This window comes from Bradyrhizobium sp. S3.2.6 (assembly GCF_040546885.1).
GTDB lineage: Bacteria > Pseudomonadota > Alphaproteobacteria > Rhizobiales > Xanthobacteraceae > Bradyrhizobium > Bradyrhizobium cytisi.
Map to the genome: position 1 here is coordinate 56315 of NZ_JBEPOS010000010.1, position 54811 is coordinate 111125.

58 protein-coding genes and 1 pseudogene (1 of these 59 only partly in view) are annotated in these 54811 nt (G+C 64.5%); 37 read left to right on the forward strand and 22 right to left on the reverse strand.

Annotation, left to right across the window (positions count from 1 at the left end; genetic code table 11):
* Positions 1-77: 77 nt before the first annotated feature.
* From ABID58_RS19120 to ABID58_RS19145, 6 genes are all read right to left on the reverse strand, one after another.
* Positions 78-1013 (reverse strand): lipid A biosynthesis lauroyl acyltransferase, encoded by a 936-nt coding sequence (locus ABID58_RS19120; protein WP_148753123.1) that lies wholly within the window; start codon positions 1011-1013, stop codon positions 78-80.
* An 8-nt stretch (positions 1014-1021) separates the two neighbouring features.
* Positions 1022-2299, reverse strand: a complete 1278-nt coding sequence (locus ABID58_RS19125) for a beta-ketoacyl-ACP synthase (RefSeq protein WP_354033876.1) — start codon at positions 2297-2299, stop codon at positions 1022-1024.
* A 20-nt stretch (positions 2300-2319) separates the two neighbouring features.
* The gene (locus ABID58_RS19130; protein ID WP_148753121.1) at positions 2320-3522 is read right to left on the reverse strand and encodes a beta-ketoacyl-ACP synthase; all 1203 of its coding nucleotides are present in this window, start codon (positions 3520-3522) and stop codon (positions 2320-2322) included.
* Complete coding sequence (locus tag ABID58_RS19135; protein ID WP_354033878.1) at positions 3519-3989, reverse strand: 3-hydroxyacyl-ACP dehydratase FabZ family protein; 471 nt, start codon at positions 3987-3989, stop codon at positions 3519-3521. The genes ABID58_RS19130 and ABID58_RS19135 overlap by 4 nt, the downstream gene beginning before the upstream one ends.
* A 10-nt stretch (positions 3990-3999) precedes the next feature.
* Entirely contained in the window at positions 4000-4287 is a 288-nt protein-coding gene (locus tag ABID58_RS19140; RefSeq protein WP_007592476.1) for an acyl carrier protein, read from the reverse strand.
* 252 nt (positions 4288-4539) lie between these two features.
* Entirely contained in the window at positions 4540-4884 is a 345-nt protein-coding gene (locus ABID58_RS19145; RefSeq protein WP_354033880.1) for a hypothetical protein, read from the reverse strand.
* A 314-nt stretch (positions 4885-5198) separates the two neighbouring features.
* Between ABID58_RS19145 and ABID58_RS19150 the strand changes: the two genes are divergently transcribed.
* Together ABID58_RS19150 and ABID58_RS19155 are read left to right on the forward strand one after the other, a co-directional pair.
* Positions 5199-5828, forward strand: a complete 630-nt coding sequence (locus tag ABID58_RS19150; protein WP_354033881.1) for a ParB-like protein — start codon at positions 5199-5201, stop codon at positions 5826-5828.
* A gap of 171 nt (positions 5829-5999) precedes the next feature.
* Complete coding sequence (locus ABID58_RS19155) at positions 6000-6143, forward strand: hypothetical protein (RefSeq protein WP_187435057.1); 144 nt, start codon at positions 6000-6002, stop codon at positions 6141-6143.
* A 41-nt stretch (positions 6144-6184) separates the two neighbouring features.
* Here the strand turns inward: ABID58_RS19155 and ABID58_RS19160 are convergent, their stop codons facing one another.
* A complete protein-coding gene (locus tag ABID58_RS19160) occupies positions 6185-6367 on the reverse strand; it encodes a hypothetical protein (RefSeq protein WP_354033883.1) in 183 nt (60 codons plus the stop codon).
* Positions 6368-6403: 36 nt separating this feature from the next.
* Here ABID58_RS19160 and ABID58_RS19165 point away from each other — a divergent pair, with 36 nt between their 5' ends.
* Positions 6404-7135, forward strand: a complete 732-nt coding sequence (locus tag ABID58_RS19165; RefSeq protein WP_354033885.1) for a Crp/Fnr family transcriptional regulator — start codon at positions 6404-6406, stop codon at positions 7133-7135.
* A gap of 10 nt (positions 7136-7145) precedes the next feature.
* Here ABID58_RS19165 and ABID58_RS19170 read toward each other — a convergent pair whose 3' ends face one another.
* The 4 genes from ABID58_RS19170 to ABID58_RS19185 all read right to left on the reverse strand — a co-directional run bounded on the left by ABID58_RS19170 (position 7146) and on the right by ABID58_RS19185 (position 10921).
* Positions 7146-7805, reverse strand: a complete 660-nt coding sequence (locus ABID58_RS19170) for a flavin reductase family protein (RefSeq protein ID WP_354034083.1) — start codon at positions 7803-7805, stop codon at positions 7146-7148.
* 111 nt (positions 7806-7916) lie between these two features.
* The gene (locus tag ABID58_RS19175; RefSeq protein WP_148753115.1) at positions 7917-8396 is read right to left on the reverse strand and encodes an MgtC/SapB family protein; all 480 of its coding nucleotides are present in this window, start codon (positions 8394-8396) and stop codon (positions 7917-7919) included.
* Complete coding sequence (locus ABID58_RS19180; protein ID WP_354033886.1) at positions 8393-8971, reverse strand: peroxidase-related enzyme; 579 nt, start codon at positions 8969-8971, stop codon at positions 8393-8395. The genes ABID58_RS19175 and ABID58_RS19180 overlap by 4 nt, the downstream gene beginning before the upstream one ends.
* Positions 8972-9181: 210 nt before the next feature.
* Positions 9182-10921 (reverse strand): ATP-binding protein, encoded by a 1740-nt coding sequence (locus tag ABID58_RS19185; RefSeq protein WP_148753113.1) that lies wholly within the window; start codon positions 10919-10921, stop codon positions 9182-9184.
* A gap of 440 nt (positions 10922-11361) precedes the next feature.
* On the opposite strand from ABID58_RS19185, the gene ABID58_RS19190 reads away from it, so the two are divergent.
* On the forward strand, positions 11362-12330 hold the full coding sequence (locus ABID58_RS19190; RefSeq protein WP_354033887.1) for a catechol 2,3-dioxygenase: 969 nt from the start codon (positions 11362-11364) through the stop codon (positions 12328-12330).
* Here the strand turns inward: ABID58_RS19190 and ABID58_RS19195 are convergent.
* The gene (locus ABID58_RS19195) at positions 12327-15839 is read right to left on the reverse strand and encodes a molybdopterin cofactor-binding domain-containing protein (protein WP_354033889.1); all 3513 of its coding nucleotides are present in this window, start codon (positions 15837-15839) and stop codon (positions 12327-12329) included. The two genes, ABID58_RS19190 and ABID58_RS19195, sit on opposite strands and share 4 nt — an antisense overlap.
* Positions 15839-16321 (reverse strand): (2Fe-2S)-binding protein, encoded by a 483-nt coding sequence (locus ABID58_RS19200; protein ID WP_354033891.1) that lies wholly within the window; start codon positions 16319-16321, stop codon positions 15839-15841. The genes ABID58_RS19195 and ABID58_RS19200 overlap by 1 nt, the downstream gene beginning before the upstream one ends.
* A gap of 238 nt (positions 16322-16559) precedes the next feature.
* Between ABID58_RS19200 and ABID58_RS19205 the strand changes: the two genes are divergently transcribed.
* From ABID58_RS19205 to ABID58_RS19240, 8 genes are all read left to right on the forward strand, one after another.
* Positions 16560-18017 (forward strand): 6-hydroxynicotinate reductase, encoded by a 1458-nt coding sequence (locus tag ABID58_RS19205; RefSeq protein WP_354033893.1) that lies wholly within the window; start codon positions 16560-16562, stop codon positions 18015-18017.
* A complete protein-coding gene (locus ABID58_RS19210; RefSeq protein ID WP_354033895.1) occupies positions 18014-18910 on the forward strand; it encodes a UPF0280 family protein in 897 nt (298 codons plus the stop codon). Before ABID58_RS19205 ends, ABID58_RS19210 begins: the two co-directional genes overlap by 4 nt.
* Positions 18911-18925: 15 nt before the next feature.
* A complete protein-coding gene (locus tag ABID58_RS19215) occupies positions 18926-19510 on the forward strand; it encodes an amino acid synthesis family protein (protein ID WP_354033896.1) in 585 nt (194 codons plus the stop codon).
* 77 nt (positions 19511-19587) lie between these two features.
* Complete coding sequence (locus tag ABID58_RS19220) at positions 19588-20790, forward strand: ABC transporter substrate-binding protein (RefSeq protein ID WP_354033898.1); 1203 nt, start codon at positions 19588-19590, stop codon at positions 20788-20790.
* 189 nt (positions 20791-20979) lie between these two features.
* Positions 20980-22869, forward strand: a complete 1890-nt coding sequence (locus ABID58_RS19225) for an ABC transporter permease (protein WP_354033899.1) — start codon at positions 20980-20982, stop codon at positions 22867-22869.
* Positions 22866-23657 carry an ABC transporter ATP-binding protein gene (locus tag ABID58_RS19230; protein WP_354033901.1) on the forward strand — a complete coding sequence of 264 codons (792 nt, stop codon included), beginning with the start codon at positions 22866-22868 and terminating at the stop codon, positions 23655-23657. Before ABID58_RS19225 ends, ABID58_RS19230 begins: the two co-directional genes overlap by 4 nt.
* A complete protein-coding gene (locus ABID58_RS19235; protein ID WP_148753103.1) occupies positions 23654-24358 on the forward strand; it encodes an ABC transporter ATP-binding protein in 705 nt (234 codons plus the stop codon). Before ABID58_RS19230 ends, ABID58_RS19235 begins: the two co-directional genes overlap by 4 nt.
* A gap of 14 nt (positions 24359-24372) precedes the next feature.
* Entirely contained in the window at positions 24373-24828 is a 456-nt protein-coding gene (locus tag ABID58_RS19240) for a MarR family winged helix-turn-helix transcriptional regulator (RefSeq protein ID WP_354033903.1), read from the forward strand.
* A gap of 152 nt (positions 24829-24980) precedes the next feature.
* Here the strand turns inward: ABID58_RS19240 and ABID58_RS19245 are convergent, their stop codons facing one another.
* Positions 24981-26177, reverse strand: coding sequence for an amidohydrolase family protein (locus ABID58_RS19245; protein ID WP_354033905.1), 1197 nt, complete (start codon positions 26175-26177; stop codon positions 24981-24983).
* 159 nt (positions 26178-26336) lie between these two features.
* Between ABID58_RS19245 and ABID58_RS19250 the strand changes: the two genes are divergently transcribed.
* The 9 genes from ABID58_RS19250 (at position 26337) to ABID58_RS19290 (ending at position 30782) form a co-directional block, all read left to right on the forward strand.
* Positions 26337-27110, forward strand: a complete 774-nt coding sequence (locus ABID58_RS19250) for a ferredoxin--NADP reductase (protein ID WP_354033906.1) — start codon at positions 26337-26339, stop codon at positions 27108-27110.
* A gap of 106 nt (positions 27111-27216) precedes the next feature.
* On the forward strand, positions 27217-27543 hold the full coding sequence (locus ABID58_RS19255; protein WP_354033908.1) for a hypothetical protein: 327 nt from the start codon (positions 27217-27219) through the stop codon (positions 27541-27543).
* Positions 27544-27667: 124 nt separating this feature from the next.
* On the forward strand, positions 27668-28936 hold the full coding sequence (locus ABID58_RS19260; RefSeq protein WP_354033910.1) for a cytochrome P450: 1269 nt from the start codon (positions 27668-27670) through the stop codon (positions 28934-28936).
* A gap of 193 nt (positions 28937-29129) precedes the next feature.
* Positions 29130-29540: a CBS domain-containing protein gene (locus ABID58_RS19265; RefSeq protein ID WP_354033912.1), complete on the forward strand. Its 411-nt coding sequence runs from the start codon at positions 29130-29132 to the stop codon at positions 29538-29540.
* A 50-nt stretch (positions 29541-29590) separates the two neighbouring features.
* Positions 29591-29776 (forward strand): hypothetical protein, encoded by a 186-nt coding sequence (locus ABID58_RS19270; protein ID WP_354033913.1) that lies wholly within the window; start codon positions 29591-29593, stop codon positions 29774-29776.
* Between the two features lie 15 nt (positions 29777-29791).
* A complete protein-coding gene (locus tag ABID58_RS19275) occupies positions 29792-29992 on the forward strand; it encodes a hypothetical protein (protein WP_354033915.1) in 201 nt (66 codons plus the stop codon).
* Positions 29993-29995: 3 nt separating this feature from the next.
* The gene (locus ABID58_RS19280) at positions 29996-30223 is read left to right on the forward strand and encodes a hypothetical protein (RefSeq protein WP_148749366.1); all 228 of its coding nucleotides are present in this window, start codon (positions 29996-29998) and stop codon (positions 30221-30223) included.
* An 18-nt stretch (positions 30224-30241) separates the two neighbouring features.
* Positions 30242-30505 carry a hypothetical protein gene (locus ABID58_RS19285; protein ID WP_148749475.1) on the forward strand — a complete coding sequence of 88 codons (264 nt, stop codon included), beginning with the start codon at positions 30242-30244 and terminating at the stop codon, positions 30503-30505.
* A gap of 34 nt (positions 30506-30539) precedes the next feature.
* On the forward strand, positions 30540-30782 hold the full coding sequence (locus ABID58_RS19290; RefSeq protein ID WP_354033917.1) for a hypothetical protein: 243 nt from the start codon (positions 30540-30542) through the stop codon (positions 30780-30782).
* 41 nt (positions 30783-30823) lie between these two features.
* Here ABID58_RS19290 and ABID58_RS19295 read toward each other — a convergent pair whose 3' ends face one another.
* From ABID58_RS19295 to ABID58_RS19305, 3 genes are all read right to left on the reverse strand, one after another.
* Entirely contained in the window at positions 30824-32074 is a 1251-nt protein-coding gene (locus tag ABID58_RS19295; protein ID WP_354033919.1) for a DUF763 domain-containing protein, read from the reverse strand.
* Positions 32075-32238: 164 nt separating this feature from the next.
* A complete protein-coding gene (locus tag ABID58_RS19300) occupies positions 32239-33033 on the reverse strand; it encodes an ABC transporter substrate-binding protein (RefSeq protein WP_354033921.1) in 795 nt (264 codons plus the stop codon).
* A 10-nt stretch (positions 33034-33043) separates the two neighbouring features.
* Positions 33044-34027: a tripartite tricarboxylate transporter substrate binding protein gene (locus ABID58_RS19305; protein ID WP_354033922.1), complete on the reverse strand. Its 984-nt coding sequence runs from the start codon at positions 34025-34027 to the stop codon at positions 33044-33046.
* Between the two features lie 115 nt (positions 34028-34142).
* Here ABID58_RS19305 and ABID58_RS19310 point away from each other — a divergent pair.
* The 8 genes and pseudogenes from ABID58_RS19310 (at position 34143) to ABID58_RS19345 (ending at position 41351) form a co-directional block, all read left to right on the forward strand.
* A pseudogene (locus ABID58_RS19310) lies at positions 34143-34852 on the forward strand (TetR/AcrR family transcriptional regulator).
* Between the two features lie 74 nt (positions 34853-34926).
* Positions 34927-35898: an amidohydrolase family protein gene (locus ABID58_RS19315; protein WP_354033923.1), complete on the forward strand. Its 972-nt coding sequence runs from the start codon at positions 34927-34929 to the stop codon at positions 35896-35898.
* Entirely contained in the window at positions 35898-36782 is an 885-nt protein-coding gene (locus ABID58_RS19320) for an amidohydrolase family protein (RefSeq protein WP_354033925.1), read from the forward strand. Before ABID58_RS19315 ends, ABID58_RS19320 begins: the two co-directional genes overlap by 1 nt.
* On the forward strand, positions 36779-38080 hold the full coding sequence (dctA, locus tag ABID58_RS19325) for a C4-dicarboxylate transporter DctA (protein ID WP_354033927.1): 1302 nt from the start codon (positions 36779-36781) through the stop codon (positions 38078-38080). Before ABID58_RS19320 ends, dctA begins: the two co-directional genes overlap by 4 nt.
* A gap of 66 nt (positions 38081-38146) precedes the next feature.
* Positions 38147-38860, forward strand: a complete 714-nt coding sequence (locus tag ABID58_RS19330; protein ID WP_354033929.1) for a PIG-L deacetylase family protein — start codon at positions 38147-38149, stop codon at positions 38858-38860.
* A complete protein-coding gene (locus tag ABID58_RS19335; protein WP_148749375.1) occupies positions 38857-39540 on the forward strand; it encodes a 4-carboxy-4-hydroxy-2-oxoadipate aldolase/oxaloacetate decarboxylase in 684 nt (227 codons plus the stop codon). Before ABID58_RS19330 ends, ABID58_RS19335 begins: the two co-directional genes overlap by 4 nt.
* Before the next feature lie 27 nt (positions 39541-39567).
* Complete coding sequence (locus ABID58_RS19340; protein ID WP_354033931.1) at positions 39568-40437, forward strand: substrate-binding domain-containing protein; 870 nt, start codon at positions 39568-39570, stop codon at positions 40435-40437.
* Positions 40434-41351 carry a DUF1932 domain-containing protein gene (locus ABID58_RS19345; RefSeq protein WP_354034084.1) on the forward strand — a complete coding sequence of 306 codons (918 nt, stop codon included), beginning with the start codon at positions 40434-40436 and terminating at the stop codon, positions 41349-41351. Before ABID58_RS19340 ends, ABID58_RS19345 begins: the two co-directional genes overlap by 4 nt.
* Before the next feature lie 16 nt (positions 41352-41367).
* On the opposite strand, the gene ABID58_RS19350 is transcribed toward ABID58_RS19345, so the two are convergent.
* The 3 genes from ABID58_RS19350 to ABID58_RS19360 all read right to left on the reverse strand — a co-directional run bounded on the left by ABID58_RS19350 (position 41368) and on the right by ABID58_RS19360 (position 44325).
* Positions 41368-41685, reverse strand: coding sequence for a hypothetical protein (locus tag ABID58_RS19350; RefSeq protein ID WP_354033932.1), 318 nt, complete (start codon positions 41683-41685; stop codon positions 41368-41370).
* Between the two features lie 152 nt (positions 41686-41837).
* Positions 41838-43043: an amidohydrolase family protein gene (locus tag ABID58_RS19355; protein ID WP_354033934.1), complete on the reverse strand. Its 1206-nt coding sequence runs from the start codon at positions 43041-43043 to the stop codon at positions 41838-41840.
* 40 nt (positions 43044-43083) lie between these two features.
* Positions 43084-44325 (reverse strand): amidohydrolase family protein, encoded by a 1242-nt coding sequence (locus ABID58_RS19360; protein ID WP_354033936.1) that lies wholly within the window; start codon positions 44323-44325, stop codon positions 43084-43086.
* A gap of 236 nt (positions 44326-44561) precedes the next feature.
* Between ABID58_RS19360 and ABID58_RS19365 the strand changes: the two genes are divergently transcribed.
* Genes ABID58_RS19365 through ABID58_RS19375 form a run of 3 tightly spaced genes read left to right on the forward strand, consistent with a single transcriptional unit; the run spans position 44562 to position 47679 of the window.
* Complete coding sequence (locus tag ABID58_RS19365; RefSeq protein ID WP_354033938.1) at positions 44562-46613, forward strand: FUSC family protein; 2052 nt, start codon at positions 44562-44564, stop codon at positions 46611-46613.
* On the forward strand, positions 46610-46816 hold the full coding sequence (locus ABID58_RS19370) for a DUF1656 domain-containing protein (RefSeq protein ID WP_148749382.1): 207 nt from the start codon (positions 46610-46612) through the stop codon (positions 46814-46816). Before ABID58_RS19365 ends, ABID58_RS19370 begins: the two co-directional genes overlap by 4 nt.
* Positions 46813-47679: an efflux RND transporter periplasmic adaptor subunit gene (locus ABID58_RS19375; RefSeq protein ID WP_148749383.1), complete on the forward strand. Its 867-nt coding sequence runs from the start codon at positions 46813-46815 to the stop codon at positions 47677-47679. Before ABID58_RS19370 ends, ABID58_RS19375 begins: the two co-directional genes overlap by 4 nt.
* 29 nt (positions 47680-47708) lie before the next feature.
* Here ABID58_RS19375 and ABID58_RS19380 read toward each other — a convergent pair whose 3' ends face one another.
* Both ABID58_RS19380 and ABID58_RS19385 read right to left on the reverse strand, forming a co-directional pair.
* Positions 47709-48827 carry a glycoside hydrolase family 172 protein gene (locus ABID58_RS19380; protein WP_354033940.1) on the reverse strand — a complete coding sequence of 373 codons (1119 nt, stop codon included), beginning with the start codon at positions 48825-48827 and terminating at the stop codon, positions 47709-47711.
* A gap of 93 nt (positions 48828-48920) precedes the next feature.
* The gene (locus ABID58_RS19385) at positions 48921-50546 is read right to left on the reverse strand and encodes a long-chain fatty acid--CoA ligase (RefSeq protein ID WP_354033943.1); all 1626 of its coding nucleotides are present in this window, start codon (positions 50544-50546) and stop codon (positions 48921-48923) included.
* A 225-nt stretch (positions 50547-50771) separates the two neighbouring features.
* Here ABID58_RS19385 and ABID58_RS19390 point away from each other — a divergent pair, with 225 nt between their 5' ends.
* From ABID58_RS19390 to ABID58_RS19410, 5 genes are all read left to right on the forward strand, one after another.
* Complete coding sequence (locus ABID58_RS19390) at positions 50772-52664, forward strand: flavin-containing monooxygenase (RefSeq protein WP_354033945.1); 1893 nt, start codon at positions 50772-50774, stop codon at positions 52662-52664.
* Positions 52665-52805: 141 nt separating this feature from the next.
* Positions 52806-53624, forward strand: coding sequence for a lytic murein transglycosylase (locus tag ABID58_RS19395; RefSeq protein WP_354033946.1), 819 nt, complete (start codon positions 52806-52808; stop codon positions 53622-53624).
* Positions 53625-53735: 111 nt separating this feature from the next.
* Positions 53736-53957 (forward strand): hypothetical protein, encoded by a 222-nt coding sequence (locus tag ABID58_RS19400; protein ID WP_148749388.1) that lies wholly within the window; start codon positions 53736-53738, stop codon positions 53955-53957.
* A 12-nt stretch (positions 53958-53969) separates the two neighbouring features.
* A complete protein-coding gene (locus ABID58_RS19405) occupies positions 53970-54392 on the forward strand; it encodes a hypothetical protein (RefSeq protein ID WP_354033948.1) in 423 nt (140 codons plus the stop codon).
* Between the two features lie 390 nt (positions 54393-54782).
* Positions 54783-54811, forward strand: the beginning of a protein-coding gene (locus ABID58_RS19410) for a MaoC family dehydratase (RefSeq protein WP_148749390.1). 418 nt of this gene lie beyond the right edge of the window; 29 of the gene's 447 nt are visible here — the first part of the coding sequence; it begins with the start codon at positions 54783-54785; its stop codon lies beyond the right edge, outside the window.

A 54811-nucleotide genomic window follows, 5' to 3' on the forward strand; every position in this document is an offset into this window, starting at 1 on the left:
GCGAAGCGAAGCAATCCAGAATCCCTCCGCGGCGGCAGCCTGGATTGCTTCGCTTCGCTCGCAATGACGAAACAAGATCACCGCCACCTGCGGTGCAGCCACAACCACTGCTCGGGATGCTCGCGCACCCAGCCTTCCACCACGCTCGTGATCGCCTGCGTCGTGCCTTGGATGTCGATCTTGCCGTCGGCATCGCGCACCGGCGGGACTTCTTCGGTCAGCTCCGCGGCGAAGCGGCCGCCGGGCTTGCGGATGACGCGCACGCCGTGGATCGGGCATTCGACCTGGCGGAGCAGGCGGGCCAGCATCGGATTGGCGCGGGTCTTGCGGCCGAAGAAGGTGACCTCGACGCCGCCGGTGAGATATTGGTCGATCAGCATGGCGACATGCTTGCCGTCCTGCAGCGCCTGCGCGAGCCGCAACGGGGCGTCGCGGCCCGCGGGGATCAGCGTGCCCATGTTGACCTGGCGCATCTCCTGGATGATGCGGTCGGCGGATGCGATGTTCGGGCGACGGTAGAGGATCGCAGCGTCCAGCCCATGCGCGACGGCGGCGATCGCCGGCAATTCCCAATTGGCGAGATGGGAGGTGAAGATCAGCGCCGGCTTGCCGTCGTCTCTGATCTGGTCGAACAGCTCGATGCTGCGCTTGGGCAGCTCGACCCGGCTGTTCTCGGGATGCTCGCGGTCGTAGTCCCAGACGTGGTCCATATGGGCGAATTCGGCGCCGACGCGGCCGAGATTGTCCCACACGCCCATCAGGATCTGCTCGATCTCTTCCGGCGACTTCTCGGGAAAGGCGGCGGCGAGGTTGGCGCGGCCGATGCGGTGCTCGCGCAGACGCGGGCCGATGGTCTTGGTGACGCGCGCGAAAAAGTCCGAGGTCTTGACCGGATCGAAATAGCGCGTGGTGCGCAGCATGCCGACGGTGGCAGCCCCGATCAGCGTTCCGCCGAGCGATTTGGCAGCCTGCTTCGCGGCCACCCGCGCGCGGGCCTTAATGCTTAGCGCCATGCGTCCGGTCAGGCCGGTTCGCGGGTCAGGATCAGCGATGCGTTCTGGCCGCCGAAGCCGAACGAGTTCGACATCACCGCCGTGACGCGGGCATCGCGCGCCTTGTTGCCGACCACGTCGAACAGGATCGTGGGATCCGGATTGTCGTAGTTGATGGTCGGCGGAATGCGCTGATGCTCCAGCGTGAGCAGCGAGAAGATCGCCTCGACCGCGCCCGCGGCCGAGATAGTATGGCCGACCATCGACTTGTTGGAGGTGACCGGAATCTTCTGCAGGAGATCGCCGAACACGGCCGATGTCGTGTTGTACTCCATCTTGTCGTTCTCGGGCGTCGCGGTGCCGTGCGCGTTGATGTGGTCGATCTGGTCCGGCGTCATGCCGGCATCGGCCAGCGTCTTGTTCATGCAGCCGATGATCGGCTTGCCGTCGGGAGACGAGCGGGTGCGATGGAAGGAATCGGTGAGCTCGCCGCAGCCGGCGATGACGCCGAGGATTTTTGCGCCACGCGCGGTCGCCGCCTCATAGCTCTCCAGCACCAGCGCGCCGGCGCCTTCGGCCATGACGAAGCCGTCGCGGTTCTTCGAGAACGGGCGGGAGGCCGCCTGCGGCGGATCATTCTGGGTCGACAGCGCCGAGAGCAGCGAGAAGCGCACCAGCGCCTCCGGATTCACGGTGCCGTCGGTTGCGACGCACAGAGCGGCATCGGTCTCGCCGCGGCGGATCGCCTCCACGCCGAGCTGGATCGAGGTGGCTCCGGATGCGCAGGCCGTCGACAGCGAGATCGGCGAGCCCTTGGTGCCAAACGTCTCGGCAAGATGCGCGGCCACCGAGCCGAACATGAAGCGATGGTGATAGGCGCTGTACTTGCCGCCGCCGGAAATGCGCAGCAGATCGTCATAGGTGAAGTCGGGGGCGCCGACGGCGCGGCCAAGCTCGCGACGCTGCGGCCACTCGACCTCGACCGGCGCAACCGCGAGGAAGAGGGGGCCCGGAAAATCGCCCCTGGCGCCGATGCCGGCCTGCTCGAGGGCTTCCTGGGTGACGAGCTCCGCCATCCGCTCGGAGAGGCCGGTGGAGGAGAACGGATCGACGCTGACGAAATCCACCGTCCCGGCCATCGTGGTCTTCAGGCCGTCGATCGGAAAGCGCGTGATGGTGCGGATGCCGGATTCGCCCGCAACGAGCTTCGACCAATTGTCGGCCTTGCCGGCGCCGAGCGAGGTCGTGATGCCCATGCCGGTGACGACGACAACGGGACGCCCGAGTTTGTCGCGTGGTGCAGTCATGTGTCCCCCAAACGAATGAGCTAAACTGCCTCGACCAGCGCCATGCCTTCGCCGCGCCAGTGTCCGGCTCCCACCACTACGATCTGGGTGGGCGCCCCCTGCATTTCAATCTCGGTCCCGGTCGAATCGTTCGGCGGGAACAGCGCGCCGCGCGAGATCGCGAGCGCCGCGAGCGCAATGCCGAGCGGGAATTGCGTTTCCATGGTGTGCCCGAACATCGTGCCGGTCGAACGCACCGGGAAGTCGGCGTGCTTCTTCAGGAAGCCGCGCTCCTCCGACGTCGCCGGCTCCGCGCCGGTTGCGCCCGATATGATCGCGCCCTTGCCATCGCGCTTCGGCAGCTTGGCCCAAAGCTTCTCCAGCGTCGCTTCCATGTCACCGGCCTGCTTGCGGCGGGCCAGATCCGTCACGACGCTCGACAGCTTTGCGAACGGTTTTGCGCCACGCGCTTCGGCGTGCGCCTTCGATTCCAGCACCAGGAAGGCGCCGGCCGAGCCGAGCGCGAAGCCGGCGTGGTCCTTGCGCTGCCACACGGGAGCGAACTTGTCCTTCAGATTGAAGTCACCGAATTCGTAGAGGACCATGAGGTCCTTGCGCTCGCCATTATGCGAGCCGCCGACCAGCGCAATGTCGCTCTCGCCAGAGGCGATGCGCGACAGCGCGATGCGGGCAGCATCGGCGCCCGCAACCTCTTCGCCCATGAAGGTGCGCGAGGTGCCGCCGAGACCGTTGACGATGGCAATGTTGCCGGCGAGCAGATTGGAGAGCTGGGCCAGAAACAGCGTCGGCCGGAGATCGCTCATCAGCCGCTCGTTGAGGAAGCCGGGTGCATTGGCGCCCTTGGCTTCGGCGGTCAGCACGCCGGTGTCGACGTTGAGATCGCGCTCGCCGCCGCCGGCGGCCACGACCATGTCGATCTTCGACAGGATATCCTTGTTGCCCTTGATGCCGGCCGAATCGAGCGCCAGGCCCGCGGCATAGACGCCGATGCGCTGCCAGGCTTCCATCTGGCGCTGGTCGCCCTTCTTGGGGATCTGGCTGTCGAAGGTAACTGGCAGCAGCGGGTGCACGATGTAGGGCGCAAAGCCCTTCTCGTCGACATTGATGCGCTTCTCCTGGAGCGCGGCCCAGTTGGCGTCCAGACCTTCGCCGAGCGAGGTGGCAAGGCCAATGCCGGTGATCCAGACTTCCGTCTGGCCGGGCTTCGAAGCGGTGTCAGTCATGGCGATACGGCCTGTTGCGGAAAGCCGACGCGTTTTGCGACCGCGTCCATGTATCCGCGGATATCTGCATTGGGGAAGGGGATCAGCGTGAAGGTGAGCGTCGAATTCGCACGCAGCTTGCCGCCGACCCTGATCTTGGCTTCGGTCATGGCGTAGCCCGAGCCTTCATGGACGAGGCTCGCCTCGATGCTCATGAGCTCGCCCGGCAAAACCGAGCCGCGCACCTTGGCTTCCTTGACGGCGGCGAGAATCGGCATGCGCTCGAATTTCAAGACGCCAAGTAGGAGGAAGCCCGAGGCCTGCGCCATCGATTCGATCAGGAGCACGCCGGGCATCAGCGGATAGCCCGGGAAGTGCCCCTCGAAGATGGTGCTCTCCTTGGGGACCTGGGCCTCGACGACGATCTTCTTCTCGTCGACGTTGAGGTCGACGATGCGATCGATCATGTGGAAGTATTCGAGTTGCATGATCGCCCGATCAGGCGCTCGCGCCCTTGGCGGCAACCAGTTCGTCGATGCGCGCGCACAGGTTCTTCAGCACGAAATACTGCTCGGTGGTCGCCTTGCCGTCGTTGACTTCCTGGGTCCATTTTTCCAGCGGCAGCTTGATACCGAACTGCTTGTCGATTGCGAACGCGATGTCCAGGAAATCGAGGCTATCGATGCCGAGGTCATCGATGGCATGGCTATCCGGCGTGATCGTGTCGCGCGGGATGTCGCAGGTTTCAGCGATGATCGTAGCGACCTGATCGAATGTGGAGGACATCACTAAGCCTTTGATATATTGTTGGTATTTGTCAGGTGGTCCAGAGTGGAACGGCAGGCGGGCATCGCGCCCCGAGTGACGCCCTCACCCCCTCTGGCTGGGTCGAAAGCCCGTATATCGGAGCGCCGCCCCGAGTTCAATGGAGCCGGACAGGGTGGGGACAGGCCTGGGGATGCCGATCCGGGAGGCCCCACCGGCGATGACCTGCCGGTGGGAAGGCTTCCGGCGCCAAGGTCCGTCGACAAGGCCTGCCTAGATGTGCGGGGTCGTGACCTTGACGCAGTCCCGCCGGCCCATCAGCACGCAATCCTGGGTCCGGCGCAAATCGGCGATGCTGACGGCGAGCCAAATCCCGATCGCGGTCAGCGCGATGGTGAAGGCGAGCGCGGCGATATTGGCGAGCATGCGATGGCGGAAGTCGTCCGGCTGATCGCGGGGCTGTTCGTAACGGGACAGGTCGAGCGGTTCGGGAGCCGTTGCGTGCAGCGGCTGTACGACGCCGCCGCCCCGGTGCATCAGGGGGGAGGCTGTCTTGCGCGGCCTGAACTGGAGCACCCGGTGCTCGTCGTCCGAGGTTATGGGCCGCTGGGATTTCATGGGGCGGGGATTACTCCGAAGCAGCGTTTTTTAGATAGCATAGGCGATGCAGGCGTTGCAGGAAATCTTCTCAGCGCGCACGTGCATTGCGCATTCGCATTATCTTTCCGGATCATTTTTCAGGCGCTTTCCTAGGCGCTGCGAACGCTCGTCGGAGCGGGTTGTCATTCCGGCGTCGGGGTCGCGCGGGTTGCGCTGCAACAACAACCGGGACGATGGCGCCGCATGCTCCGAACGCATATTGCCGCCGCAACGCCCATGGCATAATCGGGAACCTGGACCGCAAGCCGCCACCAGACGAGAGGCCCTCGACCATGACCACCACCAACGCGCGCGAGCCGAGAGTGCACCCGGTGTCGATCCTGTCGCTTCGGCCGACGCAGATGACGGTCGGCATGCGTGAGGTCAAGGAGAAGCGCAAGCGCTGGCGCGAGCACGGCAAGAAGAAGCAATCCGACCTGCTTGGCACCCATATGATCCCGGTCGTCGCCGGACCAGACGGGCGTTACTACGTCATCGATCACCATCATCTTGGCCGCGCGCTGCACGACGAGGGCATCAAGGAGGTGCTGGTGACCGTCGTCGGCGATCTACGCATGGTCGACCGCGAAGCGTTCTGGGGCGTCATGGACAACAAGCGCTGGGTCTATCCCTACGACTCCAAGGGCGAGCGACGTCCATTCCGCGATCTGCCGAAATCTGTAGCTGATCTCAAGGACGATCCCTATCGCAGTCTCGCCGGCGAGCTTCGCCGCATGGGCGGCTTCGCCAAGGACACCACGCCGTTCTCCGAGTTTCTCTGGGCCGACTTCCTGCGCCGCAAGCTGACGCGCAAGGCGGTCGATGCCAATTTCGACAAGGCACTGGAGAAGGCGCTGGCCGCGGCCAAGAGCAAGGACGCGGTCTATCTGCCCGGCTGGTGCGGCCCGGCGTCGGATGATTGAGGCGCTGGCGCTCGCATCAGTCCCGACCCTTATGAGTTGGTTACGACATGCGCCCCGATAGGCTAGTTCCGATCACAGCCGCTTGAGCGACATCATATTCCGCGCCGACGAAACCGTCCTGAAACAGAGCTACCCCATCTCTTGTGCTTCGAGCTCACACAGGAGGCGAAAATGCGCCGTCTGGTTTTCATAATTGCCCTGCTCGCAGTGGCTTCCGCCGGAATCTCTGCCTCGTTCGCCGCAGTTCACCAGGCCAGGACACCGACCTTCGCCGAGCGTTTTGCGCCGGCGCTTCCGCTGATGGTGAAGCACTAGCGGCATCGCGTCTCGTTGCTGCAAGCAACGCCGCGGCGGAATCACTTCGGATGTTGCAGGGTGGGCGAGGACAGCAATCGCTCGATGTCGGCGGCTGCGTCGCCGTCGCGGGCCTTCTGCAGCAGGGCGTGGCGCTCGGCGCCGGCGTCCTTAACTTTTGTTGGAACCGGGGCGGTGGCTCCCGGGTTTCCCTGTGACTGCGCTATTGCGCTTTCGAAGTCCAATCCGGGTCCCATACTCACGACCGGAGCCAACCCGACGTGCCCAGCGATGAGATCCGCGCGGCGCTCATCAGGCGCCTGCGCATCTCGTCCGCGATCGCGGACGAGGACATCAAGGAGATCGAAGCCCTGCCGATCTCGGTGCGGCAGTACCCCGCCGAGACGGCGGTGGTGCGCGACGGCGAGCGCGCGACCGATTGCTGCCTGATCGCGGATGGATTCTGCGCGCGCTCCAAGACGATCGCGAGCGGCAAGCGGCAAATCCTTTCGCTGGACATCCCCGGCGAAATCCCGGACCTGATGAGCCTGTTCCTGCATGTGATGGACCATGATCTGTCGACGCTGACGCCGGCGACGCTCGGCTTCATCAGCCACGAGGCGCTGCTAAAGCTGCATCGCCGCAGGCCTGTTCTCGCCGAGATGTTCTGGCGCGACACGCTGATCGACGCGGCGATGTTCCGCGAATGGATCGTCAATGTCGGCCAGCGGCCCGCGCCCGCGCGGCTTGCGCATGTCATGGTCGAATTGCGCGAACGCCTTAGGATCATCGGGCGCGTCGACGAGGGCAGCTTCGAGATGCCGCTGACCCAGGAGCAGATCGGCGAAGCGCTGGGCATTACCGCGGTGCACGCCAATCGTGTGATCAGGCAGTTGCGCGAGGAGGGCATCGTCGAGCTGCATCGCGGACGCGTCACCGTGATCGACGAGCGGAGGTTTCTGGAATTGGCGGATTTCGACGACCGTTATCTGCACCAGTCGCCAACGCTTTGATGGATGTTCTTTACGACTCCCGCTGCCTCCAATCATCGAGGGTCGGCGTCGCCATGTCGAAACGATCGCGAATGGTCGAGCAGGTGCTGCCGCCCAGCCTTGCAACGGCATCGAGCCGCGCCGGATCGATGTGCAGGCGCTCGGCGTCGACGACATCGGCGTGATAATGCGCGAACAGGATCTCGCCCATGATGATCTGCCGCGACTTGCCGAGCTCCAGCGTGATGTGGCGGCGGCATTCGAACGCGGCCGGCGCCTCCTTGATCCAGGGCGACGCCACGGTCTTGCCGGGCATCGCGGTCAGGCCCGCGGCCTTTAGTTCGTCATGCTCCGGCAAGAACGGCACGGCGCAGACATGCATCGCTTCGGCGATTGCGTGCGAGACGATGTTGACGGTGAACACCTCGGTCAGGCGGATGTTGAGACCGGTATCCTTGAACCGCATATCCGGATGGTTCTCGACGCCGAGCGCAAGGATCGGCGGATCGGCCGACAGGCAATTGAAGAAGCTGAACGGTGCCGCGTTGATCCGCCCGTCCGGATCGACCGTCGTCACCAGCGCGATCGGCCGCGGCACGACCGTGCCGATCAGCAGCTTGTATTTGTCGCGCGCCGACAGTTCGCGGAAGTCGAACGTCACGTCGCCGGGGTCGTGAGCACCGCTGTCCATCATGCCTCTCAGGTCCGAACGGCAATCGAACCAGCGACCACCGCGAATTTTTTCGGAACAATTATCAGCGCTTCAGACCAATATGCGAGCGGAAGATTTGAGCAAAGGCCGCTACGTTTTCCGCTGGTCCTCGTGCGGCTCGTCCTTGCCGCCAAGCGCGCGGTGGACGTGGCGCTCGATGCGCCGGCCGACCGTGAGCAGCACAAAGGCCAGCGCCAGCGCGACTGCGACGATCTTCCATTGCCCACCACCGCAGACCACGCCGAGGCAGGCGGCAAAGAAGGCGCAGGCGGCGCTGGTCAAGCCGCGGACACGAAACCGCTCGCTCTCATGGACGATGACGCCGGCACCGAGGAAGCCGATGCCGGTGAGGATGCCCTGGATGACCCGGCTCGTCGCATCGGCGGCCTTGCCGGGCTCCGCGAGTTGCAGCGCCAGCAGGACCATTGTCGCGGTGGACAGGCCGACGATGCCGAGCGTCTTCAGCCCGATCGGCTTGCCATTCAGGTCGCGGTTGAGCCCGATCGCGCTGCCGGCGAGCGTCGCGACGCCGAGGCGCAGCAGGATTTCGGACCAGTCGAGCTCCGTCATTTTTTCGGCAGACGTCCCATCAGGTAAAACTCCTCGTTCGGCCGCATGCCGGTGAAATTCGCCAGCCGGTTCGACAGCGCGAAGAAGGCGGAGATCGCGGCGATGTCCCAGATGTCGTCGTCGCTGAAGCCGTGGGGACCGAGGCTTGCGAAATCCTCCTCGGAGACGCGCTGGGCGTCCGCCGAGATCTTCATCGCGAAATCGAGCATCGCCCTCTCGCGCGGCGTAATGTCGGCCTTGCGGTAGTTGATCGCGACCTGGTCGGCGATCACAGGATTTTTGGCGCGGATGCGCAGGATCGCGCCATGGGCGATCACGCAATATTGGCACTGATTGGCCGCCGAGGTCGCCACCACGATCATCTCACGCTCGGCCTTGGTGAGGCCGCCGTCTTTCTCCATCAGCGCGTCGTGATAGGCGAAGAACGCGCGGAACTCGTCGGGCCGGTAGGCCAGCGTCAAAAACACGTTCGGCACGAAACCGCTCTTTTCCTGCACGGCGAGGAGACGCGTGCGGATGTCGTCAGGAAGCGTGTCGAGAGCGGGTGCGGGGAAGCGTTGCGCAGGCTTTATCATGGGCATGGATTCCGGCTAGGGGCCGGCAACCATAGTCGATGCGGGAGGCGGGCTCAACGTGCCGGTCTGCGCCCCGGACGCGGCGCAGCGCTTCTTCAGCGGTGCGCTGCAGGGCCGGGGCCCATATTTCCGAGAAAGCAGTGTGTGCGGCATGGGTCCCGGCTCTGCGCAGCAACGCAAGAGCGTTGCAGCGCGTCCGGGATACGAGAGCTACCGCAGCGGCTTCTTCAGCAGCGAGAAGCGGTCCGGATCGAGGCCCATCGAGGGCTGCAGCATCGGTGTCTCGGCCGGCGCCAGCGTCTTGGCCGGCGGCGCCTGGAACACCGGGTCGTTCGGGACGTCGCGCTGCGAGGTCGCACCGCGCCAGCGCTCGAGCACGGCACCGACGAAATGCATGTCGTGACCGGAGGTGACCGACGGCACGCTCGAGATGGTGGCTTCGCCGCGCGGCAATTGATGCGGCGGCACCTCCTTGAAGCGCAGCCGTGTCGGCAGTGCGACGCCTTCGCCGAACGCCAGCACCTCGCGAGTGCCGAGCGATGGCACGAAGGACAGCAAATTCGCAGCCGCATCCGACACCGCGGCGCGCAGCAGCGCCTGGTCGCGCTCGTTGGCAAGACGCATCGTGAACAGCGTGTTGCACTGGGAGATGATGGTGGCGTCGAGCTCGGCGGGGCGCTGCGTGATCAGGCCGAGATAGACGCCGTATTTGCGGCCTTCCTTGGCGATGCGCGACACCGCCTTGCGGGTCGGGCCGAAACCGACATTGCGGTCGGCTGAGGCATAGCGGTGGGCTTCCTCGCAGACGAACAGCATCGGCGAGACGCCGTCGCTCCACAGGCCGAAATCGAAGGCCATGCGGCAAAGAACCGAAACGACGGAATCGATGACCTCAGCCGGGAAGCCGGCGAGCTGCATCACCGTCATCGGCTTGCCGTTGGCGGGCAGGCGGAACAGATGGCTGATCACTTCGGCCATGGTGTCGCCGCCGACATTGGCGTTGTCGAACATGAAGGCGTAGCGCGGATCGTTGCGGACCGCCTCGATGCGCGAGATCAGCTTGTGATAGATGATGCGCGAGGACCGGTTTTCCAGCTTACCCATGCGCTCGTCGATCAGCGAGATCAGATCGACCAGGCGGTACGGCACCGGCGTATCGACGGTGAAGCCGATCTGCTTGGGATCGATGCGCTTCAGGCCGAGGCGATCGGTGTTCTGGTATTGCGTATAGATGCCCTTGGCGATCGGAATGACTTCGGCGAGGACGTCGAGCTCCTCGGGCACGCCGGCGCGGCCGCCGAACAGCACGTCGACGATTTCCTCGAAATTGAACAGCCAGAACGGCAGCTTCAGGTTTCGCGGGTTGAGCACCAGCGCGCGGTCGCCGAAGCAGCGGCCATATTCGTTGTGCACGTCGAGCAGGAAGATGCGCAGGTTGGGCCGCGCTTTCAGGATCTCGTTGAGCAGCAGCGATACGCCGGTGGATTTGCCGACGCCGGTCGACCCCAGCACCGCGAAATGCTTGGAGAGCATTTCCTCGATATCGACATAGGCGACGACGGAGCGGTCCTGCTGGAGGAAGCCGACATTGATCTGGTCCGAACCGGTCGGCGCGTAGATGGTGCGCAGCTCCTGGCTGGTGATCAGGTCGACGGAATCGCCGATGGTCGGATAGTTGGTGACGCCGCGCTGAAACTTGGCCTTGTCGGCGGCGTTGAGGATTTCGCCGAGCAGATCGACCGACGCGATCGCGATCAGATTGTCGGTGCTCGAGAGATTTTCGCAGGACACCTCGGTGATCATGGCGACGATGACCGAGCTGGCGCAGCGGATGCTGACGAAGCGGCCGACGGTGGCCCGAACCTCCGAGACCGGCATCTGGCTTGCGGCCAGAAGCCCGACCCGGGCGAGCGACCCGCGAACCGAAATCACGCGTCCAAAGGATGTCACGATGGATGAACCTGGAAAGTCCGAGGAGTTTAACCCCGACTATGCGAGGCGGGGCTGGACAAACGGTTAAACGGCAGGCGCGGGGGCTTTGTTAAATCTGCGACAATTCGGTTGGTAGGTTTGTTCCCAATGCATGCTCGTCGGCGAAATCGGCCGGGAAATGCTGCTTCGCGGGGCCTTCGGGCGCAGAAACGAATTAAGGAAGATTTTACCATTCGGGCAGTCCGTCCGCCATTCGGCGGGACGGCCGTTCACGGCGGCGACGGCGCTCGTCCCGGGCAGGGCACACCTTGGTTTGTTGACGAGACCTAATCATTTGTACATTAGTACAAATGAACCCAGCAGCCTCGGTGCCGCCCCGGCGCATGCGCCAATTGCACCTGGCGCCAGATTGCGCGATTCCGGGAGACGGATCGCAAGCCACATTTTGGAGGAACCCCATGCAGCCCGAACCGATCCTCGATCTCGCTCATCTCGGCCACATGGAGCTGCTGACGCCGAAGCCTGACGAGAGCCTGAAATTCTTCGTCGACGTCATGGGCATGACGGTCAGCGGGCAGAAGGGCGAGTCGGTCTACTTGCGCGGCTGGGACGATTACGAGCGCTATTCGCTGAAGCTGACGGCGTCGAAGACCTCAGGCATGGAGCACATGGCGCTGCGCGCGCGCAGCCAGCAGGCGCTGGAGCGTCGCGTCGCCGCGCTCAAAGGCTCGGGCTTCGACATCGGCTGGATCGACGGCGACATGGGGCAGGGGCCGACCTTTCGCTGCCGCGACCCCGACGGCCACATCGTCGAGCTCTATTACGAGACCGAATGGTATCAGGCGCCACCGGAGCTCAAACCCGCACTCAAGAACCAGGCGCAGCGCTTTCCCGCGCGCGGCGTCAATGTCCGCCGGCTCGATCATCTCAATTGCCTTGCCGTCGACATCAAGGCCAACCGCGAGTTCTTCGAGAACTATCTCGGCTGCCGCCTGACCGAGCAGATCGTGCTCAATGACGGCCGGGAAGCTGCGATGTGGCTGACGATGACGAACAAGAGCTATGACTTCGCCTATTCGCTCGACCATTCCGGTACGCCCGGCCGCTTCCACCACGTCACCTACGCGCTCGACAGCCGCGAGGAGATTCTTCGCGCTGCAGATATCTTCCTGGAGAACGGCATTCACATCGAGACCGGCCCGCACAAGCACGCGATCCAGCAGACCTTCTTCCTCTATGTCTACGAGCCCGGCGGCAACCGCGTCGAAGTCGCCAACGCCGGCGCCCGCCTCATCCTTGCACCGGACTGGAAGCCGATCGTGTGGACCGAAGAAGAGCGCAAGAAGGGCCAGGCCTGGGGCCTGAAGACGATCGAATCCTTCCACACCCACGGCACGCCGCCGGTGGAAATGAAGAAGCACGCTTAATGTGTTGACGCACGGATGCGCGCGATCGTCTCGCGGACGCCGGTCCATGCCGGCTTGTCCGGCGCGAACTGATTGCGCAGGAAGCTGACGAGCTCCTCGACCTGGCTGTCGCTCATGCTGCCCCTGAACGCCGGCATGTAGCCGAGGTCGCTCGATGCGGGCTCAGCGATGCCGTGCAGGATCACCTGCACGAGATTGTCCGATGTCGCACTGTGCAGATTGCTGTTGAGCGCGAGCGAGGGACGGCTGCCGAACAGCGGCAGGCCGCCGACCTCGTGGCAGACGGCGCAGGCGCCCTGATAGAGCCGTGCGCCGCTGGACGAGGCGACTGTGACTTGCGTCGCGCTCTCCAGCCTCGCTGCCAGGGCGGGCGCGTCGGCCGTCGTGTCGTTGAACGAGCCGAGATAGACCGCCATCGCGCGGATGTCGGGGTCGGGCAGCGCTTTGAGATCCCTGACAACAGGCGCCATCGGCCCGGCGGCGACGCCGTGGTAGCGCGAATGGCCGGTGCGCAAATAGGCGAACAGCTCGTCCTCGCTCCATGGGATCGGCGCGTGCGAGAGCGAGGTCAGCGGCGGCGCCTCCCAGCCCTCGGCAGAGCCGCCGGCGAGATAGGCCTGACGCTGCTCGGCGCCGAGTGCATTGCGCGGCGAATGGCAGCCGCTGCAATGGCCGAGGCTCTCGACCAGATAGGCGCCGCGATTCCACTGTTCGGATTTGGCGGGATCGGGCTTGAACTCCTTGGTCTGATGGAACAGCGCATTCCAGCCCGCGAGCAGCGGGCGCAGATTGAAGGGGAAGGCCAGATTGTTCGCCGGAGCTCTCGCGCGCGCCGCGGGCTGTGCCATCAGATGGGCGTAGAGCGCCTGCATGTCGGCATCATCAGTCTTCGAGAAATGCGTGTACGGGAAGGCGGGATAGAGCTGTCGTCCGTCGCGATGCAGCCCGTCGCGCATCGCGCGCTCGAAGGCTGGATAGGACCAGGCGCCGATGCCGGTCTCGACATCGGGCGTGATGTTGGTCGAATAAATCGTGCCGAACGGCGTCTCCAGTGCGCGACCGCCGGCGTTGAGCACGCCCGTGAGGCTGGTGTGGCACTCGGCGCAATTGCCGAGGGCCGCAAGCTGCTGGCCGCGCGCGATTGTCGCGGCGGAATAGACTGATGCATCGGGCCGCGCGATGGGCGCAATGGCGCGCCCGGGCAGAAGCGCCGCGCCGATGCCGATCGCGGCGGTGCAGACGGCCGCGATGGTCGCGAAAACGCCGGCGCGTTTGGCCACGGGATTTTCCCAGATGCGCGACGGCGGCGGCGCCGCGGGGGAAGGCAAGGCCTGCGGCGTCGCCGGCACGTCGCCGTGCAATCCCCTGAGGATACGTTCCGGCGTGAACGGCGGCTCGCGGAAGCGCACGCCGGTGGCATCGAAGATCGCATTCGCAATCGCCGCTGCGCTAGGGACTGAGGCGGATTCGCCGACGCCGAGCGGCGGCTGGTCCGGCCGCGGCAGCATCAGCACGTCGATCTTTGGCACGTCGGGGAAGGGCATGATCGGATAGGCGCCCCATTCCCGCGCCGCCACGGCGCCGCGCTCGAACGAAACCTCCTCCATCAGCGCGCGGCTGGTGGACTGGATGACGTTGCCGTGGATCTGGTGGCGCACGCCGTCCGGATTGATCATCAATCCGGAATCCTGACCGGCGACAACGCGGGTGACGCTGACGTCGCCGGTAGTCTTATTCACCGCGACGTCGGCGACCCACGCCGACCAGGCTGCGCCATAGCCCGGAAATTTGCTGTGAACATAGAGCGCATAGGCAAAGCCGCGCCCGTGCGCGACCTCGCCGTCTTTCTCCTCGCGGACCGGCCGCGGCGTCCAGCCCGCGCGCTCGGCTACCGCATTGACGAGATCGACGGCGCGCTGGTCTTTGAGATAGCGCAGGCGATATTCAATGGGATCGACGCCGGCCTCGGTCGCGGCCTCGTCGATATAGGATTCATGCGCAAACGTGTTCGGCAGCGCCGAGACGCCGCGAAACCAGGACGCGCGCACGATCGGCGCCATGTCATGTGCGACGACGCGCATGTTGTCGTAATTATAGGGCGGGATCGCGGTGCGGTCGCCCATCTCGAGCACGGCAGGTTCAGGCGAGATTCGGCCGGTCAGCAGCAGCGCGAGCGTCGGTGCCGCGTTCGACGGATAGCGCGTGGCGAGATCGTAACCGGCGATGCCGCCGTCGGCATCGAGGCCGCCGTTGACGTCGATGAGCTGCGCGGCGCCCTTGGGCTCCCAGGCGTGCTCCTGCTCGCGCGTCAACTGCACGCGCACAGGCCGGCCGACCGCGCGGGATAGCAAGAGCGCGTCGGCGCTGACGTCGTCGGCGCAATTGCGGCCGTAGCAGCCGGCGGCCTCGAGCCGGATGACCTCGACCTCACTCTCCGGCCGCTCGATGAGCAGAGCGAGGTCACTGCGCAGCAGGTGCGGATTCTGCGTGCCCGACCAGACGCGGACATTGCCATCCCGGAAATCTGCGACCGCGCAGGACGGGCCGATCGAGGCGTGCATCTGGTATGGCCAGACGTAGGTGCGCTGCATCGGCTTGGCGGCGCCTGATATCGCCGCATCGACGTCGCCCTTGTCGATCAGCGTGCGTGGCGTCGATGGATGGGCCCGTAGCGCAGTCTCGACATCGGCGAGATCGGCGAGTTCTGGCGTCGGCTTCCAGGTCACCGCGAGCTGTTCCGCCGCGCGAACAGCATTCTCCTCCCGCTCGGCGACCACGCCGACGAAATCGCCGATGCGGACGACGGCCACGAGGCCGGGGATGTGGCGCACGGAAGCTTCGTCAACTGCGATCAGGCTGGTGCCGACGAACGGGCCGGCATCGACGCCGGAGTAGGGCGGACGCACCACGCGCCCGTGCAGCATGCCGGGCAAGCGGACGTCGTGGACGAAGGTCAGCTCACCCGTGGCCTTGGCGGGAAGATCGACGCGCGGCAGCGACTGGCCGACGATAGCGTAGTCGCTGGCGGCCTTGACGGCGACGTCGTCGGCGAGTTCGAGGCGAATGGTCTCGCCGCCAATCAGCTCACCATAGCTGACGCTGCGATTATGGCCGCGTACGAGGCCGTCTTCGATGCTGAGATCGGCAGCTGGTAGCTCCAGCCGCTCTGCCGCGCGCGCGGTCAGGAAGTGGCGCGCCTGGGCTGCGGCCTTGCGCAGCGGGACGGCAGTGATCTGGATGGTCTCGCTCGCAATCGTCGGGCCCTGGTTCGGCACGATGGCAGTGTCGCCGAGCACCACGACCACGCGCGCAAAGGAGACGTCGAGCTCTTCGGCGACGATCTGGCCGAGTGCGGTACGGATGCCTGTACCGAGATCGACATGGCCGTTATAGGCCGTGACCGACCCTTCTGCTGTGATGCGGACAAAGGTTTCGGACGTAACTTCGTCCACGGTGCGGACGACGACGAGCGAACCCCGCTCAGCTCCGTTCGAGAGAGGCGAGGCCATCAGTCACCGGCCTCGGCAAGCTGGCCCGATGCGCGCATCACGGCGCGCAGGATTTCGACGTGCGTGCCGCAGCGGCAGAGATTGTAGCGCAGCGCAGCGAGCGCTTCCTGCTCGGTTGGTTGCGGGGTGATCGCAAGCAGCGCCTTGGTGGTCATGATCATGCCGTTGAGGCAGTAGCCGCATTGCGCGGCCTGCTCGGCGATGAAGGCCTGCTGCACCACATCAGGCTTGTCGCGCGTTCCGAGCCCTTCGAGCGTGACTATGTCGCGCCCGGCGCAGCCGGCCACTGGAATGACGCAAGAGCGTGCGGCCGCGCCGTCGATCAGGACAGTACAGGTGCCGCATTCACCGAGGCCGCAACCATATTTCGGACCGTTGAGTCCGAGATCATTGCGCAGCACATAGAGCAGCGGCGTCTGGCGCTCTGCCGTGACGTCGTGGATCCTGCCGTTCACGGTGAGCCGGATCGGTGCCTGCGTCATCCTCGTTCCCAAACCCTGCGATCGCAAAAATTCTACGTCGCGACGATACCGTTTGTACACAAACGTGCAAGCGGCCATGCCGCAGTGCAGCGCAACTGCCCGCTTTGTGGACAGAGCTGGGAGGCAAATGGGGTTTTATTCGGCAGGCGCGCCTTTTCGCGCGCGGCGCCGCTTGACAGCACTCAGGACCGCGCGCAACATCGTTCGTATACGAATGATAACCGCCGCTGGCTTTGACATGGTGATGGAAACAACGAGCGCTGCCATCGACAAGATCCGCTGCGATGCCTGTCCAGTGATGTGCTACATCAAGCCGGGCGCGGCGGGCGCTTGCGACCGCTATGCCAATCACGACGGCAAGCTTGTCCGCGTCGATCCGCACATCATCCTCGAACGCACGGTGTCGCAGGGCGGCAAGCTCGTGCCGTTCAGCCGCACCGAAGACTGGGACGGCAAGATCGTCCATGAGCCCTCCACCTTCGTGACCGCGATCGGCGCGGGCACGACCTATCCCGATTACAAGCCAGCACCGTTCATCGTCTCCTCCGAGATCGACGGCGTCGACATGGTGACCGTGGTCACCGAGGGCATCTTCTCCTATTGCGGCATCAAGGTGAAGATCGACACCGACCGCTACCTTGGTCCGGAAACCGCGACCGTGCGCGCGCAGGGCGAGGCGGTCGGTCACGTCACAACCAGCGAATACGGCTCGCAGATGTTGTCGCTCGGCGGCGTGCATCATCTCACCGGTGGCTCCAAGAAGGAGGGCCGCGTCACCTGCGACACGTTGATGGACCTCGCCAATTGCAAGGCGGTGGAGCTGACCATCGACGGTGGCGCGAGCGTGGTGGTGCAGGCCGGCCAGCCCCCGATCGTCAACGGCGTGAAGGAAGAGCGCATGCGCGTCGGCTGCGGCTCGGCGACGATCGGCATGTTCGCCAAGCAATGGCACGGCAAGGTCGACGAGGTCGTCGTGGTCGACGACCACATCACCGGCGTGCTCAGCGAGCATCAGGCCGGCAAGCTGCTCGACATCGCCGATACCGGCATCAAGATGAAAGGCCGGCGCTCGACGCCCGGCCGCTACTTCCAGGTCGCCGATCCCGGCACCGGCTGGGGCGGCACTGACATCTCCGATCCGCTGGCGATTCTCGGCCCGTTCGATGCGAAGGAGGCCAAGCCCGGCCTCTCGATGCTGATGGTCTCCACGACCGGCGAGCATTCCTCTTACTACGTGCTCGACGAAAACTTGAAGCCGGTCGAAACGGAGATGCCTGATGACCTGAAGTTCTCGGTCGAGCGCATCCAGGAGAATTGCGAGCCCGCGCTGTGCACCGTGCTGTTCATGGCCGGCGCCGGGGGGTCGTTGCGCGCTGGCGTCACCGACAATCCGGTGCGGCTGACGCGCTCGGTGAAGGACGCGCTGACGCGTGTCACCAGCGGCGGCGCGGCGGTCTATGTCTGGCCGGGCGGCGGCATCACCTACATGGTCGATGTGACGCAAATGCCGTCAGGCGCGTTCGGCTACGTGCCGACGCCGGCGCTGGTTGCGCCGATCGAGTTCACGATGAAATTGACCGACTATGCCGCGCTCGGCGGGCACATGGACTATGTGAAGCCGCTGTCCGAGGTGAGGGGCGGTGACGATGTCCGTCAGCTGCCTTGGCAGAACCCGATCCCGGGACGGCGGGCATGACACGGCTCCCGCAAATCGCATTGCTGTCTGATGGCCGGCGGCTGCATTTGCAGGATGGACCGATTGATCTGATCGTCGAAGCGAGGGGACGCGAGCACGAGGTGCGCGCGGCTTATGAGGCCGCAGTGCGCCGCTTCACCGGTCTGCTCGACGAGCTCTGTGCGGAATTGCCGGAACTGAGGGCTGCCGCCGAGAAGCTGACCTCGCTGAAGGGCGTGGTGGCGCGTCGGATGCACGCCGCTGTCGCGCCTCATGCCGCCGATTGTTTCATCACGCCGATGGCTGCGGTGGCAGGCAGCGTGGCCGAAGAGATTCTCGGCGCGATGCTGGACGCTGCGTCGCTCGACCGGGTCTACGTCAACAATGGCGGCGATATCGCGCTGCATCTCGGGCGGGGCGAGCATTTTTCGGTCGGGCTGATGGATCGGCCGGACCGCGACGGGGTGATGCGCACCATCAGGGTCGATGCGGATGATCCGGTGCGCGGTATCGCGACCAGCGGCCGCCACGGCCGCAGCTTTTCACTCGGCATCGCCGATGCGGTGACGGTGCTGGCGGCGACGGCGTCGCAAGCCGACGCGGCTGCGACGGTTATCGCAAATGCCGTCGATCTGCCGGGGCACCCCGCCATCATCCGGCAACCCGCAAACGAGCTTCAGCCCGACAGCGATCTCGGTGCGCGTCTCGTCACCCGTGCGGTCGGTGAATTGTCGCAGAGCGAGATCGTAACCGCGCTCGAATCTGGCGCGGAATGTGCACGGCAGTTATTCGATCGCGGACTGATCGAGGGTGCCGTGCTGCGGCTTTGTGGTGATATGCTTGTCATCGGAACCAGGGATATGGAAGAGCAGCGACCGCGTCAGCTTGCGCTGGAGAACGCGGACTGTGCCTGAACAGGGAAGCGAAGCATGAGCGCGATCATCCGCAAGATCGTCACCGTCGTCGAAGAGACGCAGATGGAGATGGGCCGCCAGGTTTCGCCGCCGACCCGGCGCGCCGCGGCGATTGCCGTGATCGAAAATCCCTTTGCCGGAAAATACGTCGAGGACCTGTCGCCGCTGATCGCGATCGGCGAGGAGCTCGGCGAGCTCCTGGCGAAACGCGCGGTCGCCGCACTCGGCATCGACGGTACGAAGGCGCAGAGCTACGGCAAGGCCGCGGCTGTCGGCGAAAACGGTGAGCTGGAACATGCGGCAGCGATTCTACACCCCAAGATGGGTGCGCCGGTGCGTAAGGTGCTGAGCAAGGGCGCGGCGCTGATTCCGTCGTCGAAGAAGCGCAGCGGTCCCGGCACGACGCTCGATATTCCGCTCGGCCACAAGGATGCGGCCTTCGTGCGCAGTCATTTCGACGGCATGGAAGTGCAGATCAACGACGCGCCGCGCGCCAACGAGATCATGGTCGCAGTCGCCGTCACCGACAGCGGCCGTCCGCTGCCGCGCGTCGGCGGGCTGACCGTTGCGGAGATCAAGGGCGAAGACGGTTTGAAATGAGGACGGTTCGGAGCGGCGGGCACAGCTTCTCCGGCATGATCGTGGTCGAGAGATAAAGTTCAAAACTGGAGGTTGGGATGCGAGCAAGAAATTATCTGGTCGGCGCGGCCTTTGCGCTTCTGGCGGGCGGCATGGCTCATTCGGCCCTGGCGCAGGACATCAAGATCGGCGAGATCAACAGCTACTCGCTGCTGCCGGCCTTCACCGAGCCCTATCGCAAGGGCTGGCAGCTCGCGGTCGAAGAGATCAACGCGGCCGGCGGCATCAACGGCAAGAAGCTTGTCGTCATCTCCAAGGACGACGGCGGCAAGCCGGCGGATGCGCAGACCGCGGCCAACGAGCTCGTCTCCAGCGAGGGCGTAGCGATGCTGACGGGCACGTTTCTGTCAAACATCGGCCTCGCGGTCAGCGACTTCGCCAACCAGAAGAAAGTGTTCTTCCTCGCGGCCGAGCCGCTGACGGACGCCGTGACCTGGGCCAAGGGCAACAAGTACACCTTCCGCCTGCGTCCCTCTAACTACATGCAGGCCGCGATGCTGGTGGAAGCCGCCAGCAAGCTGCCGGCCAAACGCTGGGCGACCATCGCGCCGAACTACGAATACGGCCAGTCGGCGGTCGCGGTGTTCAAGAAGCTGATGTCGGAGAAGCGCCCCGATATCCAGTGGGTCGACGAGCAGTGGCCGCCGCAGGGCAAGATCGACGCCGGCCCGGTGGTGCAGGCGGTGGCGCAGGCCAATCCGGAAGCCATCCTCAACGTCACTTTCGGCCCGGACCTCGTCAAGCTCGTGCGTGAAGGCAATACCCGCGGTCTCTTCAAGGGACGCGAGGTCGTGTCGTTCCTGACCGGCGAGCCCGAATATCTCGATCCGCTGAAGGAGGAGACACCCGAGGGCTGGATCGTCACCGGCTATCCCTGGTACTCGCTCAAGACGCCCGAGCATGACGCGTTCCTGAAGGCCTACCAGACCAAGTACAACGACTATCCGCGCCTCGGCTCGATCGTCGGCTACCAGACCATCAAGGCGGCTGCCGCCATCCTCGCCAAGGCCGGCTCGACCGATACCGACAAGATGATCGCAGCGGCCGAAGGTCTTTCGATGCCGTCGCCGTTCGGCGAGATCACCTTCCGCAAGATCGACCACCAGTCGACCCTCGGCGCCTTCGTCGGAAAGACCGCGCAGAAGGACGGCAAGGGCGTGATGGTCGACTTCTCCTACAAGAAGGGCGCGGACTATCTGCCTGGCGATGCCGAAGTCGAGAAGCTGCGGCCGAAGGATTGATGATCTTCTCCCTCGCCCCGCTCTTCGCGGGGAGAGGGCTGGGGTGAGGGGCTCTCTCCACGCCCCGCGCCGGTGGAGAGAGCCCCTCACCCGGATCGCACCGGGACGATGCTTCGCATCGCCGAGGGCGATCCGACCTCTCCCCGCAAGGGCGGGGAGAGGTGAATTCAGACCCAACCCGGACCGCCGATGGCCTTTTATATCGTACAGTTTCTGACCGGTCTCGCCAGCGCAGCGTCGCTGTTCCTGGTGGCCTCGGGCCTGTCGATCATCTTTGGCGTGACGCGGATCGTGAACTTCGCGCATGGCGCCTTCTACATGATCGGCGCCTATATCGCCTTCACGCTGACCGAGCGCTTCTCCGGCGCGTTCGGCTTCTGGGGCGGCGTGCTCGTGGCGGCGCTCGCCGTGGCGCTGATCGGCGTCCTCGTCGAGATGGTGCTGCTCCGGCGGATCTATCATGCGCCCGAACTGTTCCAGCTGCTCGGTACCTTTGGCCTGACCCTGATGGTCGAGGATCTCGTGGTGCTGATCTGGGGCCCCGACGATCTCGTCGGCCGCCGTGCGCCGGGCTTCAAGGGCGCGGTCGATTTCTTCGGCCAGAACATCCCGAGCTATGATCTGTTCCTGATCGCGCTCGGGCCGGTCGTGCTCGGCATCCTCTGGCTGCTGTTCCAGCGCACGCGCTGGGGCGTGCTGGTGCGCGCGGCGACGCAGGACCGCGACATGGTCGCAGCGCTCGGCGTCAACCAGAAATGGCTGTTCACCTCAGTGTTCGCGGTCGGCGTCTTCCTGGCTGCGTTGGGCGGCGCGCTCCAGATCCCGCGCGATGCCGTGCATCACGCCATGGATTTGCGCATCATCGTCGAGGTCTTCGTCGTGGTCGTGATCGGTGGGCTTGGCAGCATCATCGGCGCCTTCGTTGCGGCCGTGCTGGTGTCCGAGCTGAACGCCTTCGGCATCCTCATCTTCCCGAAGATCTCGATCATCCTGGTCTTCCTGGTGATGGCGGTGGTGCTGATCGTTCGCCCGTGGGGCCTGTTCGGCAAGCCCGAGGCGCCCGCGCGCAAGACGCCGGGTCTCACCGTCAATCCCTGGCGGCCGCTGACGTCGAACGAGCGGCTGGCGGCGCTCGCGGCCCTCGTCATCGCGGCGACGTTGCCGCTGTTCGCCGGCAATTACGCACTGACCGTCGGCTCCGAGATCGCGATCTTCGTGATCTTCGCCGCCAGCCTGCACTTCCTGATGTCGGTCGGCGGGCTCGCGTCCTTTGGCCATGCGGCCTATTTCGGCCTCGGCGCCTATGGCGTCGCCTTCCTCGCCAAGATGGCGGGGCTGCCGATGATCGTCTGTCTCTTGCTCGGACCGCTGCTCGGCTGCATGGGCGCCGCGGTATTCGGCTTCTTCGCAGTGCAGCTCTCCGGCGTCTATTTCGCCATGCTCACACTCGCCTTTGCGCAGATCGTGTGGTCGATCGCGTTCCAGTGGGTGAGTGTGACCGGCGGCGACAACGGTATTTTGAGCATCTGGCCGGAGAAATGGGCGGCGAGCCCGTCGCATTTCTACTGGCTGGCACTCGGTGTCGCGGCGCTCGTGACCATTACGCTCCGGATCGCGGTGTTCTCGCCATTCGGCTATGCGCTCCGCGCCACGCGCGACTCGGTGCTGCGCAGCGAGGCGGTCGGCATCAACGCCAAGCGCATCCAGTGGACCGCGTTCGTGATTGCGGGCACCACCGCCGGCATCGGCGGTGCGCTGTTCGCCTACCTCAAGGGCAGCGTCTTCCCGGATAATCTCGGCATCTCGCTCTCGGTCGATGCGCTGGTCATGGTGCTGCTCGGCGGCGTCGAGACGGTCTCGGGCGGGGTGATCGGCGCGATTGTTTACAAAGCACTCAACATCTGGCTGGTGAGCCAGACCGATCTGTCAAAGCTCGTGCTCGGCGGCTTCATCGTGCTGATCGTCGTCGTCTTCCCCAAGGGCATTGTCGGCATGCTGGAGCTGCTGGCGCAGCGGCGCAGGAAGTCATCGCCGCCGGGATCTTCCCTGTTGGCCAAGCCGATCGAGTCCACCGAATGAGCGCCGCACCCCCACTTCTCGCGGTCGAAGGCCTGACCAAATCCTACGGCGGCATCCACGCCGTGCGCGGCGTCTCGTTCTCTCTGCGTGCCGGCGAAATTCTGGCGTTGATCGGCCCGAACGGTGCGGGCAAGAGCACCTGCTTCGATATGCTCAACGGCCAGAACAAGCCTGATACCGGCCATGTCCGCCTGCTCGGCGAGGAAACCACCGGCAAGAGGCCGCGCGACATCTGGCGCATGGGCGTTGGACGCACCTTCCAGATCACGGCCACTTTCGCCACCATGACCGTACGCGAGAACGTCCAGGTCGCGCTGATCTCGCACGGCAAGCAGCTGTTCAATCTCTGGGGCTCGGCGCCGAATGTCGACCGCGGCGAGGCCGGGCGGCTGCTCGAGCTGGTCGGGATGAGCGGCTATGCGGATCGACCCTGCGGCGAGCTTGCCTATGGCGACCTCAAGCGCCTCGAGCTTGCGGTCGCGCTTGCCAACGAGCCGAAACTGCTCTTGATGGACGAGCCGACCGCCGGCATGGCGCCGCGCGAGCGCGTCGAGCTGATGCGGCTCACCGCGCAAATCGCGCGAGAAAAATCGATTGGCGTGCTCTTCACCGAGCACGACATGGACGTGGTGTTCGAGCATGCCGACCGCATCATCGTGCTCAATCGTGGCACGTTGATCGCCGAGGGCTCGCCGGCCGAGGTGCGCGGCAATCCGCAGGTGCAGGCGATCTATCTCGGCGAAGGTCTGCTCTACGAGGCCGGGCATCGCGAGGGGGCCTCCATATGAAGCTCACGGTGCAAGACCTCAACAGCCATTACGGCCCGGCGCATATCCTGTTCGACATTGGTTTCGAGGTCGGCGAGGGCGAGGTCGTGGCGCTGCTCGGGCGTAATGGCGCCGGCAAGTCGACCACGTTCCGCTCGATCGTCGGACTCGTCGCGCAACGCACCGGCCGCATCATGTTCGAGGGCAAGGACGTCTCGGCATGTCCGACGCATGAGATCGTGCGCGAAGGCCTCGGCTATGTGCCGGAAGAGCGGCGCATCTTCACCGATCTGACGGTGGAAGAGAATCTTGAAGTCGGCCGCCAGCCGAAGCGCCCGAATGCGCCGTACTGGACTCGCGAAAAGCTGTTCACGCTGTTTCCCAATCTTGGCGAGATGAAGGGGCGTCCCGGTGGCCGCATGAGCGGCGGCGAGCAGCAGATGCTGACGATCGCGCGCACGCTGATGGGCAATCCGTCGCTGGTGCTGCTGGACGAGCCCTCGGAAGGCCTGTCGCCGAAAATCGTGGAGCAGATGGTCGATGCCATCCTGACCATGAAGAAGGAGGGCGTCAGCATCGTCGTCTCCGAGCAGAATTTGCACTTTGCGCGGTTGATTTCCGATCGCGCCTATATCATCGAGCGCGGCCGCATCTGCTTTGGCGGGACCATGGCCGAGCTCGATGCGCGTCCGGATATCCGCGACGCGCATCTGTCGTTGTGAGAGGCGGGGAGCGGATGGCGAGAAGCGTTACGGCAAAGAAGAGCCTGAAGCAGGGCAAGCCGCCTTACGTGCTCGACGAACAGGTCGGCTTCATCCTGCGCCAGGTCTGGCAGCGCCACAGCTCGATTTTCTCCCGCGACATCGGCACCAATCTGACGCCGACGCAATGGGCGGCATTGTCAAAACTCGCCGAGACCGGGCCGTGCTCGCAGAACCAGCTCGGGCGGCTGACGGCAATGGATGTTGCGACCATCAAGGGCGTGATCGATCGCCTCACGGTCCGCGGCTTGACCGAGACGAGCCAGGATCCCGAGGATGGGCGGCGCCTGCTTGTGAGCCTGACGCGCGCCGGTCAGCAGCTTGCGGAAAAGCTCGCGCCGAATGCGATTGCGATCACCCGCGAGACGCTGGCGCCGCTGGACGCGAAAGAGCGCGAGCTGCTGATGGGGCTTCTCAATAAGCTGAGGTGAAGCCAGTCTCGTAGGGTGGGCAAAGGCGCAAAGCGCCGTGCCCACCATCCTTCATCGCTTTGCAGGCGCGGTGGTGGGCACGCTTCCGCCTTCGCTCTTCGAGCTACGGCGGACAAGTCGCTTTGCCCACCCTACTGCACCGTCTCGCCAGCCTACTTCGCCACCACGTCCGGCACTCTCCCCGCCGGCGGCGTGTTGCGGCTACGTTGCGTGCGCACGATGCCATCGATGATGGTCATGCCGATGCCGGGGAGGTCGCCGAGCTGGACGCTCTCCAGAATGGTCTTGCCGGGCGAGTGCTGCGCCTTGTCCATGATGACGAAATCGGCGGAGCGGCCGACCTCGATCAGGCCGCAATCGAGCTGCCGCATCCGCGCGGTGTTGCCGGTGGCCAGGCAAAACGCGATCTCGGCCGGCAGATCGCCGAGCGAGGACAGCATCGAGACCATGCGCAGAATGCCGAGCGGCTGCACGCCGGAGCCGGCCGGCGCGTCGGTGCCGAGGATGACGCGATGCAGATCGCCCATCTCGCGCGCAATGCGCAGCGTGAACAGCGCCGAGCGCTCGTTGCCGTTGTGCACGAGCTCGAGGCCGCGCTTGCAGCCTTCACAGATGCAGCGGATCTGATCGTCGGGGAGCGCGGTGTGGCCGCCGTTGATATGGCCGACCACGTCGGTGTCGGCCTCCAGCACCACGTCCTTGTCGATCAGGCCGGAGCCGGGGATCGAGGGGCCGCCGGTGTGGATGGTGCTCTGGATGCCGTATTTGCGGGCCCAGCCAACCATCTTTCGCGCGGTCGGACCGTCCTTGACGCCGCCAAGGCCGACTTCGCCGAGCAGCTTGACGCCGGCCGCGGCCAGCTCCTTGAAATCCTCCTCGACCATCTCGCATTCGATCACGGGGGCACCGGCGTGAACCTTCACGCCGCCGGGCCGCAGATTCCAGAATGCGCGCTGGGCGAAGATCGCCATCGCCTTCAACCCGACGACGTCGCGCGGGCGACCGGGCATGTGAACCTCGCCGGCGGAAATCATCGTGGTGACGCCGCCATGCAGGTTGCTGTCGATCCAGCCGATCTGGTTTTGCCGCGGCGTCCAGTCGCCCGCGACGGGGTGGACGTGGCTGTCGATCAGGCCCGGCGCCACTGTGGTGCCGTTGGCCTCGACGATGGTGGTCGCATCGTCGGTATTGACGTCCTTGAAACGGCCGATCGCGGTGATCTTGCCGTTCTCGGCGACGATGGTGTCGCCATCCAGGATCGGCCTTTCCATCGCACCGGACAGGATCAGGCCGATATTTCGGATCACGAGCTTCGAGGGTCCGGTGGCCTGGGGTGCGTCATGCGCCATGGAAGGGCTCCTTATTCCTAACTGCAACGCTTTCGATCTTGGGCAGCCTTGACCGCGGGATCAAGTCGGATTATTCATTTGTATACGAATGATTGTGTACTAATGACGCATAGCTGACCGGCCTCGAAAAACCGCATTGGAAGCGACAGGGAAGGTGAGATGAGCAATTTCAATCAGGAAAGCGTTTTGAGCGTCCATCACTGGACCGACACGCTGTTCTCCTTCAAGACCACCCGCAGCCCGACCTTCCGTTTCCGCAACGGCGAGTTCACCATGATCGGGCTCAAGGTCGGCGAGAAGCCGCTGCTGCGGGCCTACAGCGTCGCCAGCGCCAATTACGAGGACACCCTCGAATTCTTCTCGATCAAGGTGGCGGACGGCCCGCTGACCTCGCGGCTCCAGCACCTGAAGGAAGGCGACGAGATCATCGTCAGCCGCAAGGCGACCGGCACGCTTGTCATCGACAATCTCGAAGAGGGCCGCAATCTCTATCTCATCGGCACAGGCACGGGTCTTGCGCCGTTCCTTAGCGTGATCAAGGATCCCGAGACCTACGAGCGGTTCGAGAAGGTCGTGCTGCTGCACGGCTGCCGCCACGTCAAGGAGCTCGCCTATGGCGAGATGATCACCGAGCACCTGCCGAAGGACGAGATGCTCGGCGGGTACATCCAGAACCAGCTTATCTACTACCCGACCGTGACGCGCGATCCCTTCCGCAACCGCGGCCGCATCACCGATCTTATCACCTCGGGCAAGCTGTTTGCCGATATCGGCCTGCCGGGGCTTGAGGCCGCCCATGACCGCGTCATGATCTGCGGCAGCCCGGCGCTGGTCGCCGACACCCGCATGCTGCTCGGCGAGCGCGGATTCGCCGAAGGTAACCACGGTGAGCCGGCCCAGTTCGTGGTCGAAAAGGCCTTCGCTGAGCGCTAGACGCGGAAGTTTCGCGCAATAAGACCGCATTTTCGCCGCCGCACGGGCGTTGCGGCGCCGATTCGGCGCGCGATACACTGTGGGAGCGAATCAGCGGAGTTCCCATATGGTTGCGGACAGCGACAGCAACATCGCCTGGCACCGGGTTCAGTTGAAGAAGAACCGCGCCGAGCTGAAGGCGCTCGAAACCGCGCGCTTCATGATGGGCGAGATCGCGTCCTCGAAGCGCGATGGCCAAACCCAGAAGTCGATCGCCGACCTCAAGCGCAAGATCGCGCAATCCGAACGCGTCATTGCCGACCACGACAAGCGCACGCGCCGTCCGCTCGGCACTGACGTGCAAAGCCTGAGCAATGGCAGCTGGAGCCATTGGGACGCCTATACCAACCAGCAGCAGCGCAAGGCCGGGCCGCGCTCGCCGGGGCGTGGTTAGTCCCGCTGCCCAAAAAGCCGGTTCCCGCCCTTGCGCCTGCGGCGTCGCTCACCATCTCGTTGACGCGCCACCAACCAGTTCGGTGATCCCATGTTCGGTGATCCCATATTCGTTCGGTGATCCCATGACACCGCGACTCGATTTCACCAGCGAGGCCTTCTTTCGCGATCCGCCCAAGGCCATCGCGGCCCTGCGGGCGTCCGGCCCTGTCGTCGCGACGCGCTTTCCGCTTGTCGGCGACGTCTGGATCACCACAACCCACGATGCGACCGCGCAGGTGCTGAAGGACAGCACGATCTTCACGCTGCGCAAGGAAGATGGCGACGTTGCCGGCTTGCGCTGGTGGATGCCGGGGCTGGTCAGGACCATCGCCAACAACATGCTGACGATGGACGAGCCGGATCACACCCGGCTGCGCAGCATCGTGGACGAAGCCTTTCGCCGCCGCGCCATCGTTGCGATGGAGCCACGCATCCGTGCCATCGCGGATGGCCTGGCCGATGAGCTGTTTGCGAACGGCAGCCCGGCCGATCTCGTTCAGAGCTATGCGCGCATCCTGCCGCTCTCGGTGATCTCCGAATTGCTCGGACTGCCCGTGGCCGATCGCCCGCGCTTCATCGCCTGGGCCAATGCGATGTCCTCGCTGACGAACGTCGTCAGCTTCTTTCGTCTGCTGCTCGCGTTCCGCAAGATGCGCTTCTATCTCGAACAGCAATTGCAGATCGCGCGCGAGCGGGGCGGCGAGGGCCTGATTGCCGAGCTGGTCCAGGTCGAGCGCGAGGGCGGTGAGATCATGCCGGACGAAATGGTCTCGATGGTGTTCCTGCTGCTCGCGGCGGGCTCGGAGACCACCACGCATCTCATCAGCGGCTCGGTTTACGAGCTGCTTAGGAATCCAGGATTGCGTGACTGGCTGGAAGAGGACTGGAGCCGCGTCGGGCTCGCGGTTGAGGAATTTTTGCGTTTCGTCTCGCCGGTGCAGTTTTCAAAACCGCGCTATGTGCGGCGGGACGTTGAGCTGGAAGGCGTCCGCCTGAGCAAAGGCGATCGCGTCATGGTCATGCTCGCGGCGGCGAACATGGACCCGGCGGTGCACGACAAGCCGGCGCGGCTCGATCTCGAACGCAAGCCCAACCGCCACATGTCCTTCGGCACGGGAATCCATTTCTGTCTCGGACATCAGCTTGCGCGGATCGAGGCGGCTTGCGCGCTGGAGGCACTGTTCGTGCGATGGCCGAAATTGGGTCTGGCCGTCGATCCCGCGCAGGTCCGCTGGCGCAGGCGTCCGGGCCTTCGTGCCATTGCGCGACTTCCTGTCGCGGCAGACGGCCGCGGAACGCATGTCGCTGCCGCGCAAATGGTGCCTGAGCGTTCCCTCGCGCAAGCGGACTGACCCCCGGGGTCTTCGAGAAATCGCCAGACCGGCCAGTTCCATCGGTCGAGCGCGGAACCTGCGTACGACGATACAGGATTCGTCGGAGCCAAAGCGAACGTCGCACCAGGCCTCGAAACCTTCTGTAGAACGGCCGCGTTATCCATGGAGCTCGCAAGATCATAGAGGTGCAATCATGCAAGTTCGGGAAATCATGACGCCGTCGGTGCATATTGCAGATCCCAACATGACCATCCGCGAAGCCGCACGTTGGATGCGGGCCGACAACGTCGGCGCGCTTCCGGTCGGCGAAAACGATCGTCTGGTCGGCATGATCACAGATAGAGACATAGTCATGCGCGCGGTCGCTGAGGAGCGATCAGCCGGCAACACCTCGGTTCGTGAGGTGATGTCGGAGGGCGTTTGCTATTGCTTCGAGGACGACGACGTGGAAGGCGCCTCGCAACAGATGGCGACACATCAGGTCCGACGCCTGCCGGTGCTCAACCGGCAAAAGCGTCTGGTTGGCGTCGTCGCGCTGGCCGACATCAGCAGGACTGATGACGAATGCGCGCAGGATGCGTTGAAGGACATTTCCGCGCCCACCGACATGGCGCGACTTTGAAACCAGTGCGCGAAATCAGTTTCGCCGCACCATTTTCGCAAGAGGCCGACATGACCAGCAAAATGCCACCAGTGCCAAATGCCAATCAAAGCCGAAAGGGAACCGGGGACGACAAACGGACGCCCCCAGACCAGGTGCCGCACGGTCAGCAGCGCGTGCAGAATCCGAACCAGCAGGGTCAGCAGGGCAACATCAAGCAGAACACGACCAATCAGGGCTACCAGCAGGACCGCTAAGGAGGCTGCATTCCCATGTCGACATCCACCAAGACACCAAACACCATTCGTCAGGGCGGGCCCGGCGCTTCGCACGAGAACGCGAAGGCGCCGCTGGAGATCAAGAGACCACCGGCGGACGACCCGCACCGGCAGCACAGCCGGGTGTCGGGCGGCGGCGGTGAGCATGATTCCCATCACCGGCATGATCCCGCCGGAAAGGGAGGAGGCAGGTGATCCATGAGCAGCAAGCAACCGAAACTGTACACTCCAACCAGCAAGGACATGCGCGAAAATCCCCTGATCGGTGGATCGAAGGGAACGAACATGGCCGGTACTTCGCCTGACGATCTGGAAGACGCGATGGGCGAGAACACGATCGAAGGCGACGTCGAGAATGATGTCACCATTGGCGGCGGTATCGACAAGGACGTCGCGCGCAGTGGCTCACCACGTAGAGGCCGGTGAGAGGAATTGGAGATCGAGATGCAAGGCAAGAAAACCCATGAACAACAGGTCCGCATCCTCGAGCGCAAGACCGATGCACCCGATCGGCGCCAGCTCGAGCAGGCCATTGGCCACAATCCGGAGGACACGAGGGTTCATCGTCCCAGACCGGAGGCGCGGCATAGCGAGTTTGCGGTGAGTCGCGGCGGCCTCAACCAGGAGAGCGATCACAACAAGCACAACAATCCGGGGCAGAGCGGCCATAAGCCGCCCAAGCCTTCACCGCAGCAGCAGAAACACTGAGCTTCGGGGGCGAGCATTTCAAGAGGGTAAGCCGATGCCAGGTGGACGTGGCAGCAAGACGCATTTCAGAGCGGGCATGCATGGCAAGGGCGACGGTACCGGTGCCCTCGCCGATATAGCGAAGGACAAGATCGGCGACAACGAGGTCCTGTCCAATCGCGACAAGGCGCAGCATTCCGACATCAGAGGCATGGATAGCAAATTCATCCAGACCGAGCAGTATCAGGATCACGCAGCCAATCGCCTTGGACATGACGAGGAGCCTACGAACGATTGATCCACGTGGAGAAGCGTCCTCCCGTCCAACTGCGGACCCGATCACCCGGTCCGTTTTTTTGGTGTGGCGAGGTCGCGCTCCCAGCCGAATACTGAACGACCATCGAGCTCAGGCGAAGCCGCGCGCTCGCCGGCGATGAAGGCCTCAACCGACGGCCCCTGCGCGGTGCGCTCGAGCCGCCGCGCTTGGTCGTCGAGGCGCTTGATCGCCTGCATCTCCTCCTCGCGTCCGAGCTTGGCGTTCTCGATCGCGCCCTTCAGCACGCGGATGGTCTCGTCATAGACCTTGATCGGGACGGGGTAGGGATGCCGGTCCTTGCCGCCATGAGCGAGCGAGAAGCGCGCCGGGTCCTTGAAGCGATAGGGTGCGCCGTGCACGACTTCCGCGACCATCGCCAGCGACCGCACGGTGCGCGCGCCGACACCCGGCGTCAGCAACAGCTCGGGGAAGTCGACCGGGCCGCGCTCGGCGGCAGCTGCCAGCGTGCCATGCAGGCGGCGCGCGAACACGTCCTTCGGCCTGACATCATGGTGCGCGGGCATGATCAGATGCGGCAGCATCGCCTGCGCCGGCTCGGGCTGAGTCCCGGTGAGCCGCTCGAACTCCTTGAGAATGCGATCGGGGCCGAGGTCGGTCAGCAGCTCGAGCTGCGCATGGCGCGAGACGTCGGCGCGATGGTCGGTGAGATTGACGATCTCGCCTTGCTGCGGGCCGTCGATCGCGCTGTGCGGGGCCTCGACGAAACTCTTCAGCGCTTCCGAGTGCCAGTGATAACGCCGGGCCTGGCGTTTGTCGCCGTTCATTCCCTGCTGCACGACGGTCCACTTGCCGTCGGCTGTGACGAAGAAGCCGTGGAGATAGAGATCAAAGCCGTCCTGCACGGCGGCGCTGTCGACTTTCGCCACCAGCCGGCTGGCGCGCGTGAGCTTTGCGCCGTCGAAGCCGATGCGGTCGCCGAGCTGCATCAGCTCGTCCGGTGTCTTGCGCGAATGCTGGCCGCGGCCGCCGCAGACATAGATGCCGAGCTCGTCCTGAAGCGGGCCGAGCCCGCGCTTCAGTGCACCGATCACGGAGGTGGTTATCCCTGAGGAGTGCCAGTCCATCCCCATCACGGCGCCGAACGACTGGAACCAGAACGGATGCGACAGCCGCTGCAGGAATGCATCGCGGCCGTAATGATGCACCACCGCCTGCGTGACAATCGCGCCGAGCGAGGCCATGCGGCTCGCCAGCCATGGCGGAACCCGCCCGGTGTGGAGGGGAAGATCGGCGCTGCCGGTTCGTCTGGTCATGAGTGGCCCAAGCTAGCCCAGTTCGGCGACGGTTGCATCAGCGGAATGCTGTTGCATGGGACGGGGAAGCGGAGCGAGCCGGACAGCGTTGAGCGGGCTATCCGCGACGAGATGCCGGAAGCCCTGCTGCGCGAACGCGCGCAATTGAGCGGTGCGGTCCTGCCCTATTGAGCCTTCGTCGCGCCGCGTAAGCCCGCCTGCTGCTGGATCGTATCCAAGGCGCCGGACGACTGCTCCTCTGCGACGAAGCTGTTGAGCAGCGGGAGCGCGCTCTCACGTCCCTTGGGGATCGCGATGGCCATGTGCTCGGCGCCCCAATTGCCGTCGAGGATCTTTGCGCCCGGCATCTGGTCGGACATCTCGAATAGCGTCGGCTTGTTGGTGGCGTAGAGATCGATCTCGCCGCGGCCGAACATGGCGATGGCGATCTTGACGCTCTCGGCAGGAACGATGGTTGCGTTCCTGAACTTTGCAGGCAACGTCCGCTCGGAGGTCGAGCCCTTGGTGACGCCGATCTTCACGCCCGGCTTGTCGATATCCTCGATCTTGCCGATCGGGGAATTCACTGGAACGAGATAGCCGGGCTCGATCGCCAGCACGGGCTGGCTGAAGCTGACCTCGTTGGCGCGGGCCGGGGTGGCGTTGGTCACGGTGAAATCGACCTGGCCGTCGTGGATCGCGGTGACGATGTCGGCGACACGCTGGAACCTGACATAGTCGATGGGAACGCCGAGCCGGTTCGCCAGCTCTCCGCCGAGATCGTAGGCGAGGCCGTGCGGCTTGCCGGCTGCATCTGTGACCATCGAGGTCGGGCTGCCCGGATAGATGCCGACGCGCAACGTGCCGCTCGGCGCCAGCAGTTTTGCTTCCCCGTCGGCGTGCGCGAGCGCGCCGAACATGCTGACGACTGCGATTGCGAGCACGGCGCCGCGTGCAACGTGCCCAGAAGAAGTCCTCATGTGAATGGTCTCACTGCGCGCGGATGTCGGCAGCCTTCAGCACCGGTTCCCATTTGGTCGTCTCGGCATGCATGTAGGCATCGAAATCCTTGGCGGAGGAGCCGACCGGGGCCGCGCCGATCTTGCCGAGCGTCGCCAGCACATTCGGATCCTGCAGCGCCGCCTTCAGGTCGGTCTCGAGTTTTGCGACGATCTCCGGCGGCATTTTTGCCGGTCCAAGCACGCCCCACCAGACCGAGACATCGTAGCCGGGGACGCCGGACTCGGCGACGGTCGGGACATCAGGTAGCGCCTTGGAGCGCTCGGCCGAGGTCACCGCGAGCGCGCGCACCGGGCCGCCGCCTTCGAGCTGGCCGATCGCTTCCGCGAGCGGATTGATGCTGAGCGGAATCTCGCCCGCGATCACGGCGGTCAGCGCCGGCGCCCCGCCCTTGTAGGGGATCGCGACGATCTTGGTGCCGGACATGTATTTCAGAAGCTCGCCGGCGAGATGCGCCGAGGTCCCGTTGCCGGACATGCCGTAGGAGAGCTTGTCCGGCTCCTTCCTGGCCGCGGCCAGAAGATCGCCGAGCGTCTTGTAGGGGCTGTCCTTGGCCACCACGATCGCAAGCGGCGAGGAGGCGACTTCACTGATCGCGGTAAAGTCCTTGAACGTGTCATAGGGCACGCTCGGATAGATGAACTGGTTCAGCGGATGGCCGCTGGCAACCAGGATCAGCGTGTAGCCATCGGGCGCGGCCTGTGTCAGCGCCTGCGAGGCGACGATGCCGCCGGCGCCGGGGCGGTTGTCGATCACGGGCTGCTGGCCCCAGGCTTTTGCGAGTGCCTGGCCGAGCGTCCGCGCCAGCACGTCGACCGCGCCGCCGGCGGCGTAGGGCACGAGAATGTGGACCGGCTTGCTCGGATAATTGTCGGCGGCTTGCGCGAAGCCGCCTGCGAGCAGCAGACCGGCACCGAGCATCACGGCGCCGACCTTCTTGTTCAACCCCAGCATATTCAGCACTCCTTGGGGCATTCGCGTCCGTGCGGTGGTGTTCCGAGCCGCTTCCGGACGTTGCCCGTGGTTTTTGTTGACGAGACCTGATCTTTTGTACGATAGTACAAATCACATGGTACGCAAGCCCACCAACAAGGAAACGGCCCGCAAGCCGAACATGCGCGAGGCGATCCTCGCCGCGGCCGAGGAGCTGTTCGCCACCAACGGCTTCAACGCCGTCTCGGTGCGCGACATCGCACAGGCGGCCGGGGCCAATCCCGGCAGCGTGACCTATCATTTCAAGACCAAGGACGGCCTGCTGCTGGAGATCTACCGGCGCCATTGCGGGCCGATGAATTTGCGCCGCTCGGAGCTGCTCGCCGCCGCCAAGCGCGTGCGCGATCTCCAGGATCGGCTGGAAGCGGTGGTGCGGGCCTATGTGGTGCCGGCTTTCACCTCGGGCAGCGATCTCGCCGGAGGTGGCGCGCGCTTCACGCGGCTGCGCGCCGTGATGTCGGCGGAAGGCAACGAGGTCGCGCGAAAAATCATCGCGCAGACCTTTGACGACACCAGCCACGCTTTTATCGATGCGATCCACGACAGCCTGCCGCACATTCCGCGCACCGACATCGTCTGGCGCAGCCACTTCCTGCTCGGCGCACTCTATTACTCGCTGGTGACGCCGGACCGGGTCTCGCGCCTGTCGCGGGGCGAGGCCGACGGCAATGATCCCGCCAATGCCATCGAGCAACTGGTGCAGGCCACCGTCGCCGCCTTTCAGGCGCCGGCGCTCGACCAGCCGTACCCGCGAAGCGACGGCCGGTCGTCAGCAGCAAGACTTGAAAGAAACCGCCCGAGGGGAGGCGCGTAACAGCGCTTCCGCTTGCAAGCGGACATGTGATGGGGTGTTTGAGGAAATGAACAGGCGGGAGTGCTTGCATCTCTTGACCGGACTGGCCGGCGCCGCGCTCGCGAGCCAAGCGCGTGCGCAAGGGGCCGAGCCCAAAGCCGAATCCAAGCCGATCCCGACGATCGATCCGCCGGATCCAAATCCCAAGACGCCGTCGTTCAAGCTGCCACCGAAATCCTGCGACAGCCACACCCACATCTTCGGGCCGGCGTCCCGTTATCCCTTCTCGGAGAAGCGTCCCTACAACACCGCCGACGCGCCGCTGGAGATGTTCCGCAGTGTGCACGAGAAGATCGGCGTCGAGCGCTGCGTGATCGTCAATGCCACGGTCCACGGCACCGACAATCGCGTCGTCACCGATGCGATCGCGCAGAGCGAGGGCGCCTACAAGGGCATCGCCAATGTCAGCGACGAGATGACCGGGAAGGAGCTGGCGGCGCTCGACAAGGGCGGCATCTGCGGCTGCCGCTTCGCCTTCCTCAAGCGCCTCGGTGGCGTCGGCGACATGACCAAGTTCCAGCGCATCGTGCATCGGGTCGCCGAGCTCGGCTGGCACATCGACGTCTATTTCGAGCCCGGCACGATCGCCGAATTCGCGCCGATCCTGACCGCGCTGCCGACGCCTTACGTGATCGATCACATGGGCACGGTCCAGGCCGCGAAAGGTCTCGACGATCCCGGCTTCACTGCGCTGCTCGACCTCCAGAAGAGGGACGAGAAGTGCTGGGTCAAGATCACCGGCCTCGAGCGGGCCTCCGCCGCCGGCAAGCCGTTCCACGACGCGGTGCCGTTCGCGAAGGCGCTGATCGACAACGCGCCCGGGCGCGTCATCTGGGGCACCGACTGGCCGCACCCCAACGTCAAGGTGATGCCGAATGACGGCGATCTTGTCGATTTGATCCCGCTCTACGCGCCCGGCAAGGCGATCCAGCAGAAGTTGCTGGTCGACAATCCCGCCCGCCTGTTCAAGTTCAGCTGATGAATATGATGTACACGCCGACCATTCCGCCGCCCGATCCAAACACGCGCACGCCGAAGTTCAGGCTGCCAAAGCTGTCCTGCGATGCGCATTGCCACATCTTCGGGCCCGGCGCGAAATATCCTTATGCGCCGGATCGTTCCTACACGCCGCCGGATGCTCCGCTCGAGGACTTCAAGGTCCTGCACGCCAAGCTCGGTGTGGAGCGCGCGGTCATCGTCAACGCCAGCGTGCATGGCATCGACAACACGGTGGCGCTCGACGCCATCGCGCAGAGTAACGGCGCCTATCGCGCGGTCGCCAATATCGACGACATCATCACCGAGCGCGGGCTTCGCACTCTGCACGAGGGCGGCTTTCGTGGCTGCCGTTTCAATTTCGTCCGCCATCTCGGCGGCGTCCCTGACAAGAGTGTGTTCAACCGCATCATCGCGATGGTCGCGGCGCTCGGCTGGCACGTCGATCTGCATTTCGATGCGATCGACCTGCCCGAATATGCGGACATGCTGACAAGGCTGCCGCTGAGCTACACCATTGACCATATGGGGCGGGTGAAGGCCTCCGAGGGGCTCGACCAGCTTCCGTTCAAGATCTTGATCGAGCTGATGCAGCGTGACGAAAAGTGCTGGGTCAAGATCTGCGGCTCGGAACGGGTGTCCTCCGCCGGCCCGCCATTCACCGATGCCGTGCCGTTCGCGCGCAAGATCGTCGAGACGGCGCCCGACCGCATCATCTGGGGCACGGACTGGCCACATCCCAACGTCAAGGTGATGCCGAATGATGGCGACCTCGTCGATCTGATCCCGCTATTCGCGCCGGAGCCGGAGCTTCAGCAGAAGATCCTGGTCGATAATCCCGCGCGGCTGTTTGGATTCGACGAATGACGGCGATGGCGGTCGACAAGCCGCGCGCCCGTGCCTGGTGGAAGGAGCTCTGGATCCAGGTGCTCATTGCCATGGCGGCCGGCATCGCGCTTGGGATCGTCAGTCCCGAGGCGGGCGCGAAGATGCAGCCGCTCGGGGACGCCTTCATCAAGGCGATCCGGATGCTGATTGCGCCGATCATCTTCTGCACCGTCGTCCATGGCATCGCGCATATGGCCGACATGGCGCGGGTCGGGCGGGTGGCGGTGAAGGCCATCATCTATTTCGAGGTCATGACCACGATCGCGCTGATCATCGGTCTCATCGCGGTGAATGTGCTCAAGCCCGGCGCCGGCATGAACATCGATCCCGCCAGCATCAATGCCAGCGCGGTCGAGCCTTACGTCAAGCAGACCGCCGTGATCGGCTTCGTGCCGTTCCTGATGAATATCGTGCCTGCGACGTTCATCGGCGCCTTTGCTGAGGGAAACATCCTCCAGGTCCTGTTCATTTCGGTGCTGTGCGGCTTCGCGCTGGTGCAGCTCGGCGAGCGCGCCGCACCCCTGGTCAATTTGATCGACATCTCCGCCAGGATGGTGTTTGCCGTGGTCGGCTTCGTGATGTGGGCAGCTCCAATCGGCGCGTTTGGCGCGATCGCCTTTACCGTCGGCAAGTTCGGCGTCGGCTCGCTGGCCTCGCTCGGCAAGCTGCTGGGCGGGTTCTATCTCACCTGCGTGATCTTCATCATCGTGGCGCTCGGCCCGGTGGCGCGGCTCTGTGGCTTCTCGCTGCTGAAGCTGATCCGCTACATCTGGGAAGAGCTATTGATTTGCATCGCCACGACGTCGTCCGAGACGGTGCTGCCGCGGATGCTGACCAAGCTGGAGAAAGCCGGCTGCGAGAAGAGCGTGGTTGGGCTCGTGATCCCAACCGGTTATTCATTCAATCTCGACGGCACTTGTCTCTACCTTGCCGCCGCTTCCGTGTTCCTGGCGCAGGCGACCAACACCCCGTTGGGGCTCGCCGAGCAGATCGAGCTGCTGCTGATCCTGCTCGTGACCTCCAAGGGCGCGGCGGGCATCGCGGGCGCGGCCTTTGTCGTGCTGGCGGCGACGCTGTCCGCCACCGGCTCCATCCCGGTGACGAGCGTCGCGCTGGTGCTCGGCATCCATCGCCTGATGTCGCAAGGGCTGACGCCGACCAATCTGATCGGGAACGCGGTGGCGACCATCGCGATTGCCAAATGGGAAGGGGCACTCGATCGCGAGCGCCTGAAGCGCGTGCTCGACGGCGAGGAACCTGCGGCTGCCGCGGCCTGATGAAATTGCTGCCGGGATGACGCAACCAGCCTATGATGTTGACGAACGAAAGAGGGGAGTAGTCCCATGAAAACAGGTCTCGTGATCACCGCCCATCCCGGCGATTTCGTCTGGCGCGCCGGTGGCGCCATCGCGCTGCATGCGAAGAAGGGCTATCGCATGAAGATCGTCTGCATGTCCTTCGGCGAGCGCGGCGAGAGCCAGTTCGCCTGGAAGGAAAAGGGCGCGACGCTGGAATCGGTCAAGGCGGGCCGCAAGGACGAGGCGGAGCGGGCGGCAAAGCTGCTCGGCGCGGAGATCGAGTTCTTCGATTGCGGCGACTATCCGCTGAAGCTGACCGAGGCGCATTTCGACCGCATGGTCGACATCTACCGCGAGCTCAATCCGAGCTTCGTGCTGACGCACGCGCTGGAAGACCCCTACAATTTCGACCATCCGAACGCGGCGCACTTCGCGCAGGAGACCCGTGTGGTCGCGCAGGCCATGGGTCACAAGCCGGGCGCGCAGTACCAATATTCGGCGCCGCCGGTGTTCCTGTTCGAGCCGCACCAGCCCGAGCAGTGCAATTACAAGCCGGACCTGCTTCTGAAGATCGACGAGGTCTGGAAGGAAAAGTACGAGGCGTTCCAGATCCTCGCCGCGCAAAAGCATCTGTGGGGGTATTACGAGCGCGTCGCGCTCAACCGCGGCATCCAGGGTAGCCGCAACACCGGCATTCCCATGACCTATGGCGAGTCTTATCAGCGCCTGTTCCCGACGGTTGCGGAGGTGCTGGCATGAAGCCGGTCGTCGTTCGCAACATCAAGCGTGCCGATCCCGCTGGCATGGCGGAATATGGCGTCTCGACCGTGCACGAGGCCTATGGTCGCATCGGCCTGATGAAACCGTACTTGCGGCCGGTCTGGGCGGGCGCGTCGATCGCCGGTCCCGCCGTCACCGTGCTGGCGCAGCCAGGCGACAACTGGATGATCCATGTCGCCGTCGAGCAGTGCAGGAAGGGCGACATCCTCGTCGTCGGCTGCACCACCGACAATACCGACGGGATGTTCGGCGAGCTGCTGGCGACTTCGCTTCAGGCACGCGGTGTGCAGGGATTGATCATCGATGCCGGCTGCCGCGACGTCAAAGCGCTGCATGAGATGAGTTTTCCGGTATGGTCGCGCGCGGTCTCGGCCAAGGGCACGGTCAAGGCCACGCTCGGCTCGGTCAACGTCCCCGTGGTCTGCGCCGGCGTCAACGTTGATCCCGGCGACGTCGTCGTCGCCGATGACGACGGCGTCGTGGTGGTGCCGAAGCGCTATGCCACCGAGGTCGCAGAGAAGGCGAAGAAGCGCAATGCCGACGAGGGCGGCAAGCGCAAGCGCCTTGCCTCGGGCGAGCTGGGCCTCGACATGTACAGCATGCGCGAGGCGCTGGCGAAGGCCGGGCTCGTCTACGTCGACAATCCAGAGGACGTCTAAGCGGGATAAAAGAAGCGGAGCGCACCGATGGACCGTCTCAAGCTGAAGGCTGTGCTCGGCAGTCACCCCCATGTCCAGGCGGTGAAGAGCGGCGAGCTCCGCTCCGAGCTGTTCGACCTCGATTTCATCGAGTACACGCCGACCAACACGGCTTTCAAGCCGATGGTACGCGAGCAGGCATTTGACGTCTGCGAGATGGCGATCGTCACCTATCTGATGGCGAAAGCGCACGGCAAGCCGCTGGTGCCGCTGCCCGCGACCATGATGGGCCGCTTCCAGCATTCCTATGCGCTGTACAATCCCGCGCGTGGGATGCTGGGGCCATCCGATCTCGAAGGCAAGCGCGTCGGTATCCGCTCCTTCACGACGACGACTGGAGCCTGGATCAGGGGCATCCTCGCCAACGACTATGGCGTCAATCTCGACAGGATCCGCTGGGTGACCTTCGAGGATCCGCATGTCGCCGAATATGTCGACACCACCGAGCGGGCGCCGAAGGACAAAAAGGCTCTGGAGATGCTGCTTGACGGCGGGGTCGACGCCGTTCTCGGCGAGACGTCGAACGACCCCAAGCTGAAGCCGCTATTCCCCGATCCGGCTGCGGAGGCCGCGAGATGGTATGCGCGTCGCGGCGTCGTGCCGGTCAATCATCTCGTGGTCGTGACCGAGAGCCTCGCGAAATCGCGCCCTGACGTGGTCGCGGGCGTCTATGATCTGCTCAAGCGGAACAAGGCGCAGGTAGGATCGCCAGCGACGCCCGACTTCGTTCCGTTCGGGATCGAGGCGAACAGAAAACCGTTGCAGCTGATCGTCGACTACGCATTCCAGCAGGGGCTGATCACGCGCCGCTATGCAGTCGAGGAGCTCTTCGACGCGACGACACGAGGGTTGAACTGATGTCGGATCCGAGGCGATGGCAGATCGGGCTGGTTGGCTACGGCGAGGTCGGCAGGATTCTTGCTGAGGATTTGCGCCAACAGGACATCAGGGTCGCCGCCTATGACATCAAGCTCGGAGACGAGCAGGGCGCATCGCTGAAAGAGCACGCGACGAAATTCGGCGTGGCGCTCGCCGCCTCTCACACCGAGCTGACGGCGAAATCCGATTTCATCATCTCCGCCGTCACCGCGAGCCAGGCGGTGCCAGTGGCAAAAGCCTGCGCGGGTGCGATCAACCAGGGCACCTGGTTCCTCGATTTCAACTCGGCCTCGCCGGGCGCCAAGCAGCGTGCGGCGGCGCTGATCGATGGCGCCGCGGGCCGCTATGTCGAGGGTGCCGTGATGACCTCGGTGCCGCCTTATCGGATCAAGGTGCCGCTGCTGCTGGGCGGTCCCGGCGCGAAGGAGCTCGAGCCGCTGCTGAATACGATCGGCTTTGCGGCGAAGGTCGCGAGCGACAAGCTCGGTGTATCTTCAGCCGTGAAGATGTGCCGCAGCATCATGATCAAAGGCCTCGAGGCCATGGTCATCGAGAGTTTTACGACCGCGCGGGCCTATGGCGTCGAGGACGCGGTGCTGGCTTCGCTGACGGAAACCTTTCCCGCGATCGATTGGGAAAAGCAGGGCGCTTATTTCTTCCAGCGCGTAATCGAGCACGGCCGCCGCCGTGCCGAAGAGGTGCGCGAGGTCGCAGAGACCGTGCGCGAGGCGGGGCTGACGCCGTGGTCGGCGCAGGGTACGGCCGAACGCCAGGCCTGGGTGGCCGATCTCGTCGACGAGGGCCTGTTCGGCACGAAGGGAACGAAGGAATTTGCGCGTAGCGCGGATTGGCGCACCGAGGCGGATCGCATTCTCGCGAAGATCAAGCGTTAGAGCCGAACGCACCCGCTTAGCTCGGGATACTGCCGCAGTCGCGATAGCCCGAGATCTCGTCGCGGGCGGCCTCGATCAAGTCGATCAGGCGCGTGGCTTCGCCGACGACGTCCTTGGTGCGCTCGGTCCTGAATTCGGTCAGGATCATGCGAATGCACTTGTCGGCGGTGTCGAGCGTCCGCAGCGCGCGAGCCGTGTCGTCCCGCGTTTGGATCGCCGAGATGTCGAGGCCCGACAGGACCTCACCAATGCCATTGAGCCGCTTGACGGCGGTTTCGGCGGGCGTGCTGGCCCGAAGGGACTGGTAATCAATGCTGCTGAATGCGCTGAACATATCCAAACTTCAGTAAACGCAGATGGTCAGTGCAAGGTCTTAGTAAGACGACCGGACCCTTCTCGCAACGCGTGGGGGCTACGGACCGGGATTCTACCGGACTCAGCCACCGCCCAGATCGGCGGTAAAATCGGATGGAAACGATCGGGGGATTAGCTGCGTTTTCCGACTATTTTACCGTTCGACGCAACAAGTTTGCCCTCCTTGTACACGGAGCGACCCTGCGGCACCGCCACCACAGCCTCCGGAACATGTTCCGCATTCAGCGTGACGAAATCGGCTTTGGCGCCGACGCGCAGGCCGTAGCCGTCGAGCCGCAGCGCTTTCGCGCCGGCTTCGGTGACAACATCGAACGCGACACGCAATTCCTCGTCGATGTTGAAGCCCGAGCGATAGCCGAGCGTCGTCGCCCGGCGCAGCATGTCGCCGTCGCCATAGGGCCACCAGGAATCGCGGATGTTGTCGTTGCCGCTGAACACGGTTACGCCGGCTTTGCGCAGCGCCAGGATAGGCGGGAAGGCGCGGGCGCCCGGTGCATTCGTCATGATCGCGACGCCGGAGCGGGCGAGGGTGTCGGCGACTGTCTTGAGCTGATCTGCGGAAATATCGCCGAGCGCGTAAGCGTGGCTGATGGCGACATGACCTTCCATGCCGAGCGCACGCGTGCGCGCTGCGATCTGCTCGATCTCGAACGCGCCCAGCGTGCCCATATCGTGCAGGTGAATGTCAACGTCGATGCCGTGCTTGTTGGCGACGCCAAACACCACATCCAGATGCTTCTCGACATCGCGATCGAAGCTCGCGGGATCGAGCCCACCGACGAGGTTCGCGCCGAGGCCGATGGCTTCGTGGAGCAATTGCGGCGTGCCCAGGCTTGCCAAAATGCCGCTCTGGGGAAAGGCGACGAGCTGGATGTCGATCAGGCCGCGATAGTCCTCGCGAACGCGCAAGATCGTCTCCAGCGACTTCAGGCCGACCGAGCCGTCGACCATGACGTGGCTGCGCATCTGCGTGCTGCCGTGGCCGATGCAGAGGTCGAGCTGGTTGCGCGCCCGCACGTCCATTGGCGCTGACACGGCCATGTTCTCGGCCTGGAAGGCCACGCGCTCGTGCACGTTGAATCCATCAGTGCATGGCTTATGCGGACGCCAGGCGTCGCCATAGAAGCTGGTGTCGAGATGGATGTGGCCTTCGACGAAGCCGGGAACGACGAGGGCGTTGCCGAGGTCGATCGTCTCGGCACCGCCGGTGGGCGTGTCAGCCGGCATGATCGCGGCGATACGCCCGTCCTTGACCGCGATGTGATGGCGAGCCCCGCCGTCGAAACGGGCGTTGAGGAAGATCTTGTCGAAGGCCATCCGGTTGCTCCGTTGCTCGATTTGTCGTTGCGCGAGCGGTTCAGTCTTGCGGCTTAAGCAGCGTCGCTCGCTTCCGCTCAAAGGTCTGCCGCCCGCTCTTGAACCCCATCAAGACATCCGGCAGCTCGGCGATGGCGAAGCGGCTGTCCTGCGTGTCGAGCACGACGAGATCGGCGGGCTTGCCGACCGCGATCCCGTAGTCTGTGAGGTTCATCAACCGCGCCGGCAGTTCGGTGACGAGATCGAGGCAGATGTCGAAGTCGCCGACGGCGGCGTGAGCGACGTTGGCGTAAAAGTTCGCCATTCGCAGCAGCGAGGCATCGCCGAACGGCGTGAAGGGATTGAGCACGTTGTTGGTCGCGACCGAGCAGACGATGCCGTCGCCGGCGAGCTTGTGCGCAAGCGTCAGTCCGCGCGGCGCGTTGTGGGTGGCCTCGCGTCCCATCAGGTAGAGATCGGTCGCGGGTAGCACGGTGACGGCGACGCCGGCCTTCGCCAATTGCGCGATGGCCGTTCTCAGCCGGTCCGGCGGCAAGGCCGAGAGTTTTGTGGCATGCCCGATCGCGACGCGACCGCCGTAGTTGCGCTGTTCGGTCTGCCGGCAGACCTCGTCGAGATGCGACCAGGAGGGATCAAGATCGAAGTCGAGATGGAGATCAACGTCGAGGTCGAATTGCTGGGCGAGGTCGAAGATGCGCGCGAGATGCGCGTTTGGGTCGGTGTCCGTATAGGGGCAGCCGCCGATCGCCTCGGCGCCGTCGCGCAAGGCCCGGACCAGCAGCTCCTCGGCTCCGGGATCGTTGGTCAGACCCTCCTGCGGAAAGACGCAGAGCGCAAGATCGATCGCCCAGGCATAATCGCGCTTGAGGGCCTTGACCGCCTCGAAGCTGCGCAAGCCGATGCGCGGGTCAACCTCGACATGGGTGCGCATCCGCGTCGTGCCGTGGACGATGGCGCGCTCGATCACTTTTGCGCCGCGGGCATAGACGTCGTCGACGCCAAAATCTCGCTTCATCGCCGAGACGGCACGGATGGCATCACCGAGCGTCCCGTGGATGTGCCCGCAACGCTCGAGCAGGCAGGCCTTGTCGAGATGGATGTGGGTGTCGACGAAGCCAGGCAGAGCCAGCCGTCCGCCGAGATCGACCTCCGCCGCCTCGCAGGCCAGTTTTGGTTCGATCGCGGCGATTCGTCCGCTCTTCACGCCGATATCGACGGGCGTAGGGGATGATCGCAACAGGGCGTTGCGGAAGATCAGGTCGAGGGCGGTCTGGACGGTCATCAGGGGAATCTTGCTGGAGAACTTATAGCGGTCGGCGAGCTGCGGTGGGCAGCAATGTAGCGGAGGACATGACGAAAATATATGCGTTCCCGGACCCCCCGGCGCACATCGAGAGCTGTGATGGCTGATCGACGCAGGCCGGTCTGGCGGAAGGCCCGCGCCTGGGCTATCAACCGTTCGATTGGCATGGATGCGCAACCCGCAGCGGCCGGTCGCGACCAAGAGGCGAAATAGCCATGCGGGCAGATGAGCCGTTCCTGGTCCGCCACGCGGACCTTATTTTCGCTTTGAAGACGTTTGTCGCGTCGATGCTGGCGCTGGTCATTGCGCTCGCCATGGATCTGCCGCGGCCGTATTGGGCGATGGCGACCGTCTACATCACCTCGCAGCCGCTCGCAGGCGCGACCAGCTCAAAGGCCTTCTTCCGCGTGATGGGCACGCTGGTGGGCGCGACCATGACGGTGGTGCTGGTGCCGAACCTCATCAATGCGCCCGAACTGTTGTGCCTCGCCATCGCGCTCTGGGTCGGGCTGTGCCTGTATCTCTCGCTGCTCGACGGCACGCCGCGCAGCTACGTCTTCATGCTGGCGGGGTATACCGTCGCGCTGATCGGCTTTCCCTCGGTGTCCGAGCCCGGCGCGATTTTCGACACCGCGGTGGCAAGGCTCGAGGAAATCTCGCTCGGCATCATCTGCGCCAGCCTGGTCTCGACCATCGTGTTTCCCCGCAGCGTCGCGCCGGCGGTCGCCGGCCGTGTCGACAGCTGGCTCCTGGATGCGCGCCGCCTCAGTCAGGTCGTGCTGCTGCGTGAGGGCACCAGCGAAACCCGCCGCGGCAAGCGCCTCAAGCTCGCGACCGATATCGTCGAAATCGACACCCTCTCCGCCCACCTCGCCTATGACCGGCTGACCGATCGCAATGCGGTGACCGGCCTCGGCGAAATCCGGCTGCGCATGCTGATGCTGCTGCCTGTGATCGCCTCACTGGAGGACCGGCTGGCTGCGTTAGGGGAGGAGGCCATGCGCTGCCAGCCGGAGCTGAAGCGGTTGCTGGAGGATATCGCGCAATGGATCGTCAGCGACGTGAGCGCGCGGCAACCGGCCGAGCGGATCCGCGCTATGATCGCGGAGCGGCAGGCGGTGCTCGACGACAGCGCGTCCTGGGAGCGGATCATTATCACGAGCCTGCTGTCACGACTGCGCGACCTCGTCGATCTCTCCCGCGACTGCCGCGAGCTGACCAAGGCGATCGCCGGGAACCGGAACGTCTCGACCCTCGATCTGGCCTTCCACTCCGAAGCCGGCGCCGCGCCCGTGCGCCACAGGGATCGCGGGCTCGCGCTGTGGTCGGCGGCCGGTGCGGCCGTGGCGATCCTGATCTGCTGCGCGTTCTGGATCGGCACGGGCTGGCCCGATGGCGCCTCGGCGCCAATGATGGCGGCGGTGGCCTGCTCGTTCTTCGCAGCCCAGGACGAGCCGGCGCGCTTCATCCGCAGCTTCGGCCTGTGGTCGCTGGTCGCCATCGTGGTCGTTGCGATCTATCTGTTCGCGCTGGTGCCCGCGATCTCCCATATCGAGGTGCTGGTCGTCGCGCTGGCGCCGACCTTCCTGCTCTATGGCTTCCTGATCGCGCGGCCGGCAACGGCGGGCACCGGCATGGCGCTCGCGGCCAACACCGCGACGCTGCTTGCGCTGCAATCGACCTATATCGCGGATTTCGCCTCCTACGCCAATTCCGCCGTCGCGTTCTTCGTCGGCGTCCTGATCGCCGAGCTGGTGACGCGGATCGCGCGCGGCGTGGGCGCGGAGTGGATCGCCAATCGCCTGGTGCTGTCGAGCTGGATCACGATCGCGGTTGCCGCCGAACGGCGTGGCAAACGCGACCGCGCGGAGTTCGCGGGCCTCATGCTGCACCGGCTCGGGCTTCTGGTGCAGCGCATCGCCTTCCTGTCGGAGAGCGACCGGCGCGACGCTGACAGTCTCGTGCAGCTCCGCATCGGCATCAATATCATCGATCTGCGCCGTGCGCGCTACGGGCTTGCGGCATCGACCATCTCCGTTATCGACGACATGCTCGACCAGCTCGCCATTGCCTGCCGCAGCTATGCGGGCGGGGGAATGCCGCGCGAGCTCCTGACCAGTGTCGATCTGGCTTTGGCCCAGGCGGTGAAGGATCCCAATGACAGCGCGCGCGAAGATGCGCTGATCGGCCTTGTCGGTATCAGGCGCGGCCTGTTCCCGGACGCACCGGCCTATCGGCCGCGCGCGGATGCGAGTGTGGCGGCATGAGATATGTGATCGACATCTACGGCGTGCTCGTGCCGGCGCTCTTGCTCTGGATCATCGTCGCCTATGTGCTGAGCGCGCTTCTGCGCCGGCTGATGCAGCGCTTCGACCTCTACCGGCTGGTCTGGCACCGCGCACTGTTCGATTTCGCGATTTTCGTCTGCCTTCTCGGCGGCGTCGTCTATCTCTCGGAGTATCTCTCATGAAGGGGAATTTCGCCTGGATTGCCCGGCTCGCGGTCACCGTCTTCGTGGTCGTGGCGGCGCTCGGCGTGGGCCGCGAACTGTGGGTCTATTATATGGAGTCGCCGTGGACGCGTGACGGCCGTGTGCGGGCCGACGTCGTGCAGGTCGCACCGGATGTCTCCGGCTTCGTCACCGAGGTTCTGGTCAAGGACAACCAGAAGGTCCATCGTGGCGACGTGCTGTTCAAGATCGACCGCGAACGGTTCGCGCTGGCGCTGCGGCAGGCCGATGCGTCGGTCGCCGGGCATCAGGCCACGCTGGATCAGGCCAATGCCGATCTGAAGCGCTACAGCACGCTGACAACCGATGCCGTCTCGCAACAGAAGCAGGAGCAGGTGCTTGCGACCCAGCTGCAGGCCAAGGCGGCCTTCGATGCGGCGGTTGCCGACCGCGCGGTCGCCCAGCTCAATCTCGATCGCAGCGAGGTCCGGGCTTCCGTCAACGGCGTGATCACCAACATGGATCTGCGGCCCGGCGCTTACGTCACGGCCGGCAAGGGCGTGATGGCGCTGGTCGACAGCGATACGCTGCATGTGGAGGGCTATTTCGAAGAGACAAAGCTCGCGCGCATCCGCACCGGCGACAGAGCGCAGGTCCGCCTGATGGGTGAGAAGGTCACACTATCAGGCCATGTCGAGAGCATCGCCGCCGGCATCGAGGACCGCGACCGCGCCGAAGGTGCAAGCCTGCTCGCCAACGTCAACCCGACCTTCAGCTGGGTGCGGCTCGCCCAGCGCGTTCCCGTGCGCATCAGGCTCGATCCAGTGCCCGACGGGATGTCGCTGGTCGCCGGGCGATCAGCGACGGTGGAAGTGTTGAACTAAGCGCATGCTGGACCTCCTCAGGTGTTGGGCTAGTCGATCTCGAGATATTCCGGGCCGGCCAGTTCAGGGAACGGCGCGGCCGGCAGCGTCTGGTACCAGAACGCTACGGACGCGATGTCGTCCTGCAGCGGGAGATATTTTGTCTCCTTGAGGCCCGTACGCCAGCCCAGCGCCTGGATGGTGACGCGAAGGTCGCTTTGGAAGCGAACGGGATCGGGGATGTGCCAGCGGTACATGCCGAAGCGCTGCTGCGATTTGTAGATGCCGTCGGGGCGGATCACCTGCGGCAGGCCGGCATAGGGCGTGGTGAATTCCTGATAGCGCGATTGCTGCACGAGGCCGCGGCCGGAATGCGCCACGTAGGGATCGAAATTATACGCGCCGCAGAAATAATCCTCGGTGCCGGTGCCGCAGATGGTAGGGAATTCGCCGTCGCCGTCGATGAAGAACTTGATCTCGCCTTCGCCCCACCAGCCGTTGTTGTTGACGCCCCAGGCCATGTAGGTGCCGACATACTGGCCGCGCCCGCTGACGCCATCGAGGATGGTGTAAACGTCCTTGTAGGGCAGCGGATTGGTGCGGCGGAATTGCGCATGGAAATAAGCGCAGTCCTCGGGCACGTCGGTCAGCGCAAAGTTGATCTGGTAGTAGACCGTCAGCGCTTCCTCGCTGCGGTTCTCCATCGTGAAGCGCGCGCGCTTGCGGAACGGCATTTCCCAGTAGCAGTTGAACCCACGCCCGGGATTGACGCAGACGGCGAGCGACGACACCTGCGCAAACTCCTCCCATCCGCAGGCGAAGAAATCGCCGGCCGGGCATTCGACGCTCGGCTGCTCCTGACCATCCCAGTAGACCCGCAGGATCGAATGACGCAGACGTCCGCGCGCCAACGTCATCCAGATCTGCTGGATCGCGCCCTGGCCTTCGATGTTTGCGAGCGTGAATGTCGCGCCGGGCTCGATCACGACATAGGGCGAGACCTTCCAGCCTTGCCCTAGATCGCGGGCCTGCGACGCCGCAGGCCCGTCGACGGACATGCCGCCCTTGCCCTTCTCACCGGTGAAGTTCTCGGGGCTGATCGAACGCGTCTGCGCATTCGATAGGAGGGACAGATTGCCGAGATGCAGGCCCAATCCGGAAAACGCCATAATATCCTCGATGAGGGGTTCGCGATGCCACGGATATATCGCCCCCGAATCTACCAAAAGATGAAGATGATCGCGCAATGAGAGGGGCCAAACCTACCCGACACGGTACGCCCTGAACTTCTCGCGTAGCGCCGATTTGAGCACCTTGCCGGTGCCGGTCATCGGGAATTCATCGAGGAACTCGACCGCATCCGGCATCCACCAGCTCGCGATCTTGGGACGCATGTGGTCGAGCAGGGTCTTGCCGTCGACGGTCGCGCCCTTCTTGCGGACGACCAGGAGCAGGGGGCGCTCCTGCCATTTTTCGTGTGCAATGGCGACCACGGCGGCCTGCAGCACGTCGGGATGGGACAGGGCGATGTCCTCGAGCTGGATCGAGGAGATCCATTCGCCGCCCGACTTGATCACGTCCTTGGAGCGATCGGTGAGCGTCACATGGCCGTGTTGGTCGATCACGGCCATGTCGCCGGTGATCAGCCAGCCGTCGCGATCGAGGCCTTCGTCGAGCTTCATGTAGCCGGAGGCGACCCAGGGGCCGCGGGCGCGCAGATGGCCGACAGTCTTGCCGTCACGAGGCAGCTCGCTGCCGCCGTCGTCGACGATACGCAAGGTCGTGCCGAAACAGGCGCGGCCCGAGACCTGGCGGCGATCGAATTTTTCCGCTTCGCTGAGATGCTCCGAGCCCGGCCTCAATCCCGGCATCGAGCAGCCCAGCGCTTCCGTCATGCCCCAGGCCTGAACGTAATCGACGTGGTAGTCGCGCTTGAGTTTCTCGACCATGGCGCGGGGCGGCGCCGAGCCCGATGACAGCGTCGCGCGCAGGGTCGTGAATGTGTTGCCGGTGCGGCCGAGCCAGTCGAGCAGGATCAGCCAGAAGCTCGGCACGCCGGCCGACAGCGTCACCTTCTCGCCCTCCAGCAGCTCATAGAGCTTGTCGGGCTCGTAATTGCGGCCGGGCAGCACCAGCTTCGAGCCGGTATAGGGCGCGGTGAACGGCATGTTCCAGCCGTTGCCGTGAAACAGCGGCGCCATCGGCATCATCACCTCGCGCACGCCTTCGAGATGCCCGGGAATGAAGTCGAAGTTGCAGCACGTCATGGTCTGGAGGACCGCGGCGCGGTGCGAATAGATGACGCCTTTGGGATTCCCCGTCGTGCCCGACGTGTAGCAGATGGTGGAGGCGGATTTCTCGTCGAACTCTGGCCAGGCGAAACCGGCGTCGCTCTCCTTGTCCAGGAGTTCCTCATAGCAATGCATGTTCGCAAGATTCGTCTCCGGCATGCGTTCGCGCGAGGACATGATCACGTAGGCTTCAACCGTCTTCAGCTGCGGTGCGATCGCCTCGACGATCGGCAGCGTGGCGCGGTCGACGAAGAGGATGCGGTCTTCGGCGTGGTTGATGATGTAGACCAGCTGTTCGGGGAACAGTCGCGGATTGACGGTGTGCAGCACATAGCCCATGCCGGGCGCCGCGTAGAACATCTCGAAATGACGATGCGTATTCCAGGCCAGTGTCCCGACACGATCGCCTTGCCTCATGCCGAGCCGCTCGAGCGCCAGTGCCATGCGCTTGATGCGCGGATGCGCCTGCGCATAGGTGTAGCGATGGATGTCGCCTTCGATCTCGCGCGCGACGATCTCCGCCTCGCCGTGATAATCGGCAGCATACTGGATCAGGCCACTGATCAGCAGCGGCATGTCCATCATCAATCCCTGCATTGTCCCCTCCGAAAGCCATGTCGTTTCTAAAATCATGACGTTTCTAGAATCATGACGCTTCTAAAAGCATGTCGTTGCATGACGCATTCGCGCTTGCGTTCAAGGGTAGCGGAACGCCACGCGGCGTACAGGCGAAAAATGGCGGATGTGATTGCACGCGTCACTTTTTCAGGGCTAACTGGTGGGCACTGCAGGCCGAAGCTGCGCCCGCCGTGGAGGAGATCGATGTCAGCGGAAAGACACAAGACCGGCGCAGCCGGCACACCTACCATCGACATTCAGGCCCTGCGTGCGCGCTATCGTGACGAGCGCGACCTGCGTCTTCGCTCCGAAGGCAAGGCGCAGTATGTCGAGATGGCCGCAGGCTTTGCCCGCTATCTCGACGATCCCTGGGCCGATGCCGGATTTGCCCGCGAGCCCGTCAGCGAAGAAACCGAGGTCGTCATCGTCGGCGGCGGCTTCGGCGGCTTGCTGTGTGGTGCGCGTCTGCGCGCGGCCGGCATCACTGATTTCCGCATCGTGGAAAAGGCCGCCGATTTCGGTGGCACCTGGTACTGGAATCGCTATCCCGGCGCGGCCTGCGACACCGAGAGCTACATCTATCTGCCGCTGCTGGAAGAGACCGGCTACATGCCGGTGCGCAAATATGCGCGTGCGCCGGAGATCTACGAACACTCGCGCCGCATCGGCCGTCACTTCGGCCTCTACGAACGCGCGCTGTTCCAGACCGTCATCTCACGCATGGCGTGGCAGGAGCGCGAGGGACGCTGGCTGGTCGAGACCGATCGCGGCGATCGCATCCGCGCACGCTTTGTGATCCTGGCCGGAGGTCCGTTGAGCCGGCCGAAGCTGCCGGGCATTCCCGGCATCGAAAGCTTCAAAGGCCACAGCTTCCATACCAGCCGGTGGGACTATTCCTACACTGGCGGCAGCGCCGAGGGAGGTCTCGACGGTCTTGCCGACAAGCGCGTCGGCATCATCGGCACCGGTGCGACCGCCGTCCAATGCGTGCCGCATCTCGGCCGCTCGGCGAAAGAGCTCTACGTCTTCCAGCGCACGCCATCGGCGATCGGCGTGCGCGACGACCGGCCGACGGATCATGCCTGGGCGGAAAGCTTGAAGCCCGGCTGGCAGCGCGATCGGATGGACAATTTCACCGCTGTGATTTCGGGTGAGCCGTTCGAGCAGGATCTGGTGCAGGACGGCTGGACCGGCCTGCTCGGCGAGATCTTGCTGGCGCCGCGTCGTCAGCCGCATAAGGTCGCCTCGATGGAAGAAGCGCTGAAAGTGATCGAGCAGGCCGACTATCGCAAGATGGAGGAGATCCGGGCCCGCGTCGACGCCGTGGTCAAGGACGACGCGACCGCAGCGGCGCTCAAGCCCTGGTACAAGGCGTTCTGCAAGCGGCCGTGCTTTCACGACGAGTATCTCGACACGTTCAATCGTCCTAACGTGCATCTCGTCGATACCGGGGGCAGGGGCGTCGAGCGCATCACCGAAAATGCGGTCGTTGCCGACGGCAAGGCCTACGAGCTCGACTGTCTGATCTATGCCAGCGGCTTTGAGGTCGGCACCGACTATGCGCGCCGCATGGGTTTTGAGGTCTATGGCCGCGACGGCGTCAGCCTGTCCGAGCGCTGGCGCGATGGCGTCAAGACGATGCACGGCTTCTACAGCCGCGGCTTCCCGAACTGCTTCCTGATCGTGACGGTGCAGGCCGGCCAGAGCGCCAACTTTCCGCACATCATCGACGAGCAATCGCAGCACATCGCCTATGTCATCGATCAGGCGCGCAAGCGCGGTGCACGGACATTGGAGCCGGCGCTTGCGGCCGAGAATGCCTGGGTCGACGAAGTCGTGAAGGCTGCGGTCGGCCGCCAGACCTACCTCGCCGAATGCACGCCCGGCTACTACAACAACGAAGGCGTGTTCGATCCGATCGGGGCGCGCAACAGCCAGTATTGGCGCGGGCCGATGGCGTTCCTGCGGTTGCTCGCCAAATGGCGGAAGGAGGGCAGCCTGGATGGATTGGAATTGACCTATGGAGCGGACGCGGAGACCGACGGGCACCAAGGCATCATGGTGGATTTCCTGCTCGGGACCGATGGCGGCCGCTAAGCGTTTGATCCATGTCAAGCGCAATGCTTGCATTGATTGCATCAGTCGGGGGCTTGAGCACGCGCCGCTGACGTAGGATCATGCCCGCGCGCGAGCCGGTCGCGCAAAATCGAGAGCAAAATCGAGAGAAGGGAACGCGGAATGACCAAGGGCAGGACCGTTGCGACGGCGATGATCGGCGCGGCCGCGCTGCTGCTGTCCCTTTTCTCCGCTGCCCACGCCGCGCAATGCGGCAACGGGCCCGGCGGTTTCGAGGCCTGGAAGCGCGAGTTCAGCGCGGAGGCGCAGGGTAAGGGCATCGGCCAGACTGCGATCTCGGCGCTGATGCAGACCAATTATGCCAGCGCAACCATTGGCGCCGATCGCAGCCAGCACAGCTTTTCGCTGTCGCTCGAACAGTTTCTGGCCAAGCGCGGCGCCACCACCATCGTGGCACGCGGCCGGTCGCTAAAGCAGTCGCAGGCGGCGATGTTCGCCTCGATCGAGCAGCGCTACGGCGTGCCTCCGGGGCCGTTGATCGCGATCTGGGGCATGGAGACCGGGTTCGGCAGCCAGCGCGGCAACCAGAACATGCTCTCGTCGATAGCGACACTCGCCTATGACTGCCGCCGTCCCGAATTCTTTACCGAGCAGCTCTATGCGGCGCTGAAGCTGGTCGACCGTGGCATGCTGTCGGGGGCAACCCGCGGCTCCATGCATGGCGAGGTCGGCCAGACCCAGTTCATGCCCAAGAACATCCTGGCCTATGGTACCGGCAATCTCGACGTTGCTGCCAACGCGCTGAGCTCGACTGCGAACTTCCTCAAAGCCAATGGCTGGCGTGCGGGAGCCGGTTACCAGCCAGGCGAGCCGAATTTCGCCGCGATCCAGGCGTGGAATGCGGCAGGGGTCTACCAGAAGGCCATCGCGCTGATGGGCCGGCAGATCGACGGGGGCGGCGGCGCGGCGGCGGCGCGCTGAGGCGCTCCGCAAGGCGTGACCTGCTTGTCAGAGAAAGTTGTTGCTTTCGGGAACCGACGGCACGAGGTTTGCTTAGATTAAGTTCAGGGCTGGGCATGAGGAGAACTCAACATGGCTACCCAGATCGTGATGGACCAGACCGGCGATAGACGCCACGAGTTTGATCCTGAAAATGCCGAAGCGTTGGCGAGGGCCGAACAACGCTTTCGGGAGCTGACCGGCGCAGGCTTTACCGCCGCGTACCGGACCGGGCCTGGCGAAGTTACGCGTATCAAATCGTTCGACCCGACCGCGCAGGAAACACTGTTCTATCCCCGCCTGGTCGGCGGTTGATCTGAACGGCCCATGGTCGCGGTCCTCAGGCTTCGCGCGCCCGCGCGAGCGCGTCTGCACGCGCTCCGCGAGCTCTACCGGCGCTTCTTCGGCGAGAACACGCCCGAGGCGCGCGGTCGCCGGCTTTTGTCCGAATGGCTGTCCGAAGAGCAGCGCGCACAATTCGAGCAGCACCGGCATTTCGACGTCATCGGTTGCGACAGCGGCAAGCGCTATCGCATTCACTACGGCACCGCCGCCAACGTCCACGAGGTCGACAATGCGGGAAATGCAACGATGGGGTGGTGCTTCGTCCCGTCAGGCTTCCTCGTGCCGGGCGACGTGATGCTGGCGCAGAAGATCGCGCTCGAGACGGACGAGAAGGGGGCCTTGGCACTCGCCAACCGGTTTCCACCGGCAACGCATTCCGAGCACTTCTACCGGCGGCCGTTCTAGCGGGCGGGCGCCGGGACCGCTGGTCAGAGGTGCGTGGTGCGATAGGCATCCAGCGCATGCGCCGCGAAGACGCCGATGCTGCAAAGGGCGAGGAGTGCTGAGATCAGCTCGATCATAGCTCGTCCTCCCCAAGCGGCTGCGCGACGAGGTGCTGGCAGCAGGCATATTCGTAAATCAGGTCGAGGAAGAATTGCATGACGCACGTCCCTGTATGATTTTGACAACCAGTTAACCGGCTATCTGTTTCAGGCGTGTTTCGTCGATTTGGGAAAGGGGTTTCGCGGGGAACCGCGGGCTGGTCTATGAGCGGTCAAAAACGCTATATTCACTGCCGATCCATCCCTTGGTCGTGTGTCTCGCGCGCGTCGCATCACATTTCGAGGCAAAATCATGGCACAGGTCGCCTGGTTCGACGATCT

Coding starts and splice junctions, on each gene's coding strand:
- ABID58_RS19290 (WP_354033917.1), top strand. CDS start 30,540: ATGCCAGGTGGACGTGGCAGCAAGACGCATTTCAGAGCGGGCATGCAT.
- ABID58_RS19370 (WP_148749382.1), top strand. CDS start 46,610: ATGAGATATGTGATCGACATCTACGGCGTGCTCGTGCCGGCGCTCTTG.
- ABID58_RS19305 (WP_354033922.1), bottom strand. CDS start 34,027: ATGCTGGGGTTGAACAAGAAGGTCGGCGCCGTGATGCTCGGTGCCGGT.
- ABID58_RS19195 (WP_354033889.1), bottom strand. CDS start 15,839: ATGGCCTCGCCTCTCTCGAACGGAGCTGAGCGGGGTTCGCTCGTCGTC.
- ABID58_RS19375 (WP_148749383.1), top strand. CDS start 46,813: ATGAAGGGGAATTTCGCCTGGATTGCCCGGCTCGCGGTCACCGTCTTC.
- ABID58_RS19210 (WP_354033895.1), top strand. CDS start 18,014: ATGACACGGCTCCCGCAAATCGCATTGCTGTCTGATGGCCGGCGGCTG.
- ABID58_RS19405 (WP_354033948.1), top strand. CDS start 53,970: ATGGTCGCGGTCCTCAGGCTTCGCGCGCCCGCGCGAGCGCGTCTGCAC.
- ABID58_RS19145 (WP_354033880.1), bottom strand. CDS start 4,884: ATGAAATCCCAGCGGCCCATAACCTCGGACGACGAGCACCGGGTGCTC.
- ABID58_RS19255 (WP_354033908.1), top strand. CDS start 27,217: ATGGTTGCGGACAGCGACAGCAACATCGCCTGGCACCGGGTTCAGTTG.
- ABID58_RS19215 (WP_354033896.1), top strand. CDS start 18,926: ATGAGCGCGATCATCCGCAAGATCGTCACCGTCGTCGAAGAGACGCAG.
- ABID58_RS19285 (WP_148749475.1), top strand. CDS start 30,242: ATGCAAGGCAAGAAAACCCATGAACAACAGGTCCGCATCCTCGAGCGC.
- ABID58_RS19265 (WP_354033912.1), top strand. CDS start 29,130: ATGACGCCGTCGGTGCATATTGCAGATCCCAACATGACCATCCGCGAA.
- ABID58_RS19180 (WP_354033886.1), bottom strand. CDS start 8,971: ATGATAAAGCCTGCGCAACGCTTCCCCGCACCCGCTCTCGACACGCTT.
- ABID58_RS19280 (WP_148749366.1), top strand. CDS start 29,996: ATGAGCAGCAAGCAACCGAAACTGTACACTCCAACCAGCAAGGACATG.
- ABID58_RS19240 (WP_354033903.1), top strand. CDS start 24,373: ATGGCGAGAAGCGTTACGGCAAAGAAGAGCCTGAAGCAGGGCAAGCCG.
- ABID58_RS19170 (WP_354034083.1), bottom strand. CDS start 7,805: ATGGACAGCGGTGCTCACGACCCCGGCGACGTGACGTTCGACTTCCGC.
- ABID58_RS19360 (WP_354033936.1), bottom strand. CDS start 44,325: ATGACCGTCCAGACCGCCCTCGACCTGATCTTCCGCAACGCCCTGTTG.
- ABID58_RS19320 (WP_354033925.1), top strand. CDS start 35,898: ATGAATATGATGTACACGCCGACCATTCCGCCGCCCGATCCAAACACG.
- ABID58_RS19175 (WP_148753115.1), bottom strand. CDS start 8,396: ATGACGGAGCTCGACTGGTCCGAAATCCTGCTGCGCCTCGGCGTCGCG.
- ABID58_RS19365 (WP_354033938.1), top strand. CDS start 44,562: ATGCGGGCAGATGAGCCGTTCCTGGTCCGCCACGCGGACCTTATTTTC.
- ABID58_RS19140 (WP_007592476.1), bottom strand. CDS start 4,287: ATGTCCTCCACATTCGATCAGGTCGCTACGATCATCGCTGAAACCTGC.
- ABID58_RS19245 (WP_354033905.1), bottom strand. CDS start 26,177: ATGGCGCATGACGCACCCCAGGCCACCGGACCCTCGAAGCTCGTGATC.
- ABID58_RS19300 (WP_354033921.1), bottom strand. CDS start 33,033: ATGAGGACTTCTTCTGGGCACGTTGCACGCGGCGCCGTGCTCGCAATC.
- ABID58_RS19135 (WP_354033878.1), bottom strand. CDS start 3,989: ATGCAACTCGAATACTTCCACATGATCGATCGCATCGTCGACCTCAAC.
- ABID58_RS19190 (WP_354033887.1), top strand. CDS start 11,362: ATGCAGCCCGAACCGATCCTCGATCTCGCTCATCTCGGCCACATGGAG.
- ABID58_RS19350 (WP_354033932.1), bottom strand. CDS start 41,685: ATGTTCAGCGCATTCAGCAGCATTGATTACCAGTCCCTTCGGGCCAGC.
- ABID58_RS19270 (WP_354033913.1), top strand. CDS start 29,591: ATGACCAGCAAAATGCCACCAGTGCCAAATGCCAATCAAAGCCGAAAG.
- ABID58_RS19125 (WP_354033876.1), bottom strand. CDS start 2,299: ATGACTGCACCACGCGACAAACTCGGGCGTCCCGTTGTCGTCGTCACC.
- dctA (WP_354033927.1), top strand. CDS start 36,779: ATGACGGCGATGGCGGTCGACAAGCCGCGCGCCCGTGCCTGGTGGAAG.
- ABID58_RS19390 (WP_354033945.1), top strand. CDS start 50,772: ATGTCAGCGGAAAGACACAAGACCGGCGCAGCCGGCACACCTACCATC.
- ABID58_RS19385 (WP_354033943.1), bottom strand. CDS start 50,546: ATGCAGGGATTGATGATGGACATGCCGCTGCTGATCAGTGGCCTGATC.
- ABID58_RS19295 (WP_354033919.1), bottom strand. CDS start 32,074: ATGACCAGACGAACCGGCAGCGCCGATCTTCCCCTCCACACCGGGCGG.
- ABID58_RS19335 (WP_148749375.1), top strand. CDS start 38,857: ATGAAGCCGGTCGTCGTTCGCAACATCAAGCGTGCCGATCCCGCTGGC.
- ABID58_RS19395 (WP_354033946.1), top strand. CDS start 52,806: ATGACCAAGGGCAGGACCGTTGCGACGGCGATGATCGGCGCGGCCGCG.
- ABID58_RS19155 (WP_187435057.1), top strand. CDS start 6,000: ATGCGCCGTCTGGTTTTCATAATTGCCCTGCTCGCAGTGGCTTCCGCC.
- ABID58_RS19330 (WP_354033929.1), top strand. CDS start 38,147: ATGAAAACAGGTCTCGTGATCACCGCCCATCCCGGCGATTTCGTCTGG.
- ABID58_RS19380 (WP_354033940.1), bottom strand. CDS start 48,827: ATGGCGTTTTCCGGATTGGGCCTGCATCTCGGCAATCTGTCCCTCCTA.
- ABID58_RS19315 (WP_354033923.1), top strand. CDS start 34,927: ATGAACAGGCGGGAGTGCTTGCATCTCTTGACCGGACTGGCCGGCGCC.
- ABID58_RS19250 (WP_354033906.1), top strand. CDS start 26,337: ATGAGCAATTTCAATCAGGAAAGCGTTTTGAGCGTCCATCACTGGACC.
- ABID58_RS19355 (WP_354033934.1), bottom strand. CDS start 43,043: ATGGCCTTCGACAAGATCTTCCTCAACGCCCGTTTCGACGGCGGGGCT.
- ABID58_RS19205 (WP_354033893.1), top strand. CDS start 16,560: ATGGTGATGGAAACAACGAGCGCTGCCATCGACAAGATCCGCTGCGAT.
- ABID58_RS19130 (WP_148753121.1), bottom strand. CDS start 3,522: ATGACTGACACCGCTTCGAAGCCCGGCCAGACGGAAGTCTGGATCACC.
- ABID58_RS19200 (WP_354033891.1), bottom strand. CDS start 16,321: ATGACGCAGGCACCGATCCGGCTCACCGTGAACGGCAGGATCCACGAC.
- ABID58_RS19150 (WP_354033881.1), top strand. CDS start 5,199: ATGACCACCACCAACGCGCGCGAGCCGAGAGTGCACCCGGTGTCGATC.
- ABID58_RS19400 (WP_148749388.1), top strand. CDS start 53,736: ATGGCTACCCAGATCGTGATGGACCAGACCGGCGATAGACGCCACGAG.
- ABID58_RS19120 (WP_148753123.1), bottom strand. CDS start 1,013: ATGGCGCTAAGCATTAAGGCCCGCGCGCGGGTGGCCGCGAAGCAGGCT.
- ABID58_RS19275 (WP_354033915.1), top strand. CDS start 29,792: ATGTCGACATCCACCAAGACACCAAACACCATTCGTCAGGGCGGGCCC.
- ABID58_RS19220 (WP_354033898.1), top strand. CDS start 19,588: ATGCGAGCAAGAAATTATCTGGTCGGCGCGGCCTTTGCGCTTCTGGCG.
- ABID58_RS19260 (WP_354033910.1), top strand. CDS start 27,668: ATGACACCGCGACTCGATTTCACCAGCGAGGCCTTCTTTCGCGATCCG.
- ABID58_RS19230 (WP_354033901.1), top strand. CDS start 22,866: ATGAGCGCCGCACCCCCACTTCTCGCGGTCGAAGGCCTGACCAAATCC.
- ABID58_RS19340 (WP_354033931.1), top strand. CDS start 39,568: ATGGACCGTCTCAAGCTGAAGGCTGTGCTCGGCAGTCACCCCCATGTC.
- ABID58_RS19235 (WP_148753103.1), top strand. CDS start 23,654: ATGAAGCTCACGGTGCAAGACCTCAACAGCCATTACGGCCCGGCGCAT.
- ABID58_RS19225 (WP_354033899.1), top strand. CDS start 20,980: ATGGCCTTTTATATCGTACAGTTTCTGACCGGTCTCGCCAGCGCAGCG.